Annotated in this window: 56 protein-coding genes; 7 read left to right on the top strand and 49 right to left on the bottom strand. The window is 46.8% G+C overall.

Annotated features, from left to right (window positions below):
* Positions 1-176: 176 nt before the first annotated feature.
* The 4 genes from ACK8P7_RS09190 to ACK8P7_RS09175 all read right to left on the bottom strand — a co-directional run bounded on the left by ACK8P7_RS09190 (position 177) and on the right by ACK8P7_RS09175 (position 3141).
* On the bottom strand, positions 177-716 hold the full coding sequence (locus ACK8P7_RS09190) for a hypothetical protein (RefSeq protein WP_410043913.1): 540 nt from the start codon (positions 714-716) through the stop codon (positions 177-179).
* Between the two features lie 12 nt (positions 717-728).
* Entirely contained in the window at positions 729-1106 is a 378-nt protein-coding gene (locus ACK8P7_RS09185) for a DUF6508 domain-containing protein (RefSeq protein WP_410043912.1), read from the bottom strand.
* Between the two features lie 70 nt (positions 1107-1176).
* Positions 1177-2922, bottom strand: a complete 1746-nt coding sequence (locus ACK8P7_RS09180; RefSeq protein ID WP_410043911.1) for a DUF262 domain-containing protein — start codon at positions 2920-2922, stop codon at positions 1177-1179.
* 3 nt (positions 2923-2925) lie between these two features.
* Positions 2926-3141 (bottom strand): helix-turn-helix domain-containing protein, encoded by a 216-nt coding sequence (locus tag ACK8P7_RS09175; RefSeq protein ID WP_055166464.1) that lies wholly within the window; start codon positions 3139-3141, stop codon positions 2926-2928.
* 257 nt (positions 3142-3398) lie between these two features.
* Between ACK8P7_RS09175 and ACK8P7_RS09170 the strand changes: the two genes are divergently transcribed.
* A complete protein-coding gene (locus ACK8P7_RS09170) occupies positions 3399-4706 on the top strand; it encodes an IS30 family transposase (protein ID WP_410043910.1) in 1308 nt (435 codons plus the stop codon).
* 561 nt (positions 4707-5267) lie between these two features.
* On the opposite strand, the gene ACK8P7_RS09165 is transcribed toward ACK8P7_RS09170, so the two are convergent.
* The 6 genes from ACK8P7_RS09165 to ACK8P7_RS09140 form a co-directional block, all read right to left on the bottom strand.
* A complete protein-coding gene (locus ACK8P7_RS09165; RefSeq protein ID WP_410043909.1) occupies positions 5268-6851 on the bottom strand; it encodes a recombinase family protein in 1584 nt (527 codons plus the stop codon).
* Positions 6833-8611 (bottom strand): recombinase family protein, encoded by a 1779-nt coding sequence (locus ACK8P7_RS09160; RefSeq protein WP_410043908.1) that lies wholly within the window; start codon positions 8609-8611, stop codon positions 6833-6835. Before ACK8P7_RS09160 ends, ACK8P7_RS09165 begins: the two co-directional genes overlap by 19 nt.
* 43 nt (positions 8612-8654) lie before the next feature.
* Positions 8655-8831 carry an SHOCT domain-containing protein gene (locus tag ACK8P7_RS09155; RefSeq protein ID WP_410043907.1) on the bottom strand — a complete coding sequence of 59 codons (177 nt, stop codon included), beginning with the start codon at positions 8829-8831 and terminating at the stop codon, positions 8655-8657.
* Complete coding sequence (locus ACK8P7_RS09150) at positions 8824-9240, bottom strand: terminase gpP N-terminus-related DNA-binding protein (RefSeq protein WP_410043906.1); 417 nt, start codon at positions 9238-9240, stop codon at positions 8824-8826. Before ACK8P7_RS09150 ends, ACK8P7_RS09155 begins: the two co-directional genes overlap by 8 nt.
* 153 nt (positions 9241-9393) lie before the next feature.
* Entirely contained in the window at positions 9394-10257 is an 864-nt protein-coding gene (locus ACK8P7_RS09145; protein ID WP_410043905.1) for an N-acetylmuramoyl-L-alanine amidase, read from the bottom strand.
* Position 10258: 1 nt separating this feature from the next.
* Positions 10259-10672: a holin family protein gene (locus ACK8P7_RS09140; protein ID WP_147610210.1), complete on the bottom strand. Its 414-nt coding sequence runs from the start codon at positions 10670-10672 to the stop codon at positions 10259-10261.
* A gap of 149 nt (positions 10673-10821) precedes the next feature.
* Between ACK8P7_RS09140 and ACK8P7_RS09135 the strand changes: the two genes are divergently transcribed.
* Positions 10822-11028 (top strand): hypothetical protein, encoded by a 207-nt coding sequence (locus ACK8P7_RS09135; protein WP_410043904.1) that lies wholly within the window; start codon positions 10822-10824, stop codon positions 11026-11028.
* A gap of 12 nt (positions 11029-11040) precedes the next feature.
* Here the strand turns inward: ACK8P7_RS09135 and ACK8P7_RS09130 are convergent, their stop codons facing one another.
* The 37 genes from ACK8P7_RS09130 to ACK8P7_RS08950 all read right to left on the bottom strand — a co-directional run bounded on the left by ACK8P7_RS09130 (position 11041) and on the right by ACK8P7_RS08950 (position 44758).
* On the bottom strand, positions 11041-12447 hold the full coding sequence (locus ACK8P7_RS09130) for a hypothetical protein (RefSeq protein ID WP_410043903.1): 1407 nt from the start codon (positions 12445-12447) through the stop codon (positions 11041-11043).
* 2 nt (positions 12448-12449) lie between these two features.
* Entirely contained in the window at positions 12450-13559 is a 1110-nt protein-coding gene (locus ACK8P7_RS09125) for a hypothetical protein (RefSeq protein WP_410043902.1), read from the bottom strand.
* A complete protein-coding gene (locus ACK8P7_RS09120; protein WP_410043901.1) occupies positions 13552-15777 on the bottom strand; it encodes a hypothetical protein in 2226 nt (741 codons plus the stop codon). Before ACK8P7_RS09120 ends, ACK8P7_RS09125 begins: the two co-directional genes overlap by 8 nt.
* 37 nt (positions 15778-15814) lie before the next feature.
* The gene (locus ACK8P7_RS09115) at positions 15815-16177 is read right to left on the bottom strand and encodes a hypothetical protein (protein WP_410043900.1); all 363 of its coding nucleotides are present in this window, start codon (positions 16175-16177) and stop codon (positions 15815-15817) included.
* 2 nt (positions 16178-16179) lie between these two features.
* The gene (locus tag ACK8P7_RS09110; RefSeq protein ID WP_410043899.1) at positions 16180-19131 is read right to left on the bottom strand and encodes a phage tail tape measure protein; all 2952 of its coding nucleotides are present in this window, start codon (positions 19129-19131) and stop codon (positions 16180-16182) included.
* 221 nt (positions 19132-19352) lie between these two features.
* Positions 19353-19730 (bottom strand): hypothetical protein, encoded by a 378-nt coding sequence (locus tag ACK8P7_RS09105; protein ID WP_410043898.1) that lies wholly within the window; start codon positions 19728-19730, stop codon positions 19353-19355.
* A gap of 6 nt (positions 19731-19736) precedes the next feature.
* Entirely contained in the window at positions 19737-20366 is a 630-nt protein-coding gene (locus ACK8P7_RS09100) for a major tail protein (RefSeq protein ID WP_410043897.1), read from the bottom strand.
* Between the two features lies 1 nt (position 20367).
* Entirely contained in the window at positions 20368-20688 is a 321-nt protein-coding gene (locus tag ACK8P7_RS09095) for a hypothetical protein (protein WP_410043896.1), read from the bottom strand.
* A gap of 3 nt (positions 20689-20691) precedes the next feature.
* Positions 20692-21075: an HK97 gp10 family phage protein gene (locus tag ACK8P7_RS09090; protein ID WP_410043895.1), complete on the bottom strand. Its 384-nt coding sequence runs from the start codon at positions 21073-21075 to the stop codon at positions 20692-20694.
* 2 nt (positions 21076-21077) lie between these two features.
* A complete protein-coding gene (locus ACK8P7_RS09085) occupies positions 21078-21410 on the bottom strand; it encodes a phage head closure protein (RefSeq protein ID WP_410043894.1) in 333 nt (110 codons plus the stop codon).
* Positions 21410-21682: a head-tail connector protein gene (locus tag ACK8P7_RS09080; RefSeq protein WP_410043893.1), complete on the bottom strand. Its 273-nt coding sequence runs from the start codon at positions 21680-21682 to the stop codon at positions 21410-21412. The genes ACK8P7_RS09085 and ACK8P7_RS09080 overlap by 1 nt, the downstream gene beginning before the upstream one ends.
* Before the next feature lie 66 nt (positions 21683-21748).
* On the bottom strand, positions 21749-22924 hold the full coding sequence (locus ACK8P7_RS09075; RefSeq protein WP_410043892.1) for a phage major capsid protein: 1176 nt from the start codon (positions 22922-22924) through the stop codon (positions 21749-21751).
* A 6-nt stretch (positions 22925-22930) separates the two neighbouring features.
* The gene (locus ACK8P7_RS09070; RefSeq protein WP_410043891.1) at positions 22931-23671 is read right to left on the bottom strand and encodes a head maturation protease, ClpP-related; all 741 of its coding nucleotides are present in this window, start codon (positions 23669-23671) and stop codon (positions 22931-22933) included.
* On the bottom strand, positions 23556-24920 hold the full coding sequence (locus ACK8P7_RS09065) for a phage portal protein (protein ID WP_410043890.1): 1365 nt from the start codon (positions 24918-24920) through the stop codon (positions 23556-23558). The genes ACK8P7_RS09070 and ACK8P7_RS09065 overlap by 116 nt, the downstream gene beginning before the upstream one ends.
* A gap of 79 nt (positions 24921-24999) precedes the next feature.
* A complete protein-coding gene (locus ACK8P7_RS09060; RefSeq protein WP_410043889.1) occupies positions 25000-26601 on the bottom strand; it encodes a terminase large subunit in 1602 nt (533 codons plus the stop codon).
* A gap of 106 nt (positions 26602-26707) precedes the next feature.
* On the bottom strand, positions 26708-26935 hold the full coding sequence (locus tag ACK8P7_RS09055) for a hypothetical protein (protein ID WP_410043888.1): 228 nt from the start codon (positions 26933-26935) through the stop codon (positions 26708-26710).
* Positions 26936-26948: 13 nt separating this feature from the next.
* Entirely contained in the window at positions 26949-27386 is a 438-nt protein-coding gene (locus ACK8P7_RS09050) for a hypothetical protein (RefSeq protein ID WP_410043887.1), read from the bottom strand.
* A 126-nt stretch (positions 27387-27512) separates the two neighbouring features.
* A complete protein-coding gene (locus ACK8P7_RS09045; protein ID WP_410043886.1) occupies positions 27513-27731 on the bottom strand; it encodes a DUF4314 domain-containing protein in 219 nt (72 codons plus the stop codon).
* On the bottom strand, positions 27715-28449 hold the full coding sequence (locus ACK8P7_RS09040) for a virulence protein (protein WP_410043914.1): 735 nt from the start codon (positions 28447-28449) through the stop codon (positions 27715-27717). The genes ACK8P7_RS09045 and ACK8P7_RS09040 overlap by 17 nt, the downstream gene beginning before the upstream one ends.
* Positions 28450-28541: 92 nt before the next feature.
* On the bottom strand, positions 28542-30356 hold the full coding sequence (gene dcm, locus ACK8P7_RS09035) for a DNA (cytosine-5-)-methyltransferase (RefSeq protein ID WP_410043885.1): 1815 nt from the start codon (positions 30354-30356) through the stop codon (positions 28542-28544).
* The gene (locus tag ACK8P7_RS09030) at positions 30346-31593 is read right to left on the bottom strand and encodes a site-specific DNA-methyltransferase (RefSeq protein ID WP_410043884.1); all 1248 of its coding nucleotides are present in this window, start codon (positions 31591-31593) and stop codon (positions 30346-30348) included. Before ACK8P7_RS09030 ends, dcm begins: the two co-directional genes overlap by 11 nt.
* A 14-nt stretch (positions 31594-31607) precedes the next feature.
* A complete protein-coding gene (locus tag ACK8P7_RS09025) occupies positions 31608-32390 on the bottom strand; it encodes an S-adenosylmethionine synthetase N-terminal domain-containing protein (RefSeq protein ID WP_410043883.1) in 783 nt (260 codons plus the stop codon).
* 1 nt (position 32391) lies between these two features.
* Positions 32392-32967, bottom strand: a complete 576-nt coding sequence (locus ACK8P7_RS09020; protein WP_410043882.1) for a P27 family phage terminase small subunit — start codon at positions 32965-32967, stop codon at positions 32392-32394.
* A gap of 135 nt (positions 32968-33102) precedes the next feature.
* Positions 33103-33450, bottom strand: a complete 348-nt coding sequence (locus ACK8P7_RS09015) for an HNH endonuclease (protein WP_410043881.1) — start codon at positions 33448-33450, stop codon at positions 33103-33105.
* Positions 33451-33578: 128 nt separating this feature from the next.
* Positions 33579-33995, bottom strand: a complete 417-nt coding sequence (locus ACK8P7_RS09010; RefSeq protein ID WP_410043880.1) for a sigma factor-like helix-turn-helix DNA-binding protein — start codon at positions 33993-33995, stop codon at positions 33579-33581.
* A gap of 57 nt (positions 33996-34052) precedes the next feature.
* Positions 34053-35411 carry an SNF2-related protein gene (locus ACK8P7_RS09005; protein ID WP_410043879.1) on the bottom strand — a complete coding sequence of 453 codons (1359 nt, stop codon included), beginning with the start codon at positions 35409-35411 and terminating at the stop codon, positions 34053-34055.
* Positions 35392-35673, bottom strand: a complete 282-nt coding sequence (locus ACK8P7_RS09000) for a VRR-NUC domain-containing protein (RefSeq protein ID WP_410043878.1) — start codon at positions 35671-35673, stop codon at positions 35392-35394. Before ACK8P7_RS09000 ends, ACK8P7_RS09005 begins: the two co-directional genes overlap by 20 nt.
* A 225-nt stretch (positions 35674-35898) precedes the next feature.
* Positions 35899-38229, bottom strand: a complete 2331-nt coding sequence (locus ACK8P7_RS08995) for a VapE domain-containing protein (protein WP_410043877.1) — start codon at positions 38227-38229, stop codon at positions 35899-35901.
* 2 nt (positions 38230-38231) lie between these two features.
* A complete protein-coding gene (locus ACK8P7_RS08990) occupies positions 38232-38681 on the bottom strand; it encodes a hypothetical protein (RefSeq protein ID WP_410043876.1) in 450 nt (149 codons plus the stop codon).
* Positions 38662-38886, bottom strand: coding sequence for a hypothetical protein (locus tag ACK8P7_RS08985; protein WP_410043875.1), 225 nt, complete (start codon positions 38884-38886; stop codon positions 38662-38664). Before ACK8P7_RS08985 ends, ACK8P7_RS08990 begins: the two co-directional genes overlap by 20 nt.
* A 2-nt stretch (positions 38887-38888) precedes the next feature.
* Positions 38889-39575, bottom strand: coding sequence for a Rha family transcriptional regulator (locus tag ACK8P7_RS08980; RefSeq protein WP_410043874.1), 687 nt, complete (start codon positions 39573-39575; stop codon positions 38889-38891).
* 63 nt (positions 39576-39638) lie between these two features.
* Positions 39639-41630, bottom strand: coding sequence for a DNA polymerase (locus ACK8P7_RS08975; protein WP_410043873.1), 1992 nt, complete (start codon positions 41628-41630; stop codon positions 39639-39641).
* 65 nt (positions 41631-41695) lie between these two features.
* Positions 41696-41857, bottom strand: coding sequence for a hypothetical protein (locus ACK8P7_RS08970; protein ID WP_410043872.1), 162 nt, complete (start codon positions 41855-41857; stop codon positions 41696-41698).
* 41 nt (positions 41858-41898) lie between these two features.
* Positions 41899-42468, bottom strand: a complete 570-nt coding sequence (locus ACK8P7_RS08965) for a DUF2815 family protein (RefSeq protein WP_410043871.1) — start codon at positions 42466-42468, stop codon at positions 41899-41901.
* Position 42469: 1 nt separating this feature from the next.
* Positions 42470-43597: a DUF2800 domain-containing protein gene (locus tag ACK8P7_RS08960; protein WP_410043870.1), complete on the bottom strand. Its 1128-nt coding sequence runs from the start codon at positions 43595-43597 to the stop codon at positions 42470-42472.
* Positions 43587-43934 carry a hypothetical protein gene (locus ACK8P7_RS08955; protein ID WP_410043869.1) on the bottom strand — a complete coding sequence of 116 codons (348 nt, stop codon included), beginning with the start codon at positions 43932-43934 and terminating at the stop codon, positions 43587-43589. Before ACK8P7_RS08955 ends, ACK8P7_RS08960 begins: the two co-directional genes overlap by 11 nt.
* A 305-nt stretch (positions 43935-44239) precedes the next feature.
* Positions 44240-44758, bottom strand: a complete 519-nt coding sequence (locus tag ACK8P7_RS08950; protein ID WP_410043868.1) for an RNA polymerase sigma factor — start codon at positions 44756-44758, stop codon at positions 44240-44242.
* A 527-nt stretch (positions 44759-45285) separates the two neighbouring features.
* On the opposite strand from ACK8P7_RS08950, the gene ACK8P7_RS08945 reads away from it, so the two are divergent.
* The 5 genes from ACK8P7_RS08945 to ACK8P7_RS08925 are packed head-to-tail and all read left to right on the top strand — an operon-like array spanning position 45286 to position 51342.
* A complete protein-coding gene (locus tag ACK8P7_RS08945) occupies positions 45286-47697 on the top strand; it encodes an NACHT domain-containing protein (protein WP_410043867.1) in 2412 nt (803 codons plus the stop codon).
* Positions 47698-47713: 16 nt separating this feature from the next.
* Positions 47714-47926: a helix-turn-helix domain-containing protein gene (locus ACK8P7_RS08940; protein WP_410043866.1), complete on the top strand. Its 213-nt coding sequence runs from the start codon at positions 47714-47716 to the stop codon at positions 47924-47926.
* Positions 47923-49083: a restriction endonuclease PLD domain-containing protein gene (locus ACK8P7_RS08935; RefSeq protein WP_410043865.1), complete on the top strand. Its 1161-nt coding sequence runs from the start codon at positions 47923-47925 to the stop codon at positions 49081-49083. The genes ACK8P7_RS08940 and ACK8P7_RS08935 overlap by 4 nt, the downstream gene beginning before the upstream one ends.
* Positions 49083-50927, top strand: a complete 1845-nt coding sequence (locus ACK8P7_RS08930) for a Z1 domain-containing protein (protein ID WP_410043864.1) — start codon at positions 49083-49085, stop codon at positions 50925-50927. The genes ACK8P7_RS08935 and ACK8P7_RS08930 overlap by 1 nt, the downstream gene beginning before the upstream one ends.
* A 1-nt stretch (position 50928) precedes the next feature.
* Positions 50929-51342: a very short patch repair endonuclease gene (locus ACK8P7_RS08925; RefSeq protein ID WP_410043863.1), complete on the top strand. Its 414-nt coding sequence runs from the start codon at positions 50929-50931 to the stop codon at positions 51340-51342.
* Between the two features lie 43 nt (positions 51343-51385).
* Here the strand turns inward: ACK8P7_RS08925 and ACK8P7_RS08920 are convergent, their stop codons facing one another.
* Both ACK8P7_RS08920 and ACK8P7_RS08915 read right to left on the bottom strand, forming a co-directional pair.
* Positions 51386-52432: a DNA cytosine methyltransferase gene (locus tag ACK8P7_RS08920; RefSeq protein ID WP_410043862.1), complete on the bottom strand. Its 1047-nt coding sequence runs from the start codon at positions 52430-52432 to the stop codon at positions 51386-51388.
* A gap of 2 nt (positions 52433-52434) precedes the next feature.
* The gene (locus tag ACK8P7_RS08915) at positions 52435-52764 is read right to left on the bottom strand and encodes a helix-turn-helix domain-containing protein (RefSeq protein WP_410043861.1); all 330 of its coding nucleotides are present in this window, start codon (positions 52762-52764) and stop codon (positions 52435-52437) included.
* Positions 52765-53145: the final 381 nt, after the last annotated feature.

Raw genomic sequence — 53145 nt, 5'->3', positions numbered from 1 at the left:
TCGGTTGCCCTTACAAAATTGATACAATCACACGATTGCCCCTTTTGTACTCGTGAACGATGAACACTGTGTGCATTATGAACGATACGCACAGTGTGCAAGGTGTGTGCATAATCGAACGATAGCTTTTGTGCGTACATCGGCGGCACCTCCTTTCTCAGAAAATTCGTCAGCTTTTATTCTTCGTCTTCATCATCCTGAATCTCCGGCAAAGAGGAATTATTCCCAAAAGCCGAATTGATTCCAATACCCGCACCTACCGCAGCAATCACAATACCTATGCCCATCAGAATTTTGTTTCCCATTCTGTCGAGAAATTTCTTATTGTTCAAATCCGCTTCTGCTATTTTATCGGCTACAGCAATCATATCAACAGTAATTGACTGTCGTTCCTGATCAGAAATCTCTTCCTTTTCCATTCTTTTCGCCAAAGCATCAAGAATGGTTTGATACCCCTTGACAACTGATGCTTGACTCTCTTTATTATTTTCTAAGATGCTATTACACACTTCTGTGTATCGTTCTATAGCAATCTTTCCAAAATCCGCATATACCGGAAATTGATTTATAATGGCAATGGCAACATCTTTATCCATGTAAGGAATCATAGATGCAAATTGCATCACTTTATCTTTTGATAGGTTGCGAAACGAATCAATCTTTAAAGCACGCTTGACTGCATCTTCGCTCACATATCTTTTTGGTAGATTCTTCACAGCTTCCTCCTTCTATTTTGCAGCGACATTCTCTCCATCCGTGTCCAATGCTTTCAGTCTTTCAAGCCATCGTATAACAGATCCATTCGCAAAGAATCCAAGCAATGCCCCATCACAAAAACGTTCTGCACGGACAGCTCCAAGAATCATGGCAAATACACATTTTGCATCAAGATTTTCAACTACCGCTGTTGACATTGAATCCATGCCCCATTCGATGCCATTTTCTTTAAGGATTTCTGCATAGCTGCGTAACTCCATTTCTTCGTGCTTGTCCACGAAAGAATAGACATCATCAGTAAAGTCCCTGACCAGTCCAGAATAATTCACATAAGGCATTTGTATAGGATGCTCTGGTGTTCCGTCATTCTCATTGTCAATGATCCACATACCCTTTTCATCACCAGGAAACTCCAGCAAATATTTAGTTAGGCTCTCATACACGACATTCACCTCGCATTTACATCAATTCGACCTTCAGCTGATTCTTTATCTTTTTTCTTCTGTCTGAAACAAATTGCAAAAACTCATCGTAACTATACTGCATTTCCGGCAGATAATTTATTTTGCGATACTGGATTTTATCTGTATCTGTCGGGCATATCTCTGCAAACCATTCTTCAAAATCCTTGTCCTGTTTTTCAATATTCGGAATTGCCGCTAAGAGCTGAAGGTTACTGATATCATTCACATGATTCATGTATTCTTCGACTTTATCCTGCGCAATTCCCTTCTTCAGCAGAGATGTCTTAGTAAACTTGCTCTTGGGATAGATGTGGTCTATATGGAACTTGTTGTTGTAATCCAAAGAAGGATACAGCATCATCAAAACCATCAACGTATCTGCTCTACCATATTGAAGCTCTAACAGAGCCTCAATATCATCCTCCGTAAATACAATTGTTTTACTGGTTCCACGCAGTCTGTTGATAATTTCATCCAGCGGAAATTCCTTGTTTCCATTCGCTTTGATGACCTCGCGCAGAGGACGAAGAATGCTGTCTGCCTGTCCGCCAAATGCCCTTTTTATCAGGGACATTGTTAGCCATTTCTTGATTTTCTTCCTGTTATTAACCGTATTAGAAGAAACCTCGAAATTGCTCGGATTACCAATCATCATAAGATAATATGCAATCGGAATAACAGCATTATTGGATTTCAAGCTGTCTCTTGAAAATCCAAAGCTTGAAACAAGCAAAAATGCCTGAGTAATAGATGTTTTTATTGTTTGCCAGTTCTGCTCAATCTTGAGCATGTTTTGTTTGTTGAAATTATCGACCTTAAAAGCAATATCGCTAAACCCAGTCAACACCAAGGATGCCTTCAGAATGAAATCCTTGTTTACGTTAAAGCCAGAACCTATCGTGTTGATGTAATCGACAAACTCTGTGATTTCTTTCCTTGCATCTAAAGATTCCCACTGTGCTGTAGCAATCGATAATAACAAATCCGAGTAACTCAATACTGTACCACCGCTATTGACGCGAATGAAAATTTGCAGAACTTTGTCCAGTTCCTCTGATTTTACTTTGTAATAGCTGATGCTCGGCTGAGTATGGATCACCTTAAAAAGCTGCGATAATGTCGCATTTGCAAAGATACACTGATCCTGTGTGTAAGCACCAGAAAAAGCTATATTTTGCATCAGATAATTCATGACATCTCCTAATTCTGTCATGTCAAGTATCTTTCCAACTTCAAACCAGTAATGATCTGTGTCGTTCTTCACCTCATCAGCAGTGAGAAATGAAAATTCATATTTATCCGTTTCGTCTTTCGCCTGTTCAACAATATTCAAATAAAGCTTTCTCTCCGGGAATGCAGAGTTGTTCTTCCACTGTTTAAACGGCATTTTGAATGCATAAGTTCCCTTTAAGCCAATATAAATAGATGTCAATCTTTGCTGACCATCCAAAACAGCCATAACGTTGTCATTTCCAGTTAAGTTTATCTTCGGATTATGCCGTGCAGTTTTCTCATGATAATTCTGCAAAAAGGAATAGAAGTCATAGAGAGTATTTTGATCCTTAGACAGTTCCCAAAAAAGAAATGCGCCAAACGGATAGTCCTGCATTACACTGTCAAAAAGTCTCTCAATTTGTGCGGTACTCCATACAAATTCTCTTTGAATTGACGGGAGAACATATTTATTAGCAGAAATATCCTTCACGACTTCTGCTATCGTTAATGGTGCCTCATATGCCATTGATTATGCCTCCTCTTTTTTTACATATGTGAGCTGAATATCATAACCGAGAGCATCCAGCATCTCTACAAAAGTTTTATTAATAACGCCATCACCCTTTTTGATGATACGATTTACATATTGTCCTGTTGAACCAATCATCTCTCCCAGCTGTGCCTGTGTTTTTCCAGCTTCTATACACTTGATTTTTACATCTACTTCTATATTATTTTTCAGCATTCGTATCACCTCATCTGAAATTTGTAAAATAACACTAATCGGATAATATTATAACACATCTTTGCTTTCACTTCAATCTACTCATCTCAAAATTTGCACTTTGTACACATAGAGTGACTTGTCAAACTAACTTCCACCCCTCTTCTTCCAAAGATGGAACTTACTTATTCCAAATGCCATAGTGGAATTAAGTAATTCCAAATGCTATTCTTTGCAGGTTCATCGATGTATTCCCTCCGGCTCCATTGGAGGAACATATGAGCAAGAATAAACATCTCGTCCTGGCAGACCGGTGCGTTATTGAGCAGGGGCTCAATAACAGATCCAGCTTTAAAGAGATAGGTGCCCTTGTCGGGAAGGACTGCACCACCATTTCCAAGGAAGTTCGAAATCACATTTGTTTCGTAAAGAAAGGCGCACCGTACAGAAACTTCAACGACTGCGTCCACAGATTCCACTGTCACTATTCTGGTGATCTTTGCGATGAGTGCACACGTAAGCAAAAGAAAACCTGCAGCCTTTGCGGCAAGTGCACCTCCGTTTGCCCGGACTATGTAAAGGAAGAATGTTCTTTTCTCAAAAAACCGCCGTATGTATGTAACGGCTGCCCTAAACGGAATGCGTGCACACTCGAAAAACATCTCTACATAGCTCACGACGCCCAGCGTGAGTATGAGCTTGTACGAAGCGAATCAAGATCCGGCTTTAACCTTACGGACCAGGAGAAGGAGCTGTTAGACTTGGTCTTCACTCCTTTGCTGAAGAACGGTCAGTCCATTCATCATGTCATGGTGAATAACGCCGATCGGATTCCGCGCTGTTTAAAGACGATGTACCGGTATGTTGACGGTGGCGTTTTAGGTGCAAGAAACATCGATCTTCCACGGAAGGTAAGATTCAGACCTCGGAAGGCGATATCTGTCCCATTAAAGGTCGACAAGGCCTGTCGGGTGGGGCGGACCTACGAGGACTTCAAGATCTATCACTTTGAGCATCCTGAACTGCCTATCGTAGAGTTGGATTCCGTTGAAGGAGTAAAAGGCGGAGCCGTACTTCTGACGATTCATTTCGTCCGCCAGAAGTTCCAACTCGCTTTTCGCAGAGATGCAAATGACTCATTCTCTGTTATTGAGATCTTCAACGACCTGTACGAAAAGCTGGGCAAAGAACTATACATGCAGCTGTTTCCTGTCCTGTTAGCGGATAACGGCAGTGAATTCTCAAACCCTACTGCATTGGAATACGGTCCAGATGGCGAACTGCGTTCAAGGGTGTTTTACTGCAATCCTTCTGCGCCACACGAAAAAGGTGCGTGCGAAAACAACCATGAGTTTATTCGGAGAGTTATACCGAAAGGCACTGATATCGGTCCCTATTCACAAGACCAGATCGACCGGATGATGAACCACATCAATTCATACAGTCGTCCTGAGCTTGGAAACAAGCCTCCGTATTCTCTGATGGAGTTTTATTACGGAAAAGCGCTTTTGGAAAAATTTCGCTTTTCTGTGATTGCTCCAAACGACATCGTTTTGAAGCCTTCATTACTAAACCGTCATGATTAACAAAACGTAAAGGTCGGAACGAAGTCAAGAGACAGTACGCTGGGCGCTGCGCGCCCGAGCAGCTCTTGACGGAGTGACGAACCACATCCTCCCGCATGAGCAGCAAACGAGTTGCTGCCCTGCTTCCGGCGAGGACGGGTCTGGGCAGAGCCCAGTGAACCTGAAATTGTACTAAGCAAAAATTTTAGTCACTTTAGATCAGAGTTTCTGCGTAAGCAGAAACTTCCTTTTCAAAAGAAGAAAAGCCGGAACATAACGCATTCGATGACTCCTATATCTCCTAAACAGGGTGGAATTCACTAACTCCAAACAAGAAAATGTGAACTCGACTTCTCATTTTTATACGCATTTTTCCGACTTTTCTGTAAGTATAGCGGCGTTTCTCCGATTTTTCCATCGTTTCCGCTCTTTTTCGGCACAAAAAAACTCCACCCCGTGGAATTTACTCCTACAAGGTGGAATTTAGTCTTACAAACTGGAATTAGCTTTTACAACTGACCTTTGTACACATAGCAAAAACACCCAGGACATAAATCCTGAGTGTCGTATCTGCTTTATATCTTATTCTGCTTTCATTTCGGTGCCATCTTTGAATACCACCGTCACATCTTCCTTGCTTTTTACTACAATTTTCTCCACCAGACTGCTCCAAAGGGCATCGTCAAATTCTGTGATAACGCCTTCCTGGTCTTTCAGGACTGTGATGAATCTGCCCATCTGTTCATACCTTGCTTCATTGTCAGAAATTGCGGTGCTGACTTCATCGTACTGTGCTTTCAGCCTGTCATAGCGTTCCACCAAGGCGTTGTAGCGTTTATTGTAATCATCCTGGTCTTGTGCCACTCGTGCGTTCTCTGCTACCGCATTCTGCGTAAGTTCAACCGTCACAGCGATTTCCTCCTGCAGGGCATCACGCTTGGCTTCCAGTTCAGAATTATCGCAGAGCATCTTTCGTATCATTTCTGTGTTGGCAATGATCTCATCCTTCTCGGTAATCAATCGGTTTATAGCCTTTATAAAATATTCCCTGATTTCATACTCCGTCAGGTGCGGAGTTGAACAGCCCGTCTTATTTCGGAATTTGTTATTGCACTGGTAGATGATGCGGCGGTACTTGTCATTGGAATGCCACACCTTGGAACCATACCAGCCGCCGCATTCCGCACACTGCACTTTAGTAGAGAAAATGCTGACTCCGCTGTAGCGTTCTTTCCCTTTATTTCGCTTTGCAATTTCAGCCTGCACCAATTCAAAAATCTGCGGATCAATAATTGCCTCGTGGTTATTTTCTACATAATACTGCGGCACTTCGCCTTCATTGGTTTTCGTCTTCTTCGTCAGAAAATCTACTGTGTAGGATTTCTGCAGCAGAGCATCACCCTTGTATTTTTCATTGGTAAGAATACTCCGCACCGTTGACTGATTCCATTTATCCTTGCCGCCGGGTGTCTTGATGCCGCGTTTGGTAAGTTCTCCGGCAATGGTATGCATGGTCATGCCGTCTAGGAACAGCTTATAAATCAGCCTTACCGTTTTTGCCTGCTCCGGCACCACTACAATCGTTCCGTCCGGGCCTTTCTCATATCCAAGGAAACGGCTGTAAGCAAAGCTGACCTTTCCGTCTGCAAAACGCTTCCTGTGTCCCCATGTGACATTCTCCGAAATTGAACGGCTTTCTTCCTGTGCAAGGGAACTCATGATCGTAAGAAGCAATTCTCCCTTGCTGTCGAAGGTCCATATATTTTCCTTTTCAAAATAACATTCGATGTTGTGTTCCTTCAATTTTCGGATAGTCGAGAGGGAATCCACCGTATTTCTTGCAAATCGGCTGACCGATTTTGTAATGATAAGGTCAATCTTTCCTGCCAGGGCATCGGCAATCATCTGGTTGAATCCATCTCGGTGCTTTGTGTTGGTGGCACTGATTCCCTCGTCTGAATATAGTCCTGCGAACTCCCAGTCATCTCTTCCTTTGATATAATTCGTGTAATAATCCACCTGTGCCTCGTAGCTGGTCTGCTGATCCTCATGGTCAGTACTGACGCGGGCATATCCTGCCACCCTGCGTTTTTTCTTACTGTCCACAGGCTTTGCAGTGAACTTATTGATGGTGGCAGGAATCGTGGTTACTTTTCTTTTTGCCATGCTTTTCCACGCTCCTTCCTGAGATTTTTCATGCTCTCACTCATCTGCCGTTTCACTTCCGGTGTCCAGCGTTCCTTCATCAGCTGACGCATGTGCTGTTTGTATTCTTCCGTGTGAGGAACTCCTCGTTTCTTTTCCTCATAGCTTTGGCACTCGGTATGTCCATCCTTAAAATGGAATGTGGCCGTGCCATCCTTAATGACAGCCTTTTCTATTTGCACATCCATCCGTTCTTCCGAAAACGTATCTAACCCCAACACTTCACTGACGAGCGTTTCCATAGTAGACTGCTTGATTCCTGTATTTCCACAGGATTTGCAGCATCTCCAGTATCGATTTTTTGTACCATCAGCGTATGTTGTTCCCTGACTGCGATAATTTTCACCGCAGTTTCCGCATTTTATGAATCCAGTGAATGCTTTGTAACGGGACCGATTTGGATTGGTGGATTTGTTTTTATGTCTTTCGCCCCATTCTTTCCTGCGTTCTGCTGTCCACCAGTCGGTTTTGGCTGTAGATGACCATTTTTTCTGTTGTATCGTACCATCGGTAAAATGAAACTCAAGTGTATCGTCTCCGATAACTGTGATCTGCTCTACCTTCTCAGAGAATATCGTCTCATCAAATTCCTTAAGCCCCAGTATCTCGGCACAAACAGCTTTCAGCTTTATCTCCGGTATCGTCTTAGAAGGACAGGCGGCTTTTCCTTTTCTGTCATAAGTCTGGCATACCCAAACGTAATAGACTTCGTTTTTGTCTTTTCGCTGTCGCTTGCCGCTTCTTCTATAGCTTACACCACAGTTCCCACATTTGATTTTACTTGTAAAGCACGAGGTGTTTATGCTCCAGTTGGCAAACACCCCAAGCTCTCTGCGCCGCTTACGTTCCTCCTGAACAGCTCGGTATGTCTCCAGCGGAATAATTGCTTCATGTGTGTTTTCAACCCAGTATTGCGGCAGCTCTCCACGATTGATTTTGGATTTTCCCGTGATAGGGTCTGAAACATATTCCTTCTGAAAAAGCAGGTTTCCGGTGTAAGTAACATTGCTCAAAATCTGTCTGATGGATGTATTGCTGAAATGCTGTCCTTTATAGGACTTAACACCCATCTGCTCCAGTTTCTTTTCGGTGCTTTCTGCTGATAGTCCATTCAGGAAATCATCAAAAATCATTTTCACGATTTCTGCTTCCTCCGGCTCGACTACAAGATGATCGCCTTCCCAGCGGTATCCATAGATTTGGAAGCGTCCATTCGGAATGCCCTGTTCAAAGCGTTTTCTCGTACCCCACTTCACATTTTCGGAAATAGAACGGCTTTCTTCCTGTGCAAAGGATGCAAGGATGGAGAGCATCAACTCTCCGTCACCACTCATGGAATTGATATTTTCCTTTTCAAATCTCACTTCCACGCCGATGTCCTTTAAATGTCTGACCGTTTCCAGAAGGTCAACAGTATTTCTTGCAAAACGCTGTATGGATTTGGTGAGGATAATATCAATCTTTCCTGCTTCGCAGTCGGCAATCATACGAAGGAACTCCGATCGTTTGGCTGTACCGGTCCCGCTGATGCCATCGTCAGCATATACCCCTGCAAATTCCCATTCCGACTTTTTCTGTATCAGTGCATTATAGTAACTGATCTGTGCGGAAAGGGAATGGTGCATCCTCTCGGATTCCATCGAAATTCGTGCATAGCCAGCAACCTTTTTCTTTGCTGCAACAGCTGGCATGGTCGGCTCTATTTTGCTTATTTTTCGCACAAAATCAACTCCTTTCGCTACTATATATCACTCTGAACGCCGGTTATAGCAAGTCAATGTCGGCAAATAATGTACCCAAAGTTGGCTGGTATTTTTCCTGCATTTTTGTATCAATTACGGCGTATTCTTCCTTCGATATCAGGCTGTTTTTCAGCATCTTTCTTGCTATGCTCATGGTAGTCTGATACAGCTTTTCTCTCGTCATCCGTTCTTTACTCATCGCCGCCACCAAATCTATGAGCAATATAACAGCTGTGGGAGCAGTATTTTCTGCCGCTGACAGCTGCAAAGCGTTTATGACAGTTTGGGCATTCCGTCTCTGCGGCTTTTTTATGCTGAACCAGCTCCCGGTGAGAATTCCACCACTTCATACGACATTGATCTGAGCAGAACTTTTTCAGCTTTCGTTTGCTGTCCTGCGGCACTGCCACACCGCACTGCAGACAGAAATGCTCCGTTTCGTTTGCCTGTTTTGGAATTTCTGTAATCTCAGTCGGCTTTGTCAAATTATTCCTGCGGCAGTATGACTTTACCGTATTCTGTGAAATGCCAAGTTCCTGTGCTATTTTCAAATATCCGATACCCTGTCTGCGAAAGGATATGATCTGCTGTTTCTGTGATTCTGTCATGCTGTGACCTCCGTTCCGAGGGTGCGTATCGTGTTGTCTGCCCTCTACTGGTGAAAGGACAAAAGGTCACGCTTTAAGAACTGAAAGGCCAAAAAATAATGCCCACCAAGGAATCAACTCCTCGATGGGCATTGCTGCTGTGCACTTATTCAGTTATCTGAGCAGTTCATTGACACGCTTCTGCATCGCAGAATAATCATAGCCTGCCGCTGTCAGCTTCTGCTTTCTCTCTGCTCCGTTTCCCCATTTGCCCTGAATCACTTCACGAGCAATGGTGTCCACAGATTTCTTTGCCGCAGCCGCAGGATAGATCTGCTTGCCGTTAGCATCAAAAACGGCATAACCGTTGTTATTGTCGGCACATTTTTTGGCATTATCCAGGTTCTTGAATGCGCCCTTCTGCGACTTTACATCTGCCCAGGACTTACGCACACGATAAAATCCCGTTGACGGAGCAAATGGTGTAACAGTGCCGCTGCCAAGATTGGCTGTTACCTTCGCCGCCAGATCACCAAGCCTTGCATAGAGCCAGTTGCCGGGGCAGCTTTTATTCGCAAACCACCGATGCACCGTCAGCACCATCTCATCAGACTTCGGTGTGTAGTTCAGCGTTTTCGTCTTGTCATCAAGCCACAGGAGCTTTTTCTTTCCGTTTCGCTTACAGATGTCGGTGCAGAGCTTTACGAGGGAATCGTAAACTATGCTGTTCATCGCATACGGCTCAGACATATCGCTGGCGCACTCGATGGTGACGGCACGCTGGTCATTGCCGTTGGAAGAAGAACACCAGCTGCGGTTCTTCTCCTCCACGCAGAGCGAAACTCTGCCGTCTTTGCCAATGCCGTAATTACAGCTTGCCTGTCTGGACGGACTGGTAAAGCATCCACAGATGCTCTCGCAGGAAAGCTGACCTACCACGCAGTGCGGCGTGATGCGGTCAATGCTGTGTGTACGCTGCCCGGAGTGGTTTGGACTAAGCTTGGTGTAGGACACCAGAGAACTATTTGTATATTCCATATTACTTATCCTCGCTTTCCGCTCTGTCGTGGAGTTGCTCTAATACGATTTTGATTTTCTCCGGAACAGGCAGGCCAAGATGAGCTGCGTTCTCCAGAAGGCTCACACCTTCATTGGAAATATAGAAAAAGATCACAGCTGTACGAAGCACACTGCCGGTACCGATGACCTGCACATCAAGGACGTTTGCAATTCCGACCAGCAGGAAGATGAGCACCTTTCGGCAGATGCCCTTGAAGCCGACCTCGCTGGAGAGGTTCTTGTCAGCAATGGCACACATTACCCCGGTGATATAGTCGATCACCACAAAGGCAAGCAGTGCGTAAAGCAGACCGTCACAGCCGCCAAGGAAGTAGCCAAGCCAACCTCCGACTGCCGCAAATACAAATTGAATCGTGTTCCAGAATTCTTTCATGATGTTGTTCCTCCTTTAAAAAAGCTCCTTGCACATTTTTCAGTGCAAAGAGCCTAACTTTATTACAGATATATACTTCTATACCGTCCAGTGAATGGACGGGCCTCGTTCCGTGTTCTATGCTATCTTCGGATACGGAGGGTTTTATAATGAACGCATTAGAAAATGCATATAATATTGGTTACCTCGATGGCAGAAACCATGTGTTGGCACTTATCGTACTTTGGAGCAAAAAGAAAAAGCCCGAAACGATTCTTCATACGCTCTCTAATAAAGAGACTCTTGAAGAAACACTCGAAGCCTTCGACCCAGGGTTCTTTAATAACTATGATGCTTATTTGGGACCTGTTGATTAGCGTAGATTTCCATCATTCCTCTGTAATGATGTATGTGATTTTCATGGTCTTATCTGCGGTCTTGATGACCGGAGTGCCGAGATTATTGATGGTGGCAAGGTAGGGAGTAATCAAGAACAGCTCCCGGTACAGACTGTAGACATTCGACCGAAAAATCCATTCGCGAAGTGCATATGTTTTATACCGTGCCATCTGATTTCTTCCCCAGGATGCGTAGCTTGCATCTGGCGCATCTCGTACATAGAGCTTTGGCTCGCCGTTCAGAAAATACCAGCCGTTGATCACGATGTCATCATCTACGATATAGGTCCACATGGTTGACGAGACATAGGTGATATTCGGTACCAGCTCAATGTTTGCAACGTTTGTGGTATCAATGCGATACACCTGATTGCCCGTATAGCACATGAGCCATTTTCCGCTCATACCAAAGCTGTAGAATTCATTGATTCCACTTGGAGCTACGATTTTCTGCGTGGTGCATTTATTGCCATCAATACAGTCCATGTACCACTCGTAATCCAGGTGAGTGTAGTAATCCGTGTTGCCGCTGGTGTGACTATATTTACGATTTTCTCGCCTGACTAATCCATACCATTTTCCATCAGCGCCATGATACAGGTAGTTCCAGATTTCAGAATTATCGTTATATGGTTCCTCCGTTCCATCCTTCTGTCCTCCAATGTAGCGGCAGTAGGAAGGGTAATGGTTCAGCTCAATCGTGGTTTCCTCATCGGCCTCTGTGATCATTCTTGTCAGCGGCCGATCAACGAGCGCTGCATGAAGATAATCATCATGAATCTTTCGAAGCGTGGCCTGCGTAGAGTTATTGTAAGTGGTCATTTCCAGGCGATAACCTTCACCAATATAAACGCGCTTGTTTCCGCGCATGCAGTAAGGCTTATATTTATCCTGAACATTTGTTGACCAGTAACCAATTCTGACCATGTAGTTACCGGCATACTGAGTTCCTTTTCCGGCCAGCGTATTGGAAAGGCAGATAGCAGAAATCGTTCCATTTGCCTGTGAAGTAGCAAAGTCCCAGACAAAGCGGTACCCGCCATCCACTTCCTTGCTCTCGGTGAGATTCCGACTGCCTCGCCGGATATCCTCTGTATTATTGGCATCATCCGAAGCATAGCCGATCAGCGGATTATTCAGCGGAGCGTAGATATTGTCTGCTCGTTCTTCAAGTGCATTCTGATACAACAGGATGCCGCCCATGATATTTTTCTTAAGCGGAAGCATCCAATCATCCCCATTGGATCCATTAAATGCGGTGTTGTTATAAAGCATTCCTTTAATGTTGCAGTTTAGAACATCCATCGCGGCTTCCGTCACCAGGTTTGTGTCTTCATAGCATTCTTTTTTGCCGGTATGGACATCTGTAAGTTCGATTACACTTTTTCCTTTCAGCATCGTTATTCCTCCGTATTCAAATAGTCGGTTGTGATGGATCTGACAAAGCCATTTGCACCGCTGATGATAAAGCGATATTTTAGCTGTCCGGTAGTTGCTTTCTCCGCCCAGGAATCCACACTGATGGCTTCGAGAGCAATCTTCAACATTCCGGATTTCTCCTCGGACAGCTTTGCCCACACTGCATTGATGCAGCTCCACCAGCTTGCTCCATCATCAAAGGAGACAGCAAACAGCACCTCGTCCGAGCAGTCAGCCGTTACCTTTTCAATGCCAAGAATCGTGGAATCTGACATATCGATGTTTTCGGAATAAAGCACCTGTGGAATTGGTACTCCTGTGTAGCTTACCTTCATGTCCGGGAAGATATTCTCGGAATCATGCCAGTAAAGAATGGTTGGATCATGCAGCGTGATGAGAAGCTTTCCATCCGGGATATCCTGTACACCACGCGTCTCAAAAAGCTCTGCTGTGAGGTTGGTTTCCTCCAGTTTAATAAGAGCATTTTCTCCTACGGTATACAGTGCGCCATCGGCATCCGAAATGAGATACCTTCGATTGTATGGATCAAGAAAAGCAGGCGCATGATCCACATATTCAAAGCCATTTCCGGATTCGTCCTTTGGTTTAAAAGAGATGATCTTTCCGGTAAGGGCCGTAAAGGGAATCGTTCCATCCCCGGTAACCAGACTGGAATCTGCCAGGTAACTGCTGTTGGTTGGGATGGTGTCAAAGGAGACACAGATTTCTCCGGTATCGAAAAGAATTGCATCCCAGACCATCCGAGTGGCATCGATTCGATTGCCGTGTACGGAGTAGCCTTCCCAGCGGATATGAAGGAACTTGAAGGTTCCCCAGACCGTGCCTTCTTCTCTTCGAAGTGTCATAAGATCGGTATCCCTGCGGACGATTTTCAGCTGCTCCGTATTCTCACCAAAGCCGATCCAGGAGTTGCCGCTGACGTAAAGAGTAGAGGCTGTTTTTCCTTTGTACTGAAACCAGTCAACGCCTTTCACGGTATCGGTGCCATCATCCTGCAGAGAATTATTTCGAAGGATCTCCATGTGCTCTGTGCTCTTTAAAAGATCATCGATAGTTCCATAATCAAACATTACTTACCTCCAGTTCTGTTATTTCGGTCATGTTCTGAAGCCCAAGTGAAAATGCAGCAAGCCGTCCCCGGTCGATCTCCTGATCCTGTCCGGAAATGCGTGTGTTGAAGGATTTCTTCAGCTTTACGGCACCATCGGTAATCTCAGTAAAGCTATTCAGCGGAAGGTCAGCAGCATACAAAACCTTCATATTGATAAAAGGAAGCGTGTCAAATGGCCGGATCGTCAGATCGGTCAAGCTATCGAAGTGTCCTGTTGGAATTACAAGCTTCAGCATCCGGCCACGATCAAGGCGGACATTGTTATTTCCAGAGAGGGCATACTCTTTTCGAAGCTTGAATTCCTCATCATCAAGGACATATTCCTTTTGGTAATGCATCTTCTTTTTATCAGCGGTTTCTACCACATCATGTACAATCGGTGCAAAGAGGCGAAGCGAGTCTTTCATGGACCGTATCGGCATTCCGGTTAAGGAGATAGATGCCATGTGGTCGTTTAATCCTGTCTTTTTCGGAGCAAGGAAATGTACCGTAACCGTGTCATGCAGCGTATGTGTAGGCATAGAGGAAAGAAGAATCTTCTTCAGGGTATCGTCTGCCGTGATTCGTCCATCCCAGCGTTCCTGCACACCAAGTCCCTGTCCGGTGATGGTCGCCATGATATTTTGTGCCTCGATATGCCCGGTTCCATTTTGCATGGAAATCAGCACCTCGAAGGTATGAAGCTGATTTGCCGTAAGGCCGATGATCGGGTAATAGAGCGTCAGGAGATGCTTGCCGCTGAGCCAGGATTCCTTCGGGTGGAATTCCTCAACCTCATGACCATCCAGCACATAGAAAACGGAAAGTGTAGTTTTCCCATCCTCGTTCCAGGAAAGCGGAAAAGAAATCACCTTCTTGTTTTCAACTTCGTTTCCCTCGTCATCTGTGGTTGTTCCGAGATCAATGGTTGTTTCTGCAGTAAGCATCCGGGTATCAGGATTGCTTTCCACTTCCATGATCGCCTGGGCATGAAATTCAGCATTGGTCTCATCACCGGATGCAAACTCCATGTTGATAATGGACAGCCTTTCTTCTCCGGCATCCAGTGCCAGGGCATTGGTGAAGGTGTAGATGCTGAGCTTCGTTTCGCCAATGGAGCTGATCAGTCCACTGATGTTTTTGTCGTTCTTACTTTTTGCTGCAGCAAGCCTTGGATTTTTGCCGACGCATTTCACAGTTTGCTTTCCATTGATTTTCGTATAGATAGAAGTGATTGCAGATTGCTTGGTTTCATCTGCATGGCCGCCGGTAAAGCGAAGTACATCTCCCAGGTCCAGTGCAGGATTGCCGATGGTTTCTGAATCAAAGGGTACATACTCTACAGACGAAACCACATCGAGAATCGTGTTAATGATTCGTTTCCTCGTTTCTTCCAAGCCAAACTGCAGAAGCGGATTCACGCCAAGATTCATCGTCAGTCCATCATCCGGATCTTTGGCATAGTATTCTGCTGTTTCCGTCTTTTTGTTGGTAGAGCTGACCGCTGTGTAGCGAGTAACGAAATCGGAAAAGCTGCTGCTGAACCGATGACGAATATCAATGGCCATGACCGGCGTGCTCCCGTAAGAGGTCAGACAGAGCTTTCCATAACGATCAATGGCTGCAAAGCAGCCAAGCGTCTGGGCAAGGTAATAGAGAAAATCACGCCACGATTCGATGTCATTATCCTGATAGATACCAAGCAGCTCCGTGCCATTCGGCAGGGCTTCGATTTCTTCCTTTGTTTGCGCAAGCTCCACATGGCATGCCTTCGATAACAGAGAAAGAAATTCATAGGGAGCTGCACTGGAAAGGCCTTTATTAAAGGATTTATCCAGGTTCAGCATTCCATCATAGGCTTTCAGCTCCAGTGTTTTGATACGGCGATTGGCTTCGGCCACATAGAACACACCCATCGGAATGCTCTCCGTACTGTCATCGTCAAGCAGCAGATGGAACCAAATCTCGATTTCAGCGCCGTCCAGGGTGTATCGGTCGATATCACAAAACAGGCTGATGCCAAGCTCTGCGGCATACACAGAGCCAAGTTCAATTTCAGAGCTCCCGCAGCACTGTCTTGAAATATATCCGCTGCCTTTTACGATATCCTCATTTCCAAATTCATAGGTTTTCTTATCACTGGTGGTGATTGTGCCGGTCCAGTAATATTTTCTTGTGTTGCTTTTGATTGCCTGCATAAAGGCATCCGATACTGGATACACAGCGCCACCTCCATTAAAATTCGTTCAGGGTAAAGCTCACTGTCCATAGTCCCTTGTAGGATGTGTCCTTTTTGAGCTTCGCCTTAAATCCGCTGATGTACATTTCTGTTTCTTTCTGCGCCAAATCTTCAGTATCAAAGTAAAGAACAGTAATTTTCGGCAGTTTGGAATATGTCGTCAGCTTTTTAAGCCACACAGGTGACACTGAAAAGGACACTGCGATTTTTACCACACCGCTTCTCACCACATCCCTCTGCGTAGTTCCGGCTTCTGTTTCTCCGCTGGAATCTGCTTCAACATCGGAAAGGTCGATATCGTAGGAATCCGGCAGAGGAAGGTCAGTGCCGTCGAAATTCAAATACTGCATAAATGCCATCGTTACCGACCTCCGCTTCTAAGATTTGCCCTCTGCTGGGCATTGACAATGACCTCGTCCAGCAGCGTGCCGCCGAGGTACACAGGAATAACAATATCGCCGCTTTGATTATTCATCTGCGACAGTCCCTCACGAATTGCCATCGTAATGCCGGAGAGTGTATCAGCTGTACCTGCGGACACTGCCGCAGTTGCCGTCTCCATTCTGCCAATCTGCGGATTGATCACCATATTAGCCGCAACACCATCCATTGCCTTGGCTACCAGACCTTTGCTCTGTTCGATGCCTTTGGCAAGTCCCTGCATAAAGTCCGGCATCCAACTCTCGTAGTCTGTCAGCGGTCCCTCATCCGGCACAGAGAAGTGCAGGACTGAACGAATCTTATTTGCCACGCCTGTTACCGCATCGGTGACTGCACTGATGCAGGACTTGATGCCGTTAACGATGCCCATAACGAGGTCTTTGCCCCAGTTAAATGCCTGAGATGCCAGTCCCTTCACATAACCGACCGCTTTTTCAAATCCGGAATGGATCACATTGTAAATCTGTCCGATAGTGCTTCCGATGGCGGTTTTCACATTGTTCCAGATGCTTGTAACCGTACTTTTGATAGCATTCATCACTGTGGAAACCACAGATTTGATGCTGTTCCATACGGAAGAAACCACGCTCTTGATGGCATTCAGTACCGTTGTTACAGCAGTTTTGATGGCATTCCATATGGTGGTTACCACATTTTTTATTGCAGTCAGCACCGTAGTAATAACGCCCTGAATTGCTGTCCAAGCCGTCTGGAAAATGTTTTTGATGGTTTCCAGAATCGGAGTAAGGAAGGCCACGATGCCATTCCAAATCTCACTGATTTTCTGTGATATTGCGGTTAATGCCCGTTCTATCAGAATGCGGATTGCTTCAAATATCGTTTCAAACAGATATCGGAATGCTTCCAAAAGCGGCGAAATCGTGTCGTAAATGCTTTGCCAGATGGAAGTAATCGTGTTCCAGATGGTAGTCATGACTCCGCTGATAGCTTCCCAAGCGGAGGTGAACACGCCCTTTATGCCTTCCCACAGCGTAGAGAAAAAGCCAGAAATTGCTCCCCAGACCGTCTGTGCCAAAGAAAGAATGCTCTCCCAAGCAGTTGAGAGGAAGGATGTAATCGCATTCCAGGCTGTAATGACCGCCTGTTTGATACCTTCCCACAAATCGATCCAAAACTGCCGGAATCCCTCGTTCGTGTTCCAGAGATAAATAAAAGCCGCCACCAGTGCGGTAATGGCTGCGATGATGAGAACGATAGGATTAGCAAGCATCGTGACATTCAGAGCCGCAAATGCTGTTTTCACTGCGCTGATGGCACTTGCAATTTTCGGAACGACCGTCATAATCGTACCAACCGCAGAGATTACCTTGCCAATCACGATGAGCACAGGTCCCAGAGCCGCGGCAAGCAGTGCAACCGTTACGACCACTTTCTTTGTGCCTTCGTCCATGCCGTTGAGCCAGTCCACGAACTTTTGCACCCAGCCGACAATCTGCTTGATGGCGGGCATCAAAAGCTCACCAAAAGATATGGCAAGCCCCTCAAGAGCAGATTTCAGGATAGTGATCTGTCCCTGCAGGTTATCCAACTGAGTATCCGCCATCTGCTGTGCGGATCCGGCGCTGTTGGTGATAGAGCTTTGCAGGCTGTCCCAGGTATCGCCGGTGTTGGCAAGCAGTGCATTGACCGATGCAAGGTCGGTCTTATTGAAAATGGTGGCGATAATGTTGGCTTTATCCGCCGAGGTCATGCCATCCATGCTCTTATTGAGGTCACCGAGGATATCGTTGAGGGAGCGCATATTTCCATTAGAGTCATAAACAGAAACTCCCAAGGCGTCCATCTGCGCCGCCGCTTTGTCGGTTGGATTCTGCAAAGACAGAATCACATTTCGCAGATGGGTACCGCCTTCAGCACCTTTGATACCATTGTTGGCAAGGATGCCAAGAGCAGTGTTCAGCTCTGCCGTACCGCCCTTGATGGACTTTGCCGTTGCGCCGATGGTCAGGATACCTTCGCCAAGCTGTGCCACCGAGGTGTTGGTGGACGAGGCGGTCTTTGCCATCTGGTCAACCATCTTCGTGGATTCATTCACACCCATACCAAGTGCAGACATGGCATCTGTTACCATATCCGATGCAGACGCAAGGTCAATATCGCCTGCGGCGGCAAGGTTTAAGACGGTGGGCAAGGTGTCACACATATGCTGGGTGTCGTATCCAGCAAGAGCCAAATAGTTCAGAGCATCCGCACATTCCTTTGCAGAGAATGCGGTTTCAGATCCCATTTTCTTGGCAAGCTCCGACAGCGTGTCCATCGTATTGACCGACTGACCATCGACTGTAGACATGGAATCTTTGGTGATTCCCATCGTTGCCTGAACCTGCGACATGGACGATTCAAAGTTTGCCGCTGTGGTGACAGCTGCTGTTCCAAGTCCAGTGACCGCCGCAGTAACGGGGAGCATCTTCTGTCCGGCAGAAGAAATGTTGTCTCCGACCGTTTTCAGTTTTTCACCGTTTGCAGCAATCTTCTGCAGTGCGGCATCGGACTGCTTTGCCTGTTCCTCCAGCTTTTTGAGGTCTTGCTCGGTTTCGATGATTTCCCTCTGCAGGGCATCATATTGTTCCTGCGAGATATCACCATTGGCAAGTGCAGTGTTTGCTTGTTCTGCCGCTGTCTTTAGGGTAGTCAGCTTGTCCTTGGTTTCGGATACCGCATCCGAGAGAAGCTTCTGCTTCTGTGCAAGCAGCTCCGTATTGCCTGGGTCAAGCTTTAAGAGCTTTTCGACATCCTTCAGCTGTGCCTGGGTATTCTTAATTTCCGAATTGACACCCTTTAAGGCTGTCTGTAGTTTGGTCGTATCACCGCCGATTTCAACAGTGATACCCTTGATTCTGCCTGCCGCCATAGCGTACCTCCTCTCTGCAAAATGGGCATAAAAATTGCCCGGCATTGCTGCCGAGCGTTAAAATAAATCGAAGTCTTTTTGCGTAGCCATCTGCGAATATCCTTTATACTCATCATTTCCGCTTTCTGCGTACATATCGTTGACCATTCCTATCGTGAGCAGATCCAGGTCACGAATAGAAATGCCAAGCTGTACGCAGCGGAGCAGAAATAACGGTGTTGTCATTTTTCGGTCAGTTGGGCGAAGTTTTTTTTTGAAGAAACATCCGTCTGTACATTGAGTCCCCACAGCTCGATGATCTTCGGCAGCACCTGGTAAATGGAAAAGGTGCTGAATTCATCCAGCCATTCCTCTGGGGAGTCAGGGATAGACGGGTCTGCGTGCTTTGCCATCACATAAGCGATGTTCTCGAACATTTCAAGAGAGAACATATCCAGGCGGGAGTTTTCAGCATCGCCATTGCCCACTGCCTTGCCGAGTGCATCCAAGTCTTTATAAATGTCCCGATGAAACTTAATACGGTAAATACGAGGAATCGCCGCAGATGCCTTAAACGGCACCTGCTTTCCGTCAATTTCAATTTTCTGAATCATACTCATGATTTATCACTCCTTCACTGCCTTTGCGGTGGACTTGGTGCTTTGCTCAGATACATCCGATGTGGCTTCTGTGGCCGCCGCAGGAAGATATACAGCTTTGTACCAGTCCGCATAAGTCTTTTCTGTGGTATCATCCCCGGTCTTGGCTTTCACATAGCCGCTTGCCAGCGGAGTAGCCTTGACCGACAGAGTTTCCGTCTGTACCTCAATCTCATCCTCGTTGGTCTGGGATTCGATAGACGGACGGCTTGCCGCACAGTTATACAGCACATGGCGAATTTTCTTCACATCACCGTCAAACTCGAACAGTAATGCGAAGTTTGCCGTTTCCACATTGGCGTTCTCCACCAGTACCTTGTTGGTATCCAGCGTTTCTTTCAGTACATCGGTACGGAAGGATTCAGGAATCAACGCAAGCTCCAGATCACCCTCATAACCCATGTTGTTGCTGATGGTGTAATAAGCGTAGCCGTCTGCATAGAAGTTGCTCGGCTCACCGTTTGCATCCAGGGAAAGGGATACCGCACCGGGCATCGGGACAGGAGTGTCAAAGGACACATCGCCGTTGTCACCGATGGTCTGCAAAGCATAATGCACATTGCAGATATTGAATTTCACCTTATTTTTCTTGGCCATATCAGTTTACCTCCATTTCAAATGTGTACAGGACTTCATATAACTTCTCCGACTCAATCCACACCTCGGATTTCTCATAAAAAATGCCATGCTCATCCAGCACAGCTTCAACCCTCTGTTCTGCCGACAAGTCCTTGCAGTCGGTATATAGCTCGATATGGATCTCATTTATCTTGTAATAGACCCTGCCGTCAGCAGAGAAGTTGTCGCTTTTTGGAAACATATAACAAATAAACGGTGGGTCCGGACTCTCACCCTCTGCAAAGTGGTCATACGCAAAGGGAAGTCCGATTTCTTCAAAAATAGCTATGATTTTCTCCATTGATTATCCTCCCAGTGCTTTTTCTACTTCGGACTCCAAGGTCTGCACCGCCTTTTCTTCCGCAGGTGCAATATGTGGTCTTGCGGCAACTCGACCACCGCCGCGCTTGGCATGACCATGCTCCAGAAGATGAGCGATCTGGTATCGGTTTTTAGAATGCACCACCACATCCAGCGAGTTGGAGGTTTCCTTTACCGTTTTGACCGCCCAGCTCTTTGCATATTTGCCAGTGTCCTTAGGAGCGGTCTGCGAGATTTCATCCTTTACGGATTTGCCAGCTTTCTTTACTGCTTTTTTCAGATCATCTGTGGCAAGGTCAGTATATTCCTGCAAGCCTTCCATAATAGCCGATGCCATACGGTCAATCGGTACTCTGTCAGATGCCATGCTCACCGCCTCACTTTCTGGCATTTCAGCTTGATGGATTTCTTCTTGAAGTTCATGTGGTCGACGCCAAGGATGTTGTAGGTGATGCCGTTATAGACCACTTTGTACTTATCAGAAGTGATCTCTGCAGCATTTCGGCACCAGCGAATCGTAAAGTCCATCTTGCTGTTATCCACGATCATTCCGGCATCGGTATCTTCATTCGGAGATTCGGAACTTACGGTCGCATAGCAGGAATACCAGTCCGACCACACATTTTTATGGTTGCCGATGCTATCCACCACTACTTCATTTTTCTGTACGGTAATCCGCACATTCAAAAGAGCCACATTCATCAGAATCCCTCCCTGCGGATGCCAAACAGCAGTGAACGGAGCGACATGGTCAAATCGTGATGGTCTGCGTCTTCCCGATGCTCATAGAAATATGCCACCGCATACATGACAGCAATCTTTGCCACAGGCTCTTTGACAAAGTCCTCTGCGGAGAGCCTTGCCACATCTGCGCAGAGCGTTTCTGCCGACTGCAGAGCATTTGAAAGAAACTCATCATCGTCCGGGAAATCCAGACGCAGATACTGTTTCATCTCGTCCAAAGATACAATCATATCTATCACCACCTCGAATCAAAAGATTAGGCACAGCTCCGTTGTTTAGAGCTGTGCCGTATAAAATCAGTCGTTCTTGAGCTTCAGAATCTGCACTGCTTCCGGCAGGATCAGCTTGCCATCGACACGCTCCTTGGCTACATAGCCAATCATGCCGTTGCCAGCGAACAGTTCGTTGAGCTGCTTAAAGGAACGGGTGCCGCGGTCACCGATGTTGTAGTAGCTGTAATCACCGAAAGCAATGGCATTCTCCGGCGCATACGCAGAGGTATGAACAGCGTAGCCCAGCACCTTGTCCGGCTCACCTGCCTGATAGGACGGCTGCCAGATGTAGGCACCGTTGTTGTCCTTCAGCTTGCGGAGCTGTGCCAGTGTCTTATCGTTCATGATGAAACTTGCGTTCTTGCGGTACGGACGCTTAAGAGCGTATACCAGGTCAAGCATATCATCCGACTTGATGGCAGTAGAAAGCGTACCTGCCACTGTACCGCCGCCGGTCGCAGCGAAAAGGCCGGTCGGCTTGCCGGAGCCGTCACCGTTGAGGAACGCATCCTCCTCGGCATTGGCGAGTGCCTTGCCGAACTCGGTGATGATATAGTTTTCCAGACCGAACGCATTGTCGTAGAGAAGCTCCTCCGTCACCTTGATAGCAACATGAAGCTTGTGGGCATCCAGAAGGACCTGACTGAAGGTTGCGTCACCAAAGGTGAGCGCACCGCCTTCCTCGATCCATGCCGCCGCAGGCTTGGTAGCTGCGATGTTGATCTTATGCTCACCGGAAGTCGTGATGATGTGACCCAGGCTTCTCATGATGTTCTCTTCGGTAAGAACATCGATCAGTCGGCTGTCATACTCCTCCGGCACAAGGTAGCCGCCGTCAGCGTCCACACCTTCCTGCAGAATATTGGAAACCTGCTTGAAGTTGCTGCGGAGTGCTTTCAGCATACCCTCGCGGTATTCATCGGACGCACGACCGGTTTTCGGCTTTTCCTTGCCGTCCGCGGTCATCGGCTTTGCCACAATAGGCGTATTCACCGGCTTGGAAAGCTCGTTCTCCAATGCTTCCATCTGCTCCATGCGCTCAATCTCGGCACTGTAGTCCTTGATTTTCTTTTCCATGTCGGCATAGGCAGCGGCATCCTCCGCAGAAAGCAGACCGTCCTTGTCACGCTTGCTCTCCACAAATGCCTTTGCACCCTGCCATGCCTTGTTGCGTGCTTCACGAAGTTCATTGATCGTCATAATAAATTACCTCCAGTTCTTGATTAACTCGAGCCGTTCCATCAAGGAATCGGCATTGGTCTTAGTTTCGGATTTCTGTTCGATTCTGCACTTGGCAGCGATCTTATCCATGAGATGATTGGTGACGGCAGTACGGGAATACACATTGCTGACCTGCGGTGCTTCCACAGCATCAGCTGTATTTCTCTGCATGATTTCATCCGCAAATCCCATCTCCACCGCGCTGTTTGCGTCCATCCAGGTTTCAGCGTCCATAAGGCGGGACAGCTTTGCCCGGCTCATGCCAGTCTTGATTTCATAGGCATTGATGATGGACTCTTTCACTTCATCAAGCATAGAAATAGCCTTCTGCATCTCCGAAGAGTCACCGAAGGCTACTGTTGCCGGATTATGAATCATGAGCATGGACACCGGGGATACCAGCACCTTTGTGCCTGCCATCGCAATGACGGACGCGGCACTGGCGGCGATGCCGTCAATCTTAACGGTCACATTGCCCTTGTAGTCCATGAGCATATTGTAGATTTGTGCCGCTGCCACGCAGTCACCGCCAGGTGAATTGATCCAGACGGTAATATCACCGCTGCCGCTATTCAACTCATTCTTAAACAGCTGTGGTGTGACATCATCGTCAAACCAGCTTTCCTCTGCGATGGTGCCGTTCAGGAACAGAGTTCGTTCCATTGTTTCCGTCTGCGTCTCCTGATTCGTCACCGTCTTGTTTTTCCAGTTCCAGAACTTCTTCATCGGAATTGTTCTCCTTTCCGCTGGCGGCGAAGATGCCCGCGTCTGCCAGCTTTGTCATATTGCCGTTGATGAGATAAAGGTCACCGCCGTCCTCGGCAGGGATGCGGTCAAGGTTCTCAAGCTCACGAATGTCATTTGCTGACATCCAGCCGTTCTGCCTTGCTGTGGCGTAACCGTTCATGCGGCTCTGATAATCACCGCGAAGCAGACCGTCCACATTGAACTTGATGAAATACTGAGATTTGTCACTTGGAGAAATCAGCACCCTCGCCAGTGACTGCTCCCATCGTACAAGCCAGGGCTCCAGTGTGTATTTCACGAATTCCAGCGACTGCTGCTCAATATTAGAAAAGCTCGACTTTTCAAGGTCACCGACCATATGCGGCGGCACTCTGAAAATTCGAGCGATTTCATTGATCTGAAATTTTCTGGTTTCTAAAAACTGCGCTTCGTTGGGCGAAATGGAAATCGGCGTGTACTTCATTCCCTCTTCCAGCACAGCAATCTTGTGAGCATTTCCGCTGCCGCCGAAGGTCTGTGTCCAGCTGTCACGCACCTTGGACGGATCTTTCAGCGTTCCCGGATGCTCTAATACACCGCTCGGTGCAGCACCGTTGGCATAGAACTTACTGCCATATTCCTCGGCTGCAATTGCAAGACCGATGGCGTTCTTTGCCATAGCGATGGGTGAATAACCGACAAGACCGTCAAAGCCAAGACCGGGAACATGGAGAACGTCGCTTGGTTTCAACCGAACGGTGCCTCCCTTGGTGGTCTTCGCTTCATCAGACGAGGTCTGATATTCGTAATAAAGGCGTCCTTTATCATCCCTGTCCACCATCATGCGGTTGGGCATCAGTGGATACAGAGCCACGACCTCGCCCTTGCCGTTTCGGATGATCTGTGCGTAAGCATTGCCCCAGAGAAGCAAGTGCGTCATGAGCGTTTCTCGGAACACGAAACTTGTCATTTCCGGATTTGGCTCATCATGCAGCACAAAATACAGCGGATGGTCAATTGCCTTTTCCTTGCTGCCGCCATCGGTGTATCTATAAAGATGAAGGGGCAGTCCTGCGACTGCTTCCGACAGAATTCGCACACAGGAATACACCGCTGTCATCTGCATGGCAGAGCGTTCATTTACCTGTTTGCCGGAGCTGCTGCCGCCCATGAAAAAGCGGTAGGCACTGCCAGCTGTACTGTCCTTGGGAGCATCTCTGCTCCGAAATAATCCGCTAAAAATCCCCATACAGACCTCCTATTCCCTGGTTAATGCCTTCTTTGAAAACAACCAGCCCAATCAAAATTATTGTCAGCATTTCATCACCTCAAAAAACAAGCAATCCTCTTGTGTCATACACGCTTTCGCCTGCATCATTTCCACAACGGATTGCTCGGTCTAGTGCCATAATCGTTGCCACAGCACCGTCTATCTTTTCTGTTGACTTTTCCTTATCCGCCTTGATGTTGCCTGCCGGGTCAGTACGGATGTAGATGTTGTCCATCATCCACCGAAGTACCGGATGACCACCGTGGGCGATGCGTTTTTCAAGCACCAGCTTCATCAGCTCTTTGGTCGGAGGGGACATATCCTTAAATCCCTGTCCGAACGGAACGACTGTAAATCCCATGCCCTCAAGGTTCTGCACCATCTGCACAGCACCCCAGCGGTCAAAGGCAATCTCCCGGATATTGAACCGTTCACCAAGACGCTCGATGAATTTCTCGATGTAGCCGTAATGCACCACATTTCCTTCCGTGGTCTGCACATAGCCCTTTCGCTCCCACACATCGTAGGGAACATGGTCACGTCTGACACGAAGGTCAAGAGTTTCCTCCGGCACCCAAAAGTACGGAAGAACGATGTATTTATCATCCTCGTCCAGCGGAGGGAACACCAGCACAAAGGCTGTAATGTCCGTTGTGGACGAAAGGTCAAGACCGCCGTAGCAGACACGCCCTTCCAGTTCATCCTCATCCACTGGGAACGCACACGCATCCCATTTTTCCATCGGCATCCATCGGACTGCCTGCTTGACCCACTGGTTCAGACGCAGCTGTCGGAAGGAATTCTCCTCGCCGGGATTCTGCTTTGCCGAGTTGCAGGCAGCTTCAACTTTATCGATACCAACTGTGATATCCAGGCTCGGATTGGCTTTTCTCCACACCTTTGGGTCTGTCCAATCGTCCGAATCATCCGCACCGTAGATCACAGGATAAAAAGTAGGATCAATCTTTCGTCCGTCCAGAATATCCTTTGCTTTCTGATGCGTTTCGTAGCATATGCTGTTGGTATCCGTTCCGGCTGTCGTAATCAGAAAGTACAGCGGCTGCATTCTTGCATCGCCGGAACCTTTGGTCATAACATCAAAGAGCTTTCGGTTTGGCTGTGTGTGGAGCTCATCAAAGACCACGCCATGAATATTGAAGCCATGCTTGGAGTAGGCTTCTGCCGAAAGCACCTGATAGAAGCTGTTGGTCGGTGTATAAATAATCCGCTTCTGCGATGCAAGGATTTTCACGCGCTTGTTTAGAGCCGGACACATCCGCACCATATCCGCCGCCACATCAAACACAATAGTGGCCTGCTGTCGGTCGGCAGCACAGCCATAGACCTCGGCTCGTTCCTCTCCGTCACCGCAGCAAAGCAAAAGTGCCACAGCTGCCGCAAGCTCTGACTTACCCTGTTTCTTTGGAATTTCCACATATGCAGTGTTGAACTGCCGGTAGCCGTTCGGTTTCAGCGTACCGAACAGGTCACGAATGATCTGCTCCTGCCAGTCGATGAGTTCAAATTTCTTTCCTGCCCATGTACCCTTGGTGTGGCACAGACTTTCGATGAACATCACCGCAAAATCGGCGGCATCCTTATCGTAGGTGCTGTCCTCGGCTTTGAATTTTGTGGGTGTGTATTTCTTCAGTTTTCTCAAAATCTCACCTCCGGGCATAAAAATAAGCCGCATTGCTGCGACCATCGAACTGTATCGTATAACGAGGAACACACCCTTGCGGGCGGTTCTTCGGGAGTCTTCTGCTTCAGTTGTATTCCTTCATCAAAATGGCAAGTGCCGTCTCAGTTGCTTTGTCGGTTGGGGCGATGTCCAGCCCTCTGTCGTAGCTGTAGGTGATTTTGCCGTCACGCTTTAACATCAGCTTGGAAATCCTGCCGCCGTCAATGCCGTAGTTTTCGCTCGGCTCTTCGTAGTGCTTGACCCAGTAATGGAAAATGCTGTTCTGAACCTTGATGCTTCCTTCTGCCCACATGGTTTTGCCCTCCTTAGTTCAGCTTGAAAAGGTATCCGTGTGCCTTTTCATACTCATCGCTCATGAAGGCTTTGTGCTGGCTGTTGATCTCAATGAGTCCAGCCAAGGTGCATCCGGCTTTCTGGAAAAGCCATGCGGTTTCAACTGCGCTGCTCCATGTGGAAGAGAAGGTGAAGGTTTCAATACCGTATTCCTTCATGCAGGCTACCAGGCCTTCGACTGCGTCATCACGGATGGTGTCATTCAGGTCGATGTACTCGTTGCCGCAGTCCTTGGCGGTTTCATAAGCGTTCCAGATGTGCTTCTCTGCGCTGCTTAAGCCATCAAGCTTTGCGGTTGCCTGCTTGTAAATGGCTCTTGCTGCATCCTGCTCAGCCGTGTTAGTTGCTGCGGCGTAAGCCTTTTTTGCTTCCTGAATTCCTCTGTAAGCTTCTTCAAAAATGTTCATCATGGTGTGTGCCTCCTTGTTTTCTTTTGGTAGTACATATATCACTCTGAAAGCACATAATAGCAAGCGGATTACGGACAATATATGTACCAAAAATTAGCTGCTATATGGATGAGAAAACTGTGTATTTTACAGCTTCTTCACGCGGTCCACACCGTTGATTACATTGAGGCCAGAACCATTATCCCAGTCCACCAGGAGGCTGCCGGTATCATCCACACCAGTCACCGTTCCCTGGATGCCGATGGGCGGTGCCTGAACATCGTCCATCTCTACAAGCTCCACTCTGGTTCCAACCGGGTATTGTCTGCGTACCTGCTCCACAATCTCTTTACTCGGAAACCTCATCGTCTGCCGCCTCCTTCACTGTTTTGAATGCGCTGCTGCCTGTCAGATTTTTCAGCAGGATCTTTCGGTCTGCCTTGTACTCTGCGCCGATAAAGCCAAGCCGCAGGAGAAAGCATCGGAATGCGTATTTCTCATTGGTGACGTCCTTTTCGGTGGCATTGATGCGTTTCTGCTCCTTGCTCATCCTGCACAGTGCGGCAATGAAGTCGGTATAGGCTTTCGCTGAGTCCAAATCTAGGCTGAGTGAAAACCAAGGGAAGGAAACCGCATCTTCGCCAATTTCTATCGGAAGTTCTGCGATGCCCAGTGCCTTTTTAATCAGGCTGCCTTTGGCATCAAGGAGCTTTGTAAGGTTGCCTACTGCGACCTTGTCAAGCGGAATCGCCACCGTAAGCCCTACGCTTTCGCCCTGTGGCTCGACAGCCGCGTCCTCGGATGCTTTCTCGGCGGCTTCTTCCTCGCCGTTGTCGGCGGCAGTGTCGGGCATTTCTGTAGCAGCAAAGCCACGCTCGGCAAGTTGCTCCAGCAAAGTTTCAATCTCCTCGCTGTCCGCCCGGTCATCAAACTCCAGTGCGCCGTCCTTGGTGACGGTAAAGCAGTCGATTTCATATGCACAGGTCGGCATAAACTTGTATACCGCCGCAGCTCCCGTAATTTCTGAAATCGCTTTGACCAGTTCTTTTCGCTCTGCTCCTGTTCTGTTAAATTCAATTCTCATCATGGATACCTCCTTGTTTTTTCGGTAATACATATATCACTCTGAAGCCGATAAATAGCAAGGATTCTGTGGGGTTTTCGGTGTAGAATAACTCAAAGCAAAAATGGTGGAAACTGTGAGTAGTACACAATGCCCGCCAGTACAAAGCAGACATTCGGAAGTGCCACACCATTTCCCCACATTTTATACTCCGCCGCATCGGAATACGGGTCTTTCAGCCATTTGATGATCTGCTTTTCCGTCTTTGGCTTCGTAGAAGTCCCCATGATTTTTCTGTGGGTTTCAAAAACCTCAGACCAGTATGCAATATCTTCTTCGGTCGGATTCTCCGTACCGATATCATCGCACCACCAATCCGGGAATCCCTGCAGCCTTGCACATTCCGTTGGGGTAAGCCTGCGGATAATGTACTGCGGTTCTTCCGCTACGGTCGGTGGGTCTTTGTAATCGGTAGCCACCAGCGTATTCGCCAGATTTTCTTCCGCTTCTGTATGGTAGGAGTTTTTGCTCGTGCTGTAGACGAGGGTTTCTGAACCGCCGCCGTACATTCCACCGCTTGCACGAAGAGAACTGCCCGTATCGTTTTCCACATATTTGTCATAGGCTTCCTGCGAAAATGCCACCGCATGGCGGTCTGCCGTATTAAGCGTAAAACTGACATCTTCTCCGATGCCGCTGCCCTGAGGACCATTCTTCTCGGCTCTGCCGATCATGAAACCCTGCACCGCCACCACAGCCATGCCGCCCTGATTGCATGACGGATTGCCGCCGTTGGCATCCAGACATCGGCTCGTTTCTGCTTCATAGAAACCGCTGTGCGGATTGTCTGATTTCATGGAATTGCTGTCTTTGGAGCAGATACCGTAGCACTTCGGTACAAACACTGTCTGGTCGTTATTGCAGGCAAGTGTGGCTGACAGATTGTTCTGAACTAAAGCTCCCTTGCCGCCGCCCTCACAGCCGGAACGGATTTTCAGCGTCTTTGGTGTTTCCAACACAAACGGCTGATTGTTGCCGCCCATCCCATAGGTTGAAGAAACCGTCTGTGCCACAGCAAGCGGTCCCTTGTACCGGGTGTCCTGACTGTGGTTTTCAAACACAAGCGGAGGATGGTTGGATGCCGCACGCAGCGTTGCGGTAAAATCCTCTGTCACATCCATCCGCTGACCGCCCTGGTCGTTTAAGCACAGGCTTGACGCTCCAACGCTTTCTTCAGCACTTCCGGCAGTTCCTTGCCACGAACGGAAGCCCTGCGGAGTATACCCTGACACGCCTTCGGACTCAAATAATATTTTTCCGGCACTCCCGCCATCAAGATCTGCGACAAGGTAGATGCGTTTTCTGCGTTGGGGAACTCCCCAATACTGCGCATCGAACAGCCGCCATGCGAGGGAGAAATCCTCTCCCATGATGCAGCCTGCATTGTCCCATTTTCCGTTTGGAAGTTCAGGCACAGCATAGTCTTCTCTTTTGATTTTGCACAGTGAGCTGAGGACTGCCCGGAAGTCTTCGCCTTTGTTAGACGAGAACGCTCCCTGGACGTTTTCCCAGACCACAAATCTTGGATACTTGCCATTGGTTTTGCACCTCATTTCTTTCACAATCCGCACCGCCTGATAGAAAAGCGAAGAACGCTCTCCGTCAAGGCCGCTACGCTTTCCTGCCACCGACATATCCTGACAGGGACTGCCGAAGGTGATGATGTCCACAGGCGGGAGGTCAGCACCATTTTGTGCCGACACATCACCGTAGTGTTTCATCTGCGGCAGGCGTTTGGTAGTGACACGAATAGGAAACGGCTCGATCTCCGATGCCCACAAAGGGGTAATGCCGGAAATCAAGCCGCCTAATGGAAAGCCGCCGCTGCCATCGAACAGACTTCCAAGTGTTAAGTTTTTATTCTCCATCGGCATGTACCTCCAGGTCATCAAAACGGATGGTCTTGCCGTCACGCACCACAGATACATTTTCCGCAGTGCCGACCTGCTCGATATAGCGTTTCACGATAACATCGCAGTATTTCTCGTCCAGCTCAATGGTGTGGCAGATTCGGTTGGTCTGCTCACAGGCAATGAGTGTACTGCCGCTGCCGCCGAACGGGTCAAGCACGATGCAGTTGCTCATGCTGGAATTCTTAATCGGATAGGCAAGCAGAGGAACAGGCTTCATGGTCGGATGGTCACCGTTTTTCTTCGGCTTATCAAACTCCCAGATGGTGGTCTGCTTGCGGTCGGAATACCACTGATGCTTGCCGTTCTTCTTCCATCCGAACAGACAAGGCTCATGCTGCCACTGATAAGGACTTCTGCCGAGAACAAGACTCTGCTTCTTCCAGATGCAGGTGCCGGACAGATAAAAACCTGCGTCTGCAAATGCTTTTCTGAAATTCAAGCCTTCCGTATCTGCGTGAAACACATAGATACTGGCATCGTCTGCCATTGCTTTTTCCATGCAGGTGAAAGCATCGAAAAGGAACTGATAGAACTTGTCATTTTCCAGGTTATCGTTCTTGATCTTGCCTGCGGTGCCCTGATAATTCACATTATACGGAGGATCCGTTACCACAAGGTTGGCTTTCTTGCCGTTCATGAGCAAGGTGTAACTCTCTTCCTTGGTGCTGTCACCGCAGAGAAGTCTGTGATTTCCGAGCAGCCACAGGTCACCGCTTTTTGTGACAGGCGGCTTTTCCAACTCCGCATCCACATCGAAATCATCGTCTTTCGCATCATCAGCAGTATCAAAAAAGCCTGCCAGCTCCGATTCATCGAAACCCGTCAGACTTAAATCGAAATCTTCTGCTTGGAGAGCTTCAATCTCCACCTTCAGAAGCTCCTCATCCCATCCGGCATCCATTGCCATACGGTTGTCTGCGAGGATGTACGCTTTTTTCTGCGCCTCCGTCAGATAATCCACGAACACACAAGGCACCTCGTTGATGCCTTCTTCCTTCGCCGCCATGATTCTGCCATGACCAGCGATCACATTGAAGTCCCGGTCAATAATTACGGGATTGATAAAGCCGAACTCCCGGAGGGAAGAACGGAGCTTGTTGATCTGCTGTGCGTTGTGGGTACGAGCATTATTTACATAGGGGATCAGCTTATTGATATCAACGAGCTGCATTTCTGTCGTTGTCTTGCTCATCATCCTCACCTCCATCAAAAAAGACCCCACTCGGCAAACTTCTCAAAACCGCCGATGGAGTCTATATATTCTTTCGCTTCCGCGACAATGTCCGCATATGGGACACCGTCTACCGTATCATCGCCAATGGCGCACACCAGTGATACAGGCTCTCCCAAATCCTGAGCTTTCAGAAATGCGTGGATATTCACAGACACATCTGCTTTCGACAGATCCTTGCCATGCAAGCCACCGCCTGTAACGGAATCCGCCATATCGGAACCCAGCTTTCTATTGGTGGCACCGGTATCAACATCGGTGCCGCCTGTCCAGTCACCGAGGGGATTGACCTCCGCATTCGGATAATCACACATGAGGTCATAGCTGTCAGCGTTGCTCTGGCAAATGATCAGGCGATTGCCGTCCAGAATGTACTTTCCATCAGAAGTGTACTTTTCATAAATGGAATGTGCAATTTCGGACAGCTTTTTCTGCTCCTCCGTCAAAGGCACACCCTTGAAGATACCGTTGTCACCGCAACGGAACTGCCCGGATTGGTTTTCGGATAGATGAGCATCCTGCGGAACGATCACAATATCCGGCTGTACATCTCCGGCAATGCGGCTGATGACATCCATGATATCTCGAATGTTCAGCCTGGCATCAGTTTCCACAATCGCATGGCAGAAGCCATGTCCAATCAGCACCTCGACTGCAATCTTGGGATTTTCTTCTGCTGCATATGCCAGGTCAACGATTGCTCCGGCAATGCGGTCTGCCACCTTATCCGGGTGGCTCGGATTCACTTTCTCTATCATGCTATTTTCTCCTTGCCCGGAGCAGAAGCTCCATCGTATCGTTTGGGTTATCCTCGAACACCTCGGTGCAGTTCTGCTTGACGATGTCGTAAATTTCATACCAGATAAGATTTGCGCTTTTCTGGTACTGCTGGCTCATCTGCACGAACGGGGAAGTGATCACACCTCCTGTGGTCGGATGCTTGCCGAGCAGACCATAGGTGCTGGTAGCTTCCTCGCACTGAATGTATCTGGCAAATGCCTGCGCATAGGCTTCGATGAGTCTTGGATTGACCAGTTTCTCGCAGTTACGCTCTTTCAGCCACAGCCAGGTTTCCTTGTAGATTTCATCCGCACCGAGGGGAACACCGTTTTTCTGCCTTGCCGACAGGTAATCGCTCGGCTTTGGCATCTCCACGCCATTCATCACAGCGCCTTCCGGCAGGTCAACCGCCTCCAGTTCTGTGGGACTCAGTGTGGGAATATCATTTTTCAGTATCTGGACTTGCTGTCCTTTTTGTATTTTTTCGGCGGCAGGTGCCGGTTTATCTCCGGCGCGCACTCGTCTACCGCCACGATTTGTGCCGTCTCTCGCCATAATTTTAATTTCCTTTCTCGCCCTGGGGTTTAATACCCTGTTTGAACCGCCGTTTTTGTGCGTTTGAGGGGGCGCCGTTTTCCGGGACCTAAAGCCACAGAGATTTTGACCGCCCCTACCGGGTCACGCACACAGCTATCTGTCACCAATCTCATGGTGTATTTTGTTATGACAGCTTTTGCAAAGGCTCATCAGATTGCTTTGGTCATGGGTGCCGCCCTGTGAGATGGGAACCTTGTGGTGCACCTCTTCCACAGGAACAAGGATGCCTTGTTCAAAGCACCTCTCACAGAAGGGATGCGTCTTGACATAGCTGTCACGAATCCGTTTCCATGCTCTGCCGTACTTTTTATGCACCGCTGGGTCACGACTGTACTGCTCGTAGTTCTTCTCCATCAGCTTGCGGTGCTGTTCGCAGTATCTGCCGTCCGACAGATTCGGACAGCCGGGGTAAGCACAGGGCTGTTTCGGTTTTCTCGGCATCGGCTCACCTCCTTGTCGGCATAAGAAAAGCCCTCACAGGATTGCTCCCATGAAGGCTTTGTGCTTTACGCAATTTTCTATACTACTATTATACTCATTTCCTATGTGTCATTCCATTCCAAAACGTGTCAACCTTGGTTTGGGACAGGAAAATTTCTAAGTGCGGATGCATGAATCCGATGGACGGTACTCATGGAGACCGACAGATCTTCTGCAATCTGCTCCCAGCTCTCGTTGTTGAGATAACGGTAAGTAAGGAGAAGCCGTTCTTCCCGGTCTGCCACACTTTCCAAAGCCGCAAGAATCTGCTTTTTTAATACGACCAGTCTGCACAGTTCTTTCTGTATCTTTTCTTCCATCTCCATAATGTCGCCGAGATACTTTACAAACGGTGCATCAAGATTTCTGCTGCTCTGTACTCTTTCTCCAAAATTAGGACTGCTGATTCTTCCTGCCAGATCTCTCAGCCGTTCCAGCTCATGGACATCAGAGTCAATAAGTTCATTCAGCCTGTATGCCTGCTGTAAATATTCCTTTGCTGTCATAGCCTAACCTCCGAAAATATAAATTTCCCTCGGATTGACTCTGATTTTCATTGATTGTCATAGATTGGCTTTTACGGCACTGATCAGTGCGGACTGAGAAGCGTCCTTCGTTTCCAGAGCCTTCATGATCTGTTCGTCCACTGTGCCTTTGGTGATAAGGTGCTGAATCACCACTGTGCTTGCTGTCTGTCCCTGCCTCCACAGTCTGGCATTGGTCTGCTGATACAGCTCCAACGACCATGTAAGACCAAACCATATAAGGTGACTGCCGCCGCTTTGAAGATTCAAGCCGTGTCCTGCGGATGCCGGATGGATCAGGCCTACTGCAAACTCACCTCTGTTCCACATTTCGATACTGCCGGGAGAAGAAATCCTGGCGTATTCCACCTTCAATTCTTCCAGTCGTCTGCAGATGCGTTCCAAATCGTGCTTAAACCAATATGCCACCAGTATCGGTTTCCCGTTTGCAGCTTCAATGATATCCTCCAAAGCATCCAGTTTCTTTTCGTGTATTTCCAGAACTTTCTCATCATCCCCATACACCGCACCGTTTGCCATCTGTGACAGCTTTCCGGTAAGGCTTGCGGCATTGGCAGCTGTGATCTCTCCGTTGGGGAGCTGCAGCACCAGGTCCTTTTTCATTTCCTCGTACTTTTCCTGCTCCTTTTCGGAAAGCACCACTTCATACTGCGTGCTGATCAGCTCCGGCATTTGCAAATGGTCAGTGGATTTCATGGAAATCGTGATATCTGAAATTTTCTGATAGATTGCATCTTCTGCTCCCGGCAGCGGCTTGTAGCTGTAAATGATCTGTCCATTCCTCTTGTCTGGTGCAAAGAAGGCGGTGCGGTACTGGCCAATAAATCTTCCAAGTCTTGCTCCCATATCAAGTAGCTTAAATTCTGCAAACAGATCCATCATGCCATTGGAAGACGGAGTGCCTGTCAGACCTACGATACGCTTCACTTTCGCTCTTGCCTTCATGAAAGCCTTAAACCGCTTTGACTGCCAGTTCTTAAAGGACGAAAGCTCATCCACAACCACCATATCAAAATCAAATGCAATACCGCTCTTTTCTATCAGCCACTGCACATTTTCACGATTGATGATGTAGATGTCAGCTTTACTCTTCAGCGCCGACAGCCGTTCATCTTCCGTTCCAACCGCAATGGCATACCGCAGAATGTTCAGATGCTCCCATTTCTGTATTTCATCGCTCCATGTCGTTCTTGCCACACGAAGCGGCGCAATCACCAGAACCTTATGCACCTCAAAGGAATCAAACAAAAGGTCAACAACTGCCGTCAGCGTGATGCTCGTTTTGCCGAGACCCATGTCCAGAAGAATTGCCGCTATGGGATGCTCCTCGATATATCGAATAGCATACTGCTGATAATCATGTGGACTGTATCTCATTAATGATCCCTCCAATCTGCTCTGCGGCATCAATCACATACACCTGAAAGCCTAACTGCTTTAACATCTCATGCCTTGCCGTCTGCAGCGGTCTTGGTTTCTTTCCATGTGCCTTCAGCTCTGCGAATGCCGTCCTTCCGTTTGGAAGAAGAATCAGTCTGTCCGGCATTCCATCGTATCCCGGAGATACAAACTTCGGACAGATACCTCCCACTGCTTTCACAGCCTGCACCAGTTTCTGTTCAATCTGCTTTTCTCTCACTGCGTTTTCACCTCCAAAATTCACAAGACACAACCGACACAGGTATCTCAGAAAATTTCTATATGCGTATATACGTGTATACGGGCTATATATCTGCCTATATAAATATAAAAATAATTATTATAGAAATTCTTGTGATACTTGTGTCTTAGAGTGCCTGAAAGCCCCTGTTTATAAGGCTTTTTGCAAGTTCACAACCTGTCTGAAATTCACAGGCTGCACGAATCACAACCTCTCGTAAATCCTCTGTCTGCCATAGATGGCAAGCTTTCTGATTTTTTCAGTACGCTCCCAACCGTCCACTTTGGTCATGAGGGCGGCTATCGCATAAGAATCGGATGGCTTGAGATCGGAGAGGTTCCGGCAGAAGCACTCGCTCCATATTTCCGCATTGCTTACGGTCTTTCTTTGTACTGTACCCTTTGCCGAAGTGCTGTCCGTTAGGAAATTCCTTCTCTCATACAGATCCATGCTGTTCCAGTTATCCGGCAGAAGTGTATTCAGATATTCCTCCACGATGCCCTGCCGCTCATCGGTTTCCATCGCATCAATCTGTTCGCTCAGTGCTTCACTGTTTTCCTGCTCATTCAGGTACAAAGGTTCGCCCTGCCCATACAGGTACTTTGCCTCCGCCCAAAGCTGCACAACCTCCTCATCGGTCATGTCCCACGATTTTCTTTTGCTGACACCTGTTACCTTAATAGGCCAGAATCTGCGGTTTCCCGTAATATCACGCAGAAAGCCGGACTCCGAGTTTGTTGTCCCCACAATGATGCACTGACGGGGATGGCTTTCCACCGTTCTGCCATAGGACGGACGATAGATGTCATCGGTACGGCTGACAAATGCCTTCACGACTTCCACATCTGTTTTTCTTAAGCCCGCCAGTTCGCCAAGCTCCAACAGCCAGTAGCCCTGCAGCTTCTCCGCACCGCTTTTATCCTTCATATCCATAAGGGACAGGCTGTCGGAATAGTAATCCTTGCCCATCTTTGCAAAAATCGTAGACTTGCCGCAGCCCTGGGGTCCTACCAGAACAACGACCGAATCAAACTTAGTGCCAGGCTCGTAGATTCTCGCTACCGCTGCCACAAAAGATTTTCTGGTGGCAGCTCTGACATATGCGGTATCCTTGGCACCAAGGCAGTCAATGTACAGATTTTCAAGCCGCACCGTTCCGTCCCACTCCGGCAGTGCGTCCAGCCATTCACGCAGGGGATGGAAATGCCTGTCCTCTACGACTTTGGTGAATGCCACTTCATAATTTCTTCCGGAGAAGGTTTCATAGCGGATATCGATCAGAGCTTTCATCTGTGCGGTATCTGCATCCCGCCAGAAGGTGTTGTCGCAGGGTCTTGTCCATGGGACATCGCCTGTGATCTGCACTCTGCCCACCATCTCGTTAAATGCGATATTGGCAAAATCGGGATCATTATTCAGAATCAGCATCAGGTTCCACACGCTGTTCTCCAGGCACTTGCTCCTTGGCATATATCGCAGACCTGTTTTCCAATCCTCTTTTCCATCAAAATCTGCTGCCGCACTTTTCTGCTTTTCTTCAAGGATCAGCAGCTTTACCTTGTCCTGTGTCATGGCAAATTCGCACATCTGATTGAAGGATTTCTTTTCGTCCATATCACCGAATTTATGGATGCGCACCAATTCAAACGCATTGCAGAGTCTGCCGCCCGCAGGGTCTGTGGCATGGTGGCTGTATACGAATTTATCATCATAGATAACCACGCCCGCGGAGCCTTCACCGGGGATATAATCATATCTGCCGGAAATATCTGCTGTGGGAGAATATACATCTGAAAGAAATTCACTGATGGCAAGCTCTATCGGATAATACGCACGGCAGAATGCACCCACGATACCTTCTTTTTCAAGCGGATCTTTCTGCTGCTGTACCTTGTGATCTGCGGCTTTGCTTTCCTTCGGTGTCGTTGGAAGCAGGGAACAGTCCTGCCAGTTCGGATGATTTGCAAGCACTGTATCTGGGTCAAGCCACGCGCCATCAAGCTCCCCAAACTGGTACTCTCCGTTTGACGGACAGGTCGGCCAGTACATCAGCTGGTGAGGGGAGAAGGAGCATGGATCGAGCATATCCAAAAATCCGTTGTCCGAAGCGTAATATCTCGCCGCCGCATTGAATTCATCCGGCGTCATATCACGAGTGACAGGAATGATCATTCTCGCCCTTGGATGTTCCGGCGTATGGCTGTGCGTAGTGTAAAAGCAGCCCTTGTTTCCGATCTTATCTGCGATATGGTCAAGGAACTCTCTGTCAACGCTGTCCAGGTCATACACCAGCATGGAACGGCACGCCACCTTATTTGCCTGTCTGCGGTTATCTTTCAGGTGTCCGGCAACGAAACCGCCCTTGTCCTTAATGTCATCACGCTGTTTTTTCGGCAACTTTGGATATTCCTCTGCCGTTTCCGATGTGCGGACAGGGTTTCGCAGTCTGTCACACAGCTCATCAAATTTTATAGTCTTATTCGCCCAGAACTTTGCCTGTCTGGAATTGCCGTAGGCTATCTTTAAATCACGCATTTTTAAGTCTCTCCCTTCCTGCATTTGATATCCGGCACTTCTTCCAGAGTGCTGTTAAAGTACCGCAGTCGGTAAGTCTTCCTTTTGGCTCTCCTAATCTCGGCATCCATTCCGGTGCTTATCGTTTCACCGAATACCCACACCTCGGCACAATGGCTCATGAGTACATTGCCAAAATTCATCCCAAGCTCCCGTTCCACCGGGGCATTGTCATTTAAGAACTGCGGATACAGCAAATGCGGAGCGATGGGGATATACCCGCACTCCACCGCAAAACGGCTGTATTTTCTTGCATTTGCTGTATTTTCTTCCACATTTCCAGAGAATGGGGAGCATACATACACGATAGGTCTGTATGCTCTTGCCGCTTTCATCTCATTTTCGATGTTGCTTAATGCACCGTAGGTAGTTGGATCAGGATAGCCTTCGCTGTTATACCTGCTCACACCCACAACGCTTTCCTCCCATCATCTTTTCCGTACAGCTGCTGCACAGAACTGCGGTGCCAAACAGATCGATATCACCATCTGCGAACACCTCCGCCAGATCAACCTGAACTTCACAGCCGCACTTAGGGCAGCGGCAATAAACATTCTCATCGTTAATTTCCACAGATACTTCCATCGCATTATTCAGCTGTTCTTTCACATAAAACATAATTATTTCTCCTCCTCGATCTTCGCTTTGTACCATTCCAGATGGCGCTTTCGGTCTTCATAATTAGGAAAAGCAACAAGCAGTCCTACATCGACCTTCTGCAGTGTTTCCAGCATATTGATCTGCTCCTTATTCAGATACGGCCGGATGCTTTTCCCCTTTTCGATGCCATTGGCAAGCCTGAACTGCTTTGCCGACATTCCAATAACAATGCGGTTTAACATATCGCACTCATTGCTGAAGTGGTACGGCCTTGGGTTTTCGTGGAGCAGCTTGATATTATCGGTAAGAAGCGGAAACTCCTGTCTTGCAGATACCAGATTTTTGATAAATGTTTCCATTTCATTGAATCTGCGGATGTACAGCTCCTTGAACTTCATTGCCTTCTGACCTGTGTATCCCATAGCCAGCAAAGTAAAACCATCACGAGTCATACAGAAACAAGGCTGTTTTTTGTTCTGATTGTTGATGTATGAGGACGGCGCAAAATTGCGCTGTCTAAATTCCTCACTCAATCCGGAAGTCGGATCGATAATTTTACGGATATCACGCAGAACCTCTTTGTGGTTCTTCTCAAAAAATTCAGCCACGAACAGACTGTCCACTCTTGCGGTGTCATGGGCATCTACAAAGATGCCGTACTCATCTTTCGGTATCAGTTCTTTCATAATTGAAATACCGCCTTTCATAAAAGTAGGGCTCCTGCCCTCTAAGAGTGAAAGGACAGGAACCCTGACTTTAAGAACTGATATTTAATCTTTTTTATAAAATTCGCATTCGTAGCCATCTGCTCGAAGCAGAAGTCCCGGAATCCACGGCGGTGTTCTTCCCATCTGCTCACAGATGGCATCCACCGATACATCTTTGCTGCATTCGATGATCAGCTCGTCATGTACATGACCGCAGATAAAGCAATGCGACAGCGTCTTCATCGCATACATCAGAATATCCCGGCTGATAGCCTGCACGATATTTTCCACGAACTTTGGACCGTAACTTTCGATGCGTTCCCATTTCTTCGTGCCGCCGACTCCTTCGTAGGTAACTGCTTCACCGCCGAATCGGTTCTCTCCCATGCGAGGTTTTACATAGGAAAGCTGTCTGCCGGAAGGGAGCTTGATGAAAAGCATCCCGCTCTGATAGATAAAGCGGATGCCATGCGTTTCGGTCGGCACTCTCTTTTTCACAGTTTCCTTGACGCATCGGTCAACCTCCCACCAGAACTTCACAATGTTAGGGTTGGAGCTTCGCCACATATCCACCAGCGGCTGCAGCTCATCTTCAGCAAGTCCCATATCCAGTGCTCCCATTGCTTTTAATGCACCGACTGAGCCGCCATAGCCAAGTGCCAGCTCCGCGATTTTTCCTTTCTGCCGCAGATGCCCGTTCACGCCATGCTTTTCCACAGGCACGCCAAACATAGCCGATGCCGATGCACAGTAAATATCTCCGTTATTGGCAAAGACCTCACTTCGCCATTTTTCGCCTGCAAGACAGGAAAGAACTCTCGCTTCAATTGCAGAAAAATCCGATACCACAAATTTCATGCCGGGTCTTGGCACAAAAGCTGTGCGGATCAGTTGGGACAGCGTGTCCGGTATATCATCGTATAACAGTTCTGCCGCCGTATAGTTTCCGTCCCTGACAATACCTCGCGCCTGCTCCAAGTCCGGCATATGATTTTGCGGCAGATTCTGCAGCTGTATGATGCGGCCGGCAAACCTGCCAGTCCTGTTTGCGCCATAAAACATGAACATTCCTCTGGCTCTGCCGTCTTCGCAGACTGCATTTTCCATTGCCTGATATTTTTTGACCGAGGATTTAGCGAGCTGCTGCCTCAATGTCAGCACTGTTCGAAGCGGCTCCGGTGCAGTCTTCAGAACAGAAGCCACTTCCTTTTTGCCGAGGCTGTCCATTTCCAGACCATTATCTGCAAGCCACTGTTTCATCTGCTGTACCGAATTGGGATTGTCGAGATTTGTCAGTTCCTGCATTTTTTCTGACAGCTCCGCTTTAGATTTTTCATCAAAAGCAATGGCATTTTTCACAAGAGTCCTATCCAGTGCAATCCCTCTGTCGTTGATTTCCTGATCGATGTGATATTCATCCCACACGAAATCCAGCACAGGATATTTTCTAAGCCTGTCCTGGATTGACATCTCCACTTCGACATCACGCTTGTTGTAGGCTTTGAAGGTTTCCCATTTCTGTGCATCATGCTCCGGCAGATTTCTTGTCCTGCCGCCGTTGGCTTTTGTCGGCTTACATGGAACACAGAAATAGCGAATGAGGTCTTTGCCTTCTCTCAGTTTCTGTTCCGACAAGCCGAGCACAGCCCCGGCACCTGCAAGGGACAGCGGCAGTCCCATGTATGCCGACCACACCATCGAGCATCGCCATGCTGAAGGGTTCAGATAGCCTCCGACTGTATCCTCATGAATGCTGTAGCTTTCAAAATACTGCGGATAGTATCTTTGCAGCCACACTGACAGGCAGACTCTCTCGAAAGAAGCATTGAATGCCCATTTCAAAACAGAATTGTCCGTCAGTGCTTTGATGATTTCCACCGGCACTGATTCTCCCTGTGCCAAATCGTAAACCTGCACCTCACCGCCGTTCACTGACACACCAAACAGCAGGATTTCAAATGCAGAGGACTGGGCATATTTATATACGCCGCATTTATTCAGATCCACATCGCTATAGGTTTCTAAGTCCAAAGATAAACTATTGATTTTTTCCATTATCGTCACCATCCTTTACAGCAAAGCAGACGGCAGAAAACTTCCTGCCGCCCGCCGCACTCATCTTATTTCAGATTTTTCATGCGTTCCTCATGGTATTCCAGATCACGCTGTTCCTTTTTCTGCTCCCGCTTCTCACGTCTGCGGTCAAAGATAAAGCTCTGGATGTCCGAAACCAGGAATGTGATGCTGAAGCAGAGCCACATTACCAAAAGTGCTGTTGTCAAAACTGTCTGTAAAATTGTCATAGATTTTCACCTGTCCTTTCTTATGCGAGGAAATCGTCCTCAGCCGCTGCGTCTGCAAAATCATCCTCAGCGCGGGACTTACCGCCAAGAGGCTCACCGTCTGCAATCTTCTGGAGATTGTTCAGGCCGCAGGCGATGCCCTTGTTGCCGTTGGAGTTAAAAGCATAAAAGTTGATGGATGCACGGCCATATACACCGCTGTATACTTCGCTGCGGTCAAGGATCGGCTGGCGGTCAGCATCTACAATGCCGGGAGCCGTTGCACTGTTGGCATTGATAAAGTAGCTGTCTGCGTAAGCCGCATCATCCGGACGCTCCAAATCGCCGTCACGAAGCGGAGTTTTCAGTACCGAAAGTGCAGGCACACTCTTGCCGCTGCCCTTCAGCTTGGATTCGCCCTCGGCATAAGCCGCCTGGATTGCTGCCTTGATCTTGTTTACGGTTGCGGTATCACTCTTCGGAATGATAAGGGAAACGCTGAACTTCGGTGTGCCGCCGTTGATGCTCTTAGCATCCCATACATTGGCATAGCTCCAGCGGGTCTTAGGTCCGGTGATTACCTTGGTCGGATTCATAAAATTCTTTGACATATCAGTTGTCCTCCTTAAAATCATTTGTTGCTGTATTCATTGCCGGACGCTTGTCCGATACAGGTACTAAAGTTGGCTTGCCCTGCGGCTTCTCAATTAGGCCGCCGAGCAGTTCTTCAAATTTTGTCTTGCCGAGCAGTTTCGTCATAGCAGTGATGCCCAGAACCTTATGTTCATATGGGTCATATCCTGCCGACTGCACTTTGTCTGCAGCGGCTGTTTCATTTACATATCTGCGGTTCGAGCGTCCTTCGACCAATTTCCAGCCTGTCCACTCTTTTCCGCTGACTGCCTGCTGCAGTGCATATTCCTTGATGTCTCCCACCCAGGAAACCAGCTCGTCTGCTTTGGAAAGAATGACCTCAATTTCTTCATCTTCCAGGTTGGCAGGCATCTCAAAGTCATAACGAGCAAGTTCCAGGTTGTACTCTGCACGCTTTCGGCAGGTGGCTTTTACTTTGCAGAACTGACAGTGACTTCCAGCTTTGAATTCGCCCTCGCCCTTCGCCGCAAGCTGTGCGGCAGGGGAAAGCACCTCATCCGCCCACTTAAGCAGTTCTTCTTTTGAAATGGTGTATGTGCTGACATTGTCTCTTCGTGGCTGGAAGATTGTCATTGATACCTCGGTGATATCGTAAATCCCATCAAACAGAGCCAAAGCCCCCAATGCGTAACACATCATCTGCGGATTTTTCTCTGCAGAAACAAGAATTCCGACTCCGTATTTCATGTCAATAATTGTCAGCGTTTCATCTGCTACAATGACACAGTCCCCGGTACCGAATCCCTCGGTCACCCACTTGGAAAAGTCCAGACGCTGTTCTACCAGAACAATAGGGTCCCTGCATTTCTTCCTGGATGCTTCCACCTGTTCCATCACATACTGTGCATACATATCGGAACAGTCTGCCATCTCCTCATCAAAGTATGTCAGCGTTTCGGTTGGGTCTTTTGCTGCCTGACCAAGCGATTTTTTTACTTTGAACTCGCACAAACTGTGTGCGTCCGTTCCCTGCATGGCAAATTCACTGGATACATCCTTTTCTTTGGCACAAAGGAGTGCTGACGGCGGGCAGGCAATCCACCTGTGGCTGGATGATGCTGACAAGACTGCGTGTTTATCCAGCATTTCCAAGCACCTCCGCATCCGCAAGCAGTGCTTTATACTCTGCCGGGTGAATTGCAGAAAGCTTATCCGCACCATGCTTTTTCAGAAGCTCTTTGACCTGTTCGGTAAATCCAGCTCTCGACTTATCTGCCAGAACAGCTCTGACTTCTTCCAGCGTCAGCTCCTTTTCCGCAGACGGCTCCGGCTCTTTCTTCTTAGCAGCACTCTTTTTCGAAGGCTGCTTTTCCGGTTCTGCCGAACTGAACAGCCCTGTCAGTTCCTCTGAGATACCGATAAGTGTTTCACCGCACTTTTTCAGTTCATCCACGAGCATGGACAATTCGCTTACTTTTCCCATGTGGACTGCCTCCTTCCATATTCAGTTTTCCATCGCCGGCAGAAAGCCTGTCTGCGATTCTTCTTGACACGACACTGATTGCAATGAGAACATCAGACAGTTCTCTGTCGAGGTCACTGCTCTCGCGGCATTCTGTGCCTGATCTGCATTTGGTTGTCATCATGTTTGACACCGTCCTTTCCGAGCGGCTTTACTGCCCCTCTGAGAGTGAAAGGACATCCGGGTCTGTTTTAAGAACCGCAGTTTTGAAAAAATATAAAAAACCTGCTGTGGTGCAATGATATGTACCACAGCAGGCATCTTCCTTATCTGAAATCCTTCAGTCTGGTGCGGAGCTTCAGCAAAATACGCTGTTTACGCTTGCCGACACCACGCTGGCTCATACCCACAGCCTGTCCGATTTGTGTTTCGGTGTAGTCTTGGCTGTACATTTCCATGATGGTGCGGTCGATTTCCTCCAGCTCGTCCAGTGCTTTATGCAGTTCAGCAATCAGCAATCTTTTCATAAGAGTTGCTTCTACATCGGTTACCGGATCAACAGTCTCATACTTTGTGTCTTCGTAGAGCTGATCCAATGATACGGGCTTCATTTTGCCCGCCTCTTCCTGTTTGCTTGCCCTCTGATTCTGCTTGTCCTCACGCCACAGCGGACGCATATATGCGTAATACTGCTCCTCCGTAGCCGGAACCATAATCGCCTTAACCTTCTTATTTCCGATTCTCGACCACTGTACATCTTCAGCATTGATATTGAATGCCTTGATGGTTTCCGATGTTACCTCCATTGGAATGAAATACTTTTTGTTTGTCTGTAGATTGTCCATAGTGCAGACCCTCCTTCGGTCTCATACCGAAGTGAGAATCCACACAGGACTTCCCATAATAATTGGCCATAAGAATGAATCCTCACTTCTTAACTGGCCAACCGTCCCGATGGGTTGACTTTATTCGATTGTTGTCCGTCTCACCGCTTCGGGCATCCTTGATCAGGGGATGAACGCTGAGACAGGTTTTGAGTCTCTGACACTCAGGCGGATACATAGTTTTTTTTGTGTATCCGTCTCAATGTCAGATACTTGGAATTGCATGGAGATGCCTAACGAAAACTGGTGAAACCAGCAATTTGCAGAGTCAAATTTGCAATCAGAGTTTTAAATACTGCTTTTGTAAATTTGATATCTGTAACGCCCGTAGAAAAATTCACATTTTTGTGCTATAATTAAATATCAACTTTCAAGCCTCTCCACGAGAAATGTTTTTCTTAGGTTCACCTTTATTATAGGAAGTCGAATCGGTACAACTGGACAGCGCAGGATAGGCTTGGACAGGCTTGTATAAGGAAGGATATAAAATGCTGTTTAAAGACTTTATAGAAAAACTATCCTCCGTCATCAGTGCCGGAGGAAGCACCGATAAATTTACAAAATCAATATTTGGAGCCATCCTCACCGAAGAGGGACAGGACATACTGGATGAATACAAACCGAGCAGTTACAAATCTTTTTGCAACGGATACACTTCGATCAGCGGAATTTCCAAGAAGGTAAATGCTTACCTTGAACCAATGAATTTTTCTGGATATATTGCGCAATTTTCAGATGCGACTATACAAATTCTCTGCACTGTATTCCGCAATGATATTCCAGACATTGATGCATATAATGCAGGAGATAAACTTGCAGAACTTTTCGTTTCCATCATTACAGAAGCCGCATCGACTAAAAAGAAAAAAAGCACCCCAAAGGGTGCTCAAGAAACTAAAAATAATCCATTAGGAGCATTTTCTGACATTGCTCCTGAACTGACAGCAGATAATGCAGGAAGTATCTTCTTTATTGATCCGGCAATCTCAGCAGAATTAAAAGAAAGCAAAGATGAGGATAACACTTCCGCATTTGATAAGTATCTAAATGCGGCCGTTTCGTACTTTTCTACAAAGAAAACCTTGCTGTATGCAGAAAAGCCGCATCCATTTTATGATTTATATGTCTGCAACGATATCCGATACCGTAAATTTCGTGCCACTGGTATTCGTGACCCTAAAGCAGAAAAGACTATCAGTAATGTCACCATAGATAAATTGGAAGCTGAATCAAAATATGTAATCATTCAGGGCATCGGCGGGATAGGAAAATCTATGCTCTTAACCCATTTGTTTCTTTCGTCAGCAGACCATGCCCAGGATACTGGATATACACCAATCCTGCTTTCCCTCAAAGACTATAAAGATACCACTTGTGGGATGGTGGATTTTATTTGGAATTCCATGAAAGAATATGATTCCGAAATCACGCAGGTGAGCATCATTGCGGCCCTGCAGCAAAAACAACTTATTCTTTTATTGGACGGTCTTGACGAAATTCAGTCTTCTGTCAGATATTCCTTCGATCAGGATTTAGATGCCTTCATTAAATCCTACCCAGGCAATATGATTGTTATCACATCACGTCCAGTTTACTCCTTCATTTCCTATTCGAAGTTTTCACTATTTGATATTCTGGAACTAACCAAAAAGCAGTCCATAGAACTTATAGAGAAACTGGAGTTTTGGGATATTGAGGGCAAAAATAGTTTTTTGGAAGCGTTAGATAAGACCCTATATTTTTCTCACCGTCAGTTTGCAAGTAATCCGCTCCTATTGACCATCATGCTGATGACATATTCTTCCTTTGGAGAAGTACCTGCCAAGATGCATGTCTTTTATTCCAAGGCATACGAAACCATGGCTCGCCTGCATGATGCTTCAAAAGGCTCATTTAAGCGTCCATTGCATACAAAACTTACACCTGAGGAATTCGCCAAGTACTTCTCTCAATTTTGTGCAAGAACATATAAGGATGAGATCCTTGAGTTCGATTCCATGCTGTTTAATGCCTACATGAAAAAGGTTCTGAAGACTGCCGCACCAGAGCATCAGAATATTGCTCCAAGGGACTTCCTTCTTGATCTTACGGACAACCTCTGCATTATGTACCGCGAAGGCGAACAGTATTATTTCATTCACCGTTCATTTCAGGAGTATTTTGCCGCTGTGTACTTCGCCTCAGAATATGATGCCAATCTTGAAAAAGTTGGCAGCTTCTTTGAAAAAATGAAGCATCGATCCTATACCGACCGCACATTTGATATGCTCTACGATATGATTCCAGAGAAAATTGAGCGTTTTATATTTCTCCCATATTTAGAGAAGTTGTTTACTGACTGTTCAGGAAATGGAACAGACGAATATTGGGAGTTTCTCGAACGCATATATCCTTGTCTTACATATGAAGAAGGCAGCACTGGAGAATCATTTTTAAATGAAGCTGAATCATTCTTGTACAGATGCATAATCCGTGAAAAATCCATAGAGGCTGTATCAGACATTGATGAATATGGATGGCCCTCTCAAATTTATGATCTGCCGAGAAAGGTTTGGGTTGAGGCTTATAGTGAATTTCTGGAATATAGGACGTATGACAAGTACCCTGATCCAGAATCAATTCCAGAACGTTTGCTCGATTCAACATCAATTGTTGAAGAGGATGAACTTCCATATAAGTACTCTGATTACTTTGGTCGGCCGGAGCAAACCGGTCTCACAATAACAATAGATATCAGTGAACTGCGTAAGAATCCTCATAGGTATATAGTCCTCAGAAACCATATGGAACTGCCCGAGTTCCCAATTCTGCAAGAATATAACAATGTCAAACAATATTACGAAATGCTCAAAAAGCGTACACAGTTAGAAATTGAATCTGATGATTTGTTTGATGACTAAGCGAGGTGATTGATAAATGAAAATTAGTTACAACAGACTTTGGAAACTGTTAATAGACAAAGGCATGAATAAGCATGATTTGCGAATTGCCGCGGGCATCAGTTCTGCATCCATTGCAAAACTGGGCAAGTGTGAAAACATCACCACTGATGTTCTTTTGAAAATTTGTGAAGCACTGCATGTTCATATAGACGAAATCATGGAAACAATAGAGGAGGAATCAAAATGAAAATGCTATATTCTAATATCCTTCCACTCGGAACCAATGATGGGCAGCAGACAATTGCTGACTGCTTCAAAGAACAGGCGGCAAAAGCTGATCATCTTGAAATCGCAGTTGGATATGTTTCCCGTGCTTCACTGGAAGAGCTGGATGCAATAGTATCTGAATTCGATATTAAAAATGTGTGCCTTAACATTGGCATGTATTATATAGAGGGCATGCCGGAGGGATCTTATCACACCGCTGTAAAAATCAACAGAAAATGGATGACCGCAGGCATCGGTGAAATCCGTATGGTTCGCGCATTCAAATATCATGGAAAAATCTACTGTTTTTATAAAGATGGGCAGCCTTTTGCCGCCATCATAGGTTCTGCAAACCTTGGTGTTATAAAAATGGAGGCTTCCAACCGCAGGCAGTATGAGTTTTCTGCTCTGACCACCGATACTTCTGAATGTCAGGAGATTTCCGATTTTGTCGAGAAACTCAAACTTCCAAACTGTTCTGCGCAGATCGATGATATCACAGATATGCCGCTGATATTTGAAAAGAATACTGCACTGACTGGGATTGAGCTTGTTACAGAAGTTCCGCCTTCGAATGTCGAATTCTACAAGCGATGCACGGCATATGCGTCATTTCTTCTTCCTCTAAAGGTACCTGCTTCCGATGAACGTCTTATGGATGACGGAAAGCATTACACGAAGTCGAATGTTAATGTTTGCTATGCAGCTCCGAGAAGCAAGCGCAAATCTCGTGACTGGTTTGAAACCCAGCTTACGGTTGCCAAAGAAATCACGCAAATTGATGGATATCCCGAAAAAAATGTGCCTTTCTTTATCATCACTGATGATGGTTATTGGTTTAAGGCTCACACTACCAGTGACGGCAACAAACAGTTTAGTGCTGTCGGTGATGAACTTATCATGGGAAGATGGCTCAAGGGGCGCCTTGCCGCTGCAGGTCTTGTTTCTCCAATCAATGATACACAGTTGGATACCGACCGAAAAGGAATGATAACTAAGGAAATTCTCCGAGAATATGGATGTGAAAATCTTTACCTAAAGAAAACTGGTCAGAAAGCACTTGATGAAGAAGGTAATTCTCTTGATGTCTGGATGCTTTCTTTTAAACCAGAAGATGCGGAAGGAGAGGATGATTAATGCAGTATTTGAAAACCTATCTTGATAAAATTACTTCTCGCGGTAATGCAGGACTTGCCGAGTCTATTTCTTCTACTGCTGAAGAAGTAGGAAACCGGTACCTTAAAAATTTTTCTTTTACAACCCATGAAATCGGACTCTTACTTGGTAATGTTCAGTCCGGCAAAACAGGACAGATGTTTGGCATCATGTGCAAAGCAACTGATCTTGGATTTCCAGTGTTTGTTTTGCTGACCACAGATAATGTTGTACTTCAGCAGCAGACTCTTGACCGAGTAAAGGCCGATTTGGAAGGTTACTGCATCTGCGGAGAAAACGATGCCCGCATCTTTGCTGATAACAGTCTGATGCAGCCTACAATCGTTGTCTTGAAAAAGAATGCTCGTATCCTCAAATTGTGGGCCAACATCTTCAGCTCTACAGGTTTTATGCGGGGGAATCCTCTTTTTATCATAGATGATGAGGCTGATGCTGCTTCTCTGAATACATTGGTAAATAAAAATCGTCAGTCATCTATTAATAAGTATTTGGACTCCATTCGCAATGGTGCTGCAAGCAGTTTGTATCTGCAGGTCACCGGAACGCCGCAGGCTATATTCCTTCAGACCAAGGAATCTGGATGGCATCCTCTTTTCACGCATTATTTCAAACCTGGTAAAGCGTACCTTGGCGGCGATTTCTTCTTTCCAAAGACGGGAAAGCCAGATTGTATAACCTTTGCAGATAGTCTCACTACGCCGGAGCGGGATGTTGTTATCAGACATCTGCTTGTTTCAGCACAGCTTTTGGCGGTCGGAGGAACAGTGTCAAACTGTCTGATTCATCCAAGCGTGCGTCAGGCGGCCCATCAAAAATTCGCATCAAGTATTAAGGCAGAACTCGACTGGTGCAAAGCCAACATGAGCGGTGACTTTTCTGCTGAGCTAAAAAAGCAGTATACACGGCTCAATCCTGCAAAAAGTGAAAAAGTATCTTTCAGGGAAATCATGACTATAGTTGAGAAAATTCTTACGAATAACGAAGCTAAAATCATAGTGATGAACGGAAAGACGGAAGTTGAAAGTGACGAGTATTCTGTTGGATGCAATTTCGTTATAGGCGGAAACACTTTAGGTCGTGGCGTAACATTTCCAAGCCTGCAGACTCTGTATTATACCAGAACAGCCAAGAAGCCCCAGGCAGATACGATGTGGCAGCATAGCCGTATGTTTGGCTATGACCGCGACTCTGGAATGATGATGGTGTATATTGACGAGCGGCTCTATAAGCTGTTTGCAGATATCAATGCAACCAACAATGCAATTATCTCACAGGTTGAGCAAGGTCTTGATGAAATTAAGATATACTATCCGGAAGGTTTAAACCCTACCCGCAAGAATGTTCTTGATACAGACCATGTAGAAGCGATTTCTGGCGGCACCAACTATTATCCGTTCTATCCAGACAATAACACCATCGAGGATATATCCAATCTGCTTTCTGTATTCTCTGAAACAGAGCCATATTATCAGGTTAGTCTGCGTCTTATGAAAGAAGTACTTTCGCATGTAGTAGCCAGCCCGGATTTCAAGCTGAAGTCCTTTATGTCCATTATCGATGTGATGCTTGCCGAGGCTCCAACTACACAGGGAATACTGATTGTTCGCAGGAACAGAGACATCGCCCAAGGAACAGGCGCGTTGCTGTCTCCTAACGACTGGAACCTTGGAGGTTCTTTCCCTCGAAAGATAGTTCTTACGATGTACCAAGTTACCGGAACTAAGGGCTGGGGCGGCAAACAGTTATGGGTTCCGAATATCAAACTGCCGGATGGTGCCGTTTACTACGATGTAATCGAGGATTGATATGGCTGACACTCATTCAAAAGAAGTGCGGAGCAAAAATATGTCTCATATCAGAAGCACAAATACCAAGCCGGAGGAAACGGTTAGAAAATATCTGTTTTCAAAAGGCCTCCGCTATAGGAAGAATGTCAGTAAGCTCCCTGGTTGCCCTGATATCGTACTTCCCAAATATAAAACTGTAATCTTTGTTAATGGGTGTTTCTGGCATAAGCATAACTGCAAACGCTTTGTGTGGCCTTCCAGCAACGAGGAATACTGGCATAAAAAGATTAATCGCAATGTCGAAAGAGATGCTGAAAACCTGCGAACGCTTACCGAACAGGGATGGCGAGTTCTGACTATATGGGAATGCCAGCTAAAGAAAAAAACTGCAGAAGAAAATCTCCTGCAGCTGTACAATGACATAATTCAATAAAAGAGGGGTGCAAACTATCTGCAAATAGTCTGCGCCCTTCTATTTATTCTTCGTCAACAATATTCGGCTCTACAGCATCATATTCAATGCCGGCAAATGTCTTCAAAATTGCTTCAAATATCAGTTTTGCGCCTTCGCAAGGAACTGCCATACCAATCTGCTTTCTTACCTGTTCCTTCGAGCCTTCAAAAACATAATCATCTGGGAATGTTTGCAGCCTTGCTCTCTCTCTGTTCGTTAAAGCTCTCGGCTCTGCCCAATGATAAATATGTGTTCCGCCTCCACCTGATCCAGTCACAGTATAAGACGGTTTCTCAGGATCAAGTCTTTTGTAGATTGTACTAATCCGGGTTTTGGTGTTAATCTTCAAATCCTCCGGCAAGTCCACATCCCAAGCATTTTGTCCCGGTCCAATCAAGTTTAATCTTCTAACAACCTGCGCTGATTGTTTAGTAGGTTCATTATTGTATGCATCCGCTGGAATCGGAGGTTCTTCAATTGCCTGACGACAGGTTTTCATTTCTCCTGTTGGAGCAGGAATTTTGAATTCGAACGGAAGGTCATCTCTGATGCCCACAATAATAATTCTGTGTCTTGCCTGCGGAATACCATATTCTTCAAATTTATATAAATTCGGATAAATACGGTATCCTGCATCTTTCATATCTGACAAGATCTTATCAAACGCTTTTCCTTCATTCGCACTTCTTAGACCGCCAACATTTTCTGCAAGAAACCACATCGGTCGGTACATTTTCAGCACTTCAATTCCGTATGTGTACAGAGGCCCATATTTCCCTTTAAAACCAAGTTTTGAACCAACAAGAGAAAAGTCGTTGCATGGGAAGCCAAATGCAAGTGCATCAATGGCTCCAAGCTTTTCTATATCGAGAGTATGCACATCTTCACAATAAACGCTCTCTGGTTCATTTGGGCAGATATTTCGTGTGTAAGTACGGCATGTAGATTCATCAAGATCATTTGCCCACTGATGAACAATTCCAAACTCCTCATTTCCTATATCTGCATGCGTGGCTCCCCAGCCGATTCCGCCGGGCCCGCAGAATAATTCTCCAAGATGAAAAATCATAATTATTTTCCTCTCCTTCTATTGATAAAATCGATCTGATATTGAATATGCTCCTTTTCATCTTTATCAAGAAGCTCTATACCTTTAAAGCCCGACCGATATTCCTCTAAATCTGATGGTTCTAAATAGCCAGCCATAATATAAATCGGTATGATTGCCACTTCATATACAGTTGCCAATTTCTTTAATTCCGCCGGGTTAAGCGTATTATCCGCACCATTTTCTGTTTTGGACAAACGAGAATTAGTAATTCCGGTCAAATGAAAAACATCAGCTTGGCTAATTCCTTTTTCGTTTCTGAGTTGTCTCAGATAATCTCCAAATTTGCTCATAGGTCCACCTCTATATTATAATATCACAAACGCTGCGAAAAGTCAAGCTATCCAGTCGTTTTTGCTGCATTATCGCAGCAACCGCATTACTATCTGCAAATGACAATCCGGATGGAAATAAACCATACACACTGAACGACACCTAATACCCTTTACACGATAGCTCACTTTGAACGATTACGCTTTTTTGCTATCGTTCATTGTTTGCACCCACCCATTCTCCCAGCCGCTATCCGTTGCTCATCAAACACTGCAAAAAAGGCAAAAAAAGAAGGCTTCCGAAATCCTGCATTTCAAAAAGCCTTCCATCAAGCGGTTTTAAGCCTATTCTGTTGTCTGCGCGTATCGTATCTTTGTATCAATCCAATAGTCTTTATTTCG

The sequence above is a fragment of the Oribacterium sp. P9 genome (assembly GCF_046365365.1).
Classification (GTDB): domain Bacteria; phylum Bacillota; class Clostridia; order Lachnospirales; family Lachnospiraceae; genus Oribacterium.
Note: the sequence above shows the minus strand (reverse complement) of the source record. Positions and strands in the feature narration are given on the sequence as shown.

Excerpts from the sequence above, each read along its gene's own strand:
- ACK8P7_RS09185 (WP_410043912.1), bottom strand. The coding sequence starts at position 1,106 with ATGTGGATCATTGACAATGAGAATGACGGAACACCAGAGCATCCTATA.
- ACK8P7_RS08980 (WP_410043874.1), bottom strand. The coding sequence starts at position 39,575 with ATGAAAGGCGGTATTTCAATTATGAAAGAACTGATACCGAAAGATGAG.
- ACK8P7_RS09075 (WP_410043892.1), bottom strand. The coding sequence starts at position 22,924 with ATGACGATCAATGAACTTCGTGAAGCACGCAACAAGGCATGGCAGGGT.
- ACK8P7_RS09090 (WP_410043895.1), bottom strand. The coding sequence starts at position 21,075 with ATGGCATCTGACAGAGTACCGATTGACCGTATGGCATCGGCTATTATG.
- ACK8P7_RS09020 (WP_410043882.1), bottom strand. The coding sequence starts at position 32,967 with ATGGCGAGAGACGGCACAAATCGTGGCGGTAGACGAGTGCGCGCCGGA.
- ACK8P7_RS08920 (WP_410043862.1), bottom strand. The coding sequence starts at position 52,432 with ATGATTTTTCATCTTGGAGAATTATTCTGCGGGCCCGGCGGAATCGGC.
- ACK8P7_RS09140 (WP_147610210.1), bottom strand. The coding sequence starts at position 10,672 with ATGAAAGAATTCTGGAACACGATTCAATTTGTATTTGCGGCAGTCGGA.
- ACK8P7_RS09165 (WP_410043909.1), bottom strand. The coding sequence starts at position 6,851 with ATGGCAAAAAGAAAAGTAACCACGATTCCTGCCACCATCAATAAGTTC.
- ACK8P7_RS09145 (WP_410043905.1), bottom strand. The coding sequence starts at position 10,257 with ATGGAATATACAAATAGTTCTCTGGTGTCCTACACCAAGCTTAGTCCA.
- ACK8P7_RS08975 (WP_410043873.1), bottom strand. The coding sequence starts at position 41,630 with ATGGAAAAAATCAATAGTTTATCTTTGGACTTAGAAACCTATAGCGAT.
- ACK8P7_RS09080 (WP_410043893.1), bottom strand. The coding sequence starts at position 21,682 with ATGATTGTATCTTTGGACGAGATGAAACAGTATCTGCGTCTGGATTTC.
- ACK8P7_RS09070 (WP_410043891.1), bottom strand. The coding sequence starts at position 23,671 with ATGAAGAAGTTCTGGAACTGGAAAAACAAGACGGTGACGAATCAGGAG.
- ACK8P7_RS08950 (WP_410043868.1), bottom strand. The coding sequence starts at position 44,758 with ATGGACAATCTACAGACAAACAAAAAGTATTTCATTCCAATGGAGGTA.
- dcm (WP_410043885.1), bottom strand. The coding sequence starts at position 30,356 with ATGGAGAATAAAAACTTAACACTTGGAAGTCTGTTCGATGGCAGCGGC.
- ACK8P7_RS09055 (WP_410043888.1), bottom strand. The coding sequence starts at position 26,935 with ATGTGGGCAGAAGGAAGCATCAAGGTTCAGAACAGCATTTTCCATTAC.
- ACK8P7_RS09030 (WP_410043884.1), bottom strand. The coding sequence starts at position 31,593 with ATGAGCAAGACAACGACAGAAATGCAGCTCGTTGATATCAATAAGCTG.
- ACK8P7_RS09050 (WP_410043887.1), bottom strand. The coding sequence starts at position 27,386 with ATGATGAACATTTTTGAAGAAGCTTACAGAGGAATTCAGGAAGCAAAA.
- ACK8P7_RS09065 (WP_410043890.1), bottom strand. The coding sequence starts at position 24,920 with ATGGGGATTTTTAGCGGATTATTTCGGAGCAGAGATGCTCCCAAGGAC.
- ACK8P7_RS09155 (WP_410043907.1), bottom strand. The coding sequence starts at position 8,831 with ATGAGTAAAGAACGGATGACGAGAGAAAAGCTGTATCAGACTACCATG.
- ACK8P7_RS08985 (WP_410043875.1), bottom strand. The coding sequence starts at position 38,886 with ATGTTTTATGTGAAAGAACAGCTGAATAATGCGATGGAAGTATCTGTG.
- ACK8P7_RS09170 (WP_410043910.1), top strand. The coding sequence starts at position 3,399 with ATGAGCAAGAATAAACATCTCGTCCTGGCAGACCGGTGCGTTATTGAG.
- ACK8P7_RS09135 (WP_410043904.1), top strand. The coding sequence starts at position 10,822 with ATGAACGCATTAGAAAATGCATATAATATTGGTTACCTCGATGGCAGA.
- ACK8P7_RS09110 (WP_410043899.1), bottom strand. The coding sequence starts at position 19,131 with ATGGCGGCAGGCAGAATCAAGGGTATCACTGTTGAAATCGGCGGTGAT.
- ACK8P7_RS09125 (WP_410043902.1), bottom strand. The coding sequence starts at position 13,559 with ATGTTTGATTATGGAACTATCGATGATCTTTTAAAGAGCACAGAGCAC.
- ACK8P7_RS09005 (WP_410043879.1), bottom strand. The coding sequence starts at position 35,411 with ATGAGATACAGTCCACATGATTATCAGCAGTATGCTATTCGATATATC.
- ACK8P7_RS09095 (WP_410043896.1), bottom strand. The coding sequence starts at position 20,688 with ATGGAGAAAATCATAGCTATTTTTGAAGAAATCGGACTTCCCTTTGCG.
- ACK8P7_RS09025 (WP_410043883.1), bottom strand. The coding sequence starts at position 32,390 with ATGATAGAGAAAGTGAATCCGAGCCACCCGGATAAGGTGGCAGACCGC.
- ACK8P7_RS09085 (WP_410043894.1), bottom strand. The coding sequence starts at position 21,410 with ATGAATGTGGCTCTTTTGAATGTGCGGATTACCGTACAGAAAAATGAA.
- ACK8P7_RS09045 (WP_410043886.1), bottom strand. The coding sequence starts at position 27,731 with ATGAGGTTTCCGAGTAAAGAGATTGTGGAGCAGGTACGCAGACAATAC.
- ACK8P7_RS08940 (WP_410043866.1), top strand. The coding sequence starts at position 47,714 with ATGAAAATTAGTTACAACAGACTTTGGAAACTGTTAATAGACAAAGGC.
- ACK8P7_RS08935 (WP_410043865.1), top strand. The coding sequence starts at position 47,923 with ATGAAAATGCTATATTCTAATATCCTTCCACTCGGAACCAATGATGGG.
- ACK8P7_RS09150 (WP_410043906.1), bottom strand. The coding sequence starts at position 9,240 with ATGACAGAATCACAGAAACAGCAGATCATATCCTTTCGCAGACAGGGT.
- ACK8P7_RS09100 (WP_410043897.1), bottom strand. The coding sequence starts at position 20,366 with ATGGCCAAGAAAAATAAGGTGAAATTCAATATCTGCAATGTGCATTAT.
- ACK8P7_RS08925 (WP_410043863.1), top strand. The coding sequence starts at position 50,929 with ATGGCTGACACTCATTCAAAAGAAGTGCGGAGCAAAAATATGTCTCAT.
- ACK8P7_RS08915 (WP_410043861.1), bottom strand. The coding sequence starts at position 52,764 with ATGAGCAAATTTGGAGATTATCTGAGACAACTCAGAAACGAAAAAGGA.
- ACK8P7_RS09040 (WP_410043914.1), bottom strand. The coding sequence starts at position 28,449 with ATGAGAATTGAATTTAACAGAACAGGAGCAGAGCGAAAAGAACTGGTC.
- ACK8P7_RS09180 (WP_410043911.1), bottom strand. The coding sequence starts at position 2,922 with ATGGCATATGAGGCACCATTAACGATAGCAGAAGTCGTGAAGGATATT.
- ACK8P7_RS09010 (WP_410043880.1), bottom strand. The coding sequence starts at position 33,995 with ATGACAGCAAAGGAATATTTACAGCAGGCATACAGGCTGAATGAACTT.
- ACK8P7_RS08965 (WP_410043871.1), bottom strand. The coding sequence starts at position 42,468 with ATGTCAAAGAATTTTATGAATCCGACCAAGGTAATCACCGGACCTAAG.
- ACK8P7_RS09015 (WP_410043881.1), bottom strand. The coding sequence starts at position 33,450 with ATGCCGAGAAAACCGAAACAGCCCTGTGCTTACCCCGGCTGTCCGAAT.
- ACK8P7_RS08930 (WP_410043864.1), top strand. The coding sequence starts at position 49,083 with ATGCAGTATTTGAAAACCTATCTTGATAAAATTACTTCTCGCGGTAAT.
- ACK8P7_RS08945 (WP_410043867.1), top strand. The coding sequence starts at position 45,286 with ATGCTGTTTAAAGACTTTATAGAAAAACTATCCTCCGTCATCAGTGCC.
- ACK8P7_RS09175 (WP_055166464.1), bottom strand. The coding sequence starts at position 3,141 with ATGCTGAAAAATAATATAGAAGTAGATGTAAAAATCAAGTGTATAGAA.
- ACK8P7_RS08955 (WP_410043869.1), bottom strand. The coding sequence starts at position 43,934 with ATGGGAAAAGTAAGCGAATTGTCCATGCTCGTGGATGAACTGAAAAAG.
- ACK8P7_RS08995 (WP_410043877.1), bottom strand. The coding sequence starts at position 38,229 with ATGCGTGATTTAAAGATAGCCTACGGCAATTCCAGACAGGCAAAGTTC.
- ACK8P7_RS09105 (WP_410043898.1), bottom strand. The coding sequence starts at position 19,730 with ATGAGTATGATTCAGAAAATTGAAATTGACGGAAAGCAGGTGCCGTTT.
- ACK8P7_RS08960 (WP_410043870.1), bottom strand. The coding sequence starts at position 43,597 with ATGCTGGATAAACACGCAGTCTTGTCAGCATCATCCAGCCACAGGTGG.
- ACK8P7_RS09120 (WP_410043901.1), bottom strand. The coding sequence starts at position 15,777 with ATGCAGGCAATCAAAAGCAACACAAGAAAATATTACTGGACCGGCACA.
- ACK8P7_RS09130 (WP_410043903.1), bottom strand. The coding sequence starts at position 12,447 with ATGCTGAAAGGAAAAAGTGTAATCGAACTTACAGATGTCCATACCGGC.
- ACK8P7_RS09115 (WP_410043900.1), bottom strand. The coding sequence starts at position 16,177 with ATGGCATTTATGCAGTATTTGAATTTCGACGGCACTGACCTTCCTCTG.